Origin of the sequence: Pleionea sp. CnH1-48, assembly GCF_024124665.1 — a bacterium.
Lineage (GTDB): Bacteria > Pseudomonadota > Gammaproteobacteria > Enterobacterales > Kangiellaceae > JAMXSB01.
Genome location: NZ_JAMXSB010000017.1, coordinates 1 through 57,671, shown reverse-complemented (window position 1 = coordinate 57,671; position 57,671 = coordinate 1). Strand labels below are relative to the sequence as shown.

Here is a 57,671-nt window from a genome sequence, read left to right as displayed (position 1 = left end):
AACCAATCACCTGGATATTCAGCATCAAATAGAAATCTTGCAGTTGGCTCGAAAATTAAAATTGACCGTTCTGCTTAGTATTCATGATTTGAACCTCGCCGCCACCTTCTGTGATCGTTTGCTGCTGCTCAATCGCGGACAACAGATCGCTTATGGCCCCGTCACTGAGGTCATTAATCAAACACACCTGAAACAAGTATTTGGTGTCGATGCCGAAATTGACCGACATCCTTTTCATCAAGGTTTACGTATCACCTATGATCTCAATGCTGAGAAGAGCTGCCCATGATATCTAATAACTCTTCTAGCACCGAACGCTTGAAATCTCTAAAAAGCCTAAATGCAAGCCACCCACATTGGTTGCTGATACTCACCTTTGGATTACTGCTATTTTCGGTACTGGCTTCGATTGCGTTTGGTAGTGCACAAATATCCATTGGTGACGCCTTTAGCGCATTGGTTTGCCCATTGACGACAGAGCACAGCTGCCAACAACAAATCATTACCAATAAAATCATCTGGGAAATTCGACTACCACGAATTTTAATTGCTCTCATTACAGGTATGGGGCTATCGGTGGCAGGTGCAGTGTTGCAAACCATTACCCGCAATCCACTTGCCGATCCCTATTTATTCGGCATCTCTTCGGGTGCTGCTTTAGGTGCTGTTGTCATTATGGTGATGATAAGCAGCAGTATCATCGGCATGACTTTAGGCGCTTTCTTAGGCAGTTTTTTGGCGGTTTTATTAATGCTTATGCTTGCCGGAAAAAATGCAGTAAGAGTTGAACGATTGTTGCTGTCGGGTGTTGCGGTTTCTTTTATGCTCAGTGCTTTTACCAGCATGATTCTCTATTTTGCCGATCCGAATGCAGCCGCTAACTTACTGTTTTGGATGATGGGAAGCTTTGCTAATACCAGCTGGCCAGATTTGATTGCACCAACTTTTGTTATTTTTCCAAGCTTATTTATTTTTTTTAGTATGCAGCGTTGGTTAGGTGCTTTGCTGGCAGGTGACGAAAGCGCTCATACATTGGGTATTCCCGTCAATAAATTCCGCTTATTGGTTTTGTTAATGTGCGCACTGATGACGGCCGTATTAGTGGCGCAAAGTGGTGGTATCGGTTTTGTTGGTCTGATGATCCCGCACATTGCCCGCTATTTGGTAGGAGCGAATATAAAACGCGTCTTGCTGATGTCGTGCCTTTTAGGTGGTAGCTTTATGATCTGGGTTGATGTGGTGGCTCGTTCTGTATTGGCACATCAGGTGCTACCCATTGGTATTGTCACCTCCGCGGTCGGCAGTGTCTTCTTTTTTATTATCTTACGGCAGCGTAGCCACTCGGGTTAACCATTTTTTATCATGTTTAGTATTCACCCTCTTGATCGCTCACAAAGCTCTGAGATACAGCAGCGTATTGATAATAAAACAAAACCACCTGGCGCGTTAGGACAGCTGGAAGCTTTGGCTCATCAACTGGCGTTGATCACTGATACCAATCGTATCGAATTACGCCAACCCACTATGTTGGTATTTGCAGCCGATCATGGAATCGCCGCAGAAAACATCAGCATCGCTCCCTCGTCGGTTACCCATCAGATGGTGCTTAACTTTGTTCACGGTGGTGCCGCGATCAATTGTTTTTGCCAAACCACCGGGATGCAGCTTAATGTAATCGATGCAGGCATTTTGGAACCGATCGATTTTGTATCTCCTATCCTAAAGAGCCAACGCTTAGGGGCAGGTACTCAACATTTTGTTCATTCCTCAGCGATGACTCTGCAACAAGTTTCTCAGGGCTTGTATTGGGGTGCCGAAATTGCACGCGCTCATTTAGCACAAGGCAGCAATGTGATCGCTCTAGGAGAAATGGGTATCGGCAACACGAGTTCTGCTAGCGCTATTATGGCAGCAGTAACGCAACTTCCCATTGAACAATGTGTTGGCCGTGGAACGGGTATCGATGATGATCATCTTAATAAAAAAATTCATCTGATTGAGCAAGCTCTGGAAAAACATAAACACTCACTAGAAACACCTGAAGCGATTTTATCGACACTTGGTGGATTTGAAATTGTGCAAATGGTGGGGGCAATGTTGGCCATTGCCGAAGCAGGCGCGGTTATTTTAGTCGATGGTTTTATTGCAACCAGTGCAGCACTCATTGCCCATAAGATGTTCCCAGCAAGTAAGGACTACATGATATTTTGTCATCAATCAAACGAAGCTGGACACAAAAGCATGCTCGAATATTTGCAAGCAAGCGCTTTGCTAAATCTAAACTTGCGCTTAGGCGAAGGTACCGGTGCTTCCTTGGCTTTTCCTCTTTTGCAAGCTGCCGCCAGTTTTTATAACGATATGGCAAGCTTTGAAAGCGCAGGAGTAACCAAGGTATGACATTGTTACGTCATCAATGGGAACTGTTTCTAATTGCGATCAGCTTTTTTACTCGTTTACCGATTCGTTGGTCTATCGACTTTAGTGAAGAAAAATTAAATCATGCCAGCCGTTATTTTCCACTTGTAGGATGGATAATAGGGCTTTTATGCGCTGCTGTGTTTTTGTTACTAGAAAGACTGTTTCCGATCAATATTGCTGTTTTGTTAAGCATGTTATTTAGCATTTTTCTAACCGGGGCTTTTCATGAAGATGGCCTGGCCGATACAGCGGATGGCATCGGTGGTGGTTGGACAAAAGAACAAAAGCTTAACATCATGAAAGACTCTCGGCTGGGAACCTATGGAGCCGTTGCCATTTGGTTTGTGTTAGCGCTTAAGTTTCAGTTATTAACATCTTTGCCGGATGTTGCGCTAGCCTTAATTGTCGCCCATCCATTAAGCCGAACATTAACCACAGGACTGATATTTTGGTTGCCCTACGTCACAGAAGATCAGCTTTCCAAAGTAAAGCCACTCTCAAAAAATCAATCCATTCTCGATTTTGGTATTGCCATGGCAAGTGGACTGCTTGCCTTAATTCTAATCCCTCAACAAGCCTTGGTGGTTTTTGTAACCATCACCTTGTTCGTCATAATCTACGCCATCTGGTTAAAACGTCACTTAGGTGGTTTTACAGGGGATAATCTTGGCGCAGCTCAACAAATCAGTGAACTATTAATCTATTGTGCTTTATTACTATCGGCTGGAGTGGCGCAATGATCTATCTCTTTACTGGTGGAGCACGCTCAGGCAAAAGTCGTCTAGCAGAATCAACTGCCAATAAAATCAGTGACCAGATAACAGTCATTGCGACGGCAACAGCCGACGATGATGAAATGCAACAACGGATCAGCCGTCATCAACAACAGCGCCCCGACCATTGGCAAGTGATTGAAGAGCCTTTGCATCTTGCAAAAAGAATAAACAGTTTATCGAACAAGACTCCCTGCTTGTTGATTGACTGCATGACATTATGGCTCAGTAACTGGTTACACTACGACTCAGTTAACTGGGTTAAAGAAAAAGAAGAATTTATAGAAGCCCTTCAACAATTTGAAGGTGACATTATTATTGTTAGCAATGAAGTCGGCTCGGGTATTGTCCCCCTTGGGCAGTTAAGTCGACAGTTTGTCGATGAAGCGGGTTGGCTCAATCAGTCACTGGCTCAAGTTGCCAATCATGTCACTCTTGTTGTTGCAGGCCTTCCTCTAACATTAAAGGAGCAAAACGTTTTATGACTCTTAACTTGTATTGTTTGCGCCATGGGCAACCAACCGGTGATCCCAGTTTGCTAGGAATTACTGATCGTCCTTTAAGTGATCATGGCTGGCAACAAATGCGCAATAACGTGAGTCAAATATCGGAGCTTCATCAGGTCATTAGCTCACCTCTATCACGTTGTAGCGCTTTTGCCCAAGAATGGACTGACGAACAAAATTTGCCTTTGCTTATCGATCCATCCTGGAGTGAATGTAACTTTGGACAGTGGGATGGTATGACATATCATAGTTTGTGGCAAAACCATAAAGACGAGATGCAAAGCTTCTGGCAAAGCCCTGAGGATTTTACGCCACCACAGGGTGAGCCACTTGCTCAATTCACGCAACGCATTGAACAGGCATTACTAAAACTGGAACAAAACTATCAAGGGCAGAATGTATTACTGATTGCACATGCAGGCGTTATTCGTACCTTAATTGCCTGGACATTGAATATGGACTATCACAGTGCCAGCCATTTGCGTCGTATCAGTCTTGACTATGGCAGCATTACACACATTTCTATTTTCCGCGATGACGATGGCGTTTTATGGCCTCGCCTTGTCGGCATGAATCATTCTGTTGAGTCTGTGCATGCAGCCTAGTCGAGTTTCATTTATAGCTTCGAATACCCTGATGATTCAGGGTACAACATCTAATGCCGGCAAAAGCATTGCCGTTGCAGGTATTTGTCGAGTATTAGCTCGTCATGGTTATAAAGTTGCTCCTTTTAAACCACAGAATATGGCTTTAAACAGCGCGGTCACTCACGACGGCGGAGAGATTGGCCGGGCCCAAGCATTACAAGCCGCTGCTTGTTATTTAGAACCACGGATTGACTTCAATCCTATCTTGTTGAAACCTAACAGCGATAAAAATGCGCAAGTCATCGTCCACGGACATCCTATTCAAGCGATGGATGCTGTTGACTATCAGGATTATAAACAGCGGGCGATGGATGCCGTCTTAGAATCTTACAACCGTTTGACCAACGAATTTGACGCGATCATTGTCGAAGGAGCAGGCAGTCCCGCAGAAATTAATCTACGAAAAGGTGACATCGCCAACATGGGATTCGCCGAAGCGGTTGATTGTCCAGTTGCGATTATCAGTGATATTGATCGCGGTGGTGTCTTTGCTCATTTAACAGGAACCTTAGCCTTACTTTCTGATAGTGAGCAACAGCGAGTACGCGGATTTATTATTAATAAATTTCGTGGCGATATTCAGTTACTACAATCCGGACTTGATTGGTTGGAGGAACGAACTCAAAGAAAGGTGTTTGGTGTCTTACCTTACTTGCTCAATATGAAGTTAGATGCTGAAGACGCCATTAATATCGAACAAGATCAACAACAGGCTAAAGTTCGCATTGTGGTGCCGGTTCTTTCTCGGATCAGCAATCATACAGACTTTGATCCATTACGCTGGCATCCACAAGTCGATTTGATGTTTGTGCCACCGGGCGAATCATTGCCCTCTTGTGATCTCATCCTATTGCCAGGTACTAAAAATGTTCGCGATGATCTGCGTTTCTTAATACAGCAAGGCTGGCATGATCAGATAAAGAAACATTTGCGTTATGGTGGAAAGCTGATGGGGATCTGTGGTGGCTTTCAAATGTTGGGAACAGCAATTCATGATCCCAATGGAGTTGAAAGCTCGCCAGGATCGAGCGAGGCTTTGCAGTTACTCGACTTTGAAACAACTCTACAACCTCAAAAACAGCTCACCAATATTCAAGGCAAACTAACATCTATCTTTAACGAGTGTGCTGTCACAGGGTACGAAATCCATGCAGGTCGCAGCCATGGTCTAGCCCTTAAAAAGCCCTTTGCAAAACTCATCACAAGCGCCGGAACTACTGCTGATGATGGTGTTATTAGCGAAGAACAAAATATTGTCGGCACTTATCTCCATGGGCTTTTTGAAAACGCGGCAACCACACAAGAGATCTTAAAGTGGGTTTGTGGTGAGTCACTGCAATCCTTAGATGGCGCACAGATTCGCGAGCAAGAACTGGATCGCCTGGCCGATACTTTTGAAGAACACTTAGACTGGGAAACTCTGTTCCCACACTGGAAATTCCCCTTATGACTGACAATGATAAACATGTAAAAAAGCAAAAAAAAATAAAAGAGAAAGTCGATAACAATGTTGCGATAGCTCAAGAAGAACGAGGCATCGTCATTGTGATTACAGGTAACGGTAAAGGAAAAACCACAGCAGGGTTTGGTACCGTTGCTCGCTGCGTGGGACATGGATACAAAGCCGCTGTTGTACAGTTTATAAAAGGGACCTGGGAATGTGGCGAACGAGTACTGTTAGAAAAATCGGGCGTTCCTTTTGAAGTTATGGGAACCGGTTTTACCTGGGAAACACAAAACAGAGAAGCCGATATAGCTGCCGCCACCCGTGTGTGGAAAAAAGCCATTGAGTTTTTAAAAGATCCCGAATACCACCTGGTGCTATTAGATGAGCTCACTTACATGCTGGGATACGATTACCTACCCAAAGACGAAGTGCTCACTGCCATTCAACAACGTCCAGAAAATCAATCCGTTGTCATCACTGGTCGTGGTGCACCAACGGAGTTAAGAGACATCGCAGATACTGTGAGCGATATCAAAAATGTAAAACACGCTTTTACTCAAGGCGTAAAGGCAAGAAAAGGAGTCGACTGGTGAAGCTCTTAACCAAACTGTCGGTATTAATAACCTTACTGACTTTTATAAGCACATCACAAGCCCAGAAGCCTCAACGCATTATCGCGCTGGCGCCGCACATTGTCGAAATGCTTTATGCCATCGGAGCAGGAGACAAAATAATAGGAGCCATTGAGTACTCAGATTATCCCGAAGCCGCAAAAAAAATAGAACGTGTGGGTAACTATCATGGCATTCAGATAGAACGCGTCCTGGAGCTAAAACCGGATTTGGTCATTGTGTGGGAAAGTGGCAACAAGCAAGAAGATATTCGCAAATTGCAGCAGCTAGGTATCAAAACCCTCACCTCCAAACCTCGACGTTTTGAAGATATCAGCAAAGAAATATTAGCGTTCGGCAAGCACATTGGACACGAAAAACAGGCGATTGCAGTAACCAAACAACTGCAAAAAGACTATTTAGCTATAAAGAATCAATATAAATCTAAAAAAGCAGTTAAGGTATTCTACCAAATGTGGCATGATCCGCTCCGCACTGTGGGCCCTGCCAGCTGGATTGAAAATCTGATCCGCAGCTGTAACGGCAAAAATATTTTTAATGATGCCACAAGCGACTACCCAATCGTGTCGATTGAGTCAGTCATTGTTAAAAACCCAGAGGTGATTGTTGTCCCTCATCACAGTGGAAATATCGGGGCCAAAAAAGCAATTTGGAAAAACTGGCAAGAAATCCCCGCCGTCAAGAACAATCATTTGTTTACCCTTAATGGCGATTTGTTACATCGATTCACTCCCCGTGCAATCGAGGGATTAACTTTGCTTTGCCAGTCCATTGATAGCGCACGGTAAGCATCGAATTGACTTCGATCTTATTCGTTATCAAGCAAGAAGAGTCAGCCATTCTTCATAAGATGAATGATTGATATATACCCGTCGACTTTCAAGATGCAGCGGTGTTGGCTGCGCGCTCACCCCAATCACTTAGTCTATCTAAGCTCAGGGGGCTCGCTTGCTGGCCGCCTACCTTCATCTTGAAATACTTTGGGTATAACGCTGAGTGTTTTGACTCGAATCGAAACATCACGGGAAGTCAGTGAAAATCTGACACTGCCCCCGCAACGGTAATGTATTTGGTAACAAATACTAAGTCCGGAGACCGACTCAGTGATGATTAAAAGCAGGCTGTTGTTTAGCTCTGTTGTATTTTTATCGACGCGGCGGGCGTCACATTTGAGGAAGTAACAAAGTGAATAAAACAATTTTAAGCCAAACCATTGCGATGGTTCTGGCCTCTTCTGCTATATCTGCATTCGCAGATAACGAAGGCAACCTTGTCGTAACAGCGAATCGTACTCCCCAAGACATCAATGATGTATTAGCACCCATTGAAGTCATCACCCGTGACGACATCAATCGTCTACAACCTGAATCCCTCGCAGATCTGTTAACTGGCATTGCCGGACTGGATGTTGTCCGTCAGGGCGGTGCAGGACAAAACACTTCTATTTTTTCTCGTGGTGGCAACTCGAACCACACCTTAGTTTTAATTGACGGCGTGCGTGTTGGTTCTGCTACTCTGGGTAATAAAGATCTCTCCAGTGTATCGCCAGCGCTTATAGAGCGTATTGAGGTCGTTCGCGGTCCACGCGCTGCGCAATGGGGTTCTGACGCCATCGGAGCAGTGATCCAGATTTTCACCCGTAAGTTAGAGAACGGTGAATTTGGTGTTGGCGTTAAGGCAGGCTCAGAAGAATTCACTGGCGGCAAATTTATCATGGGTCTTGGTAGCAAAGACTTGCATAATACTCTTACTGTTAGCAGTGTAGAAAGCGAAGGTATCGATGTGTTGAATGATGGCGATCTGGATGGATACCGCCGTATATCAACATCACTTCGTGGTAACTATAAGCTTTCTCAAGCATCTCAGCTTAACTGGGTAGCACAAGGTGATCGAGGTAACTCAGAGTACGATTCCATTTATGGTGGTAACGAAAGTGATTACCGCAATTACTTCTGGAATCTTGGCTATAACTACAACCAGGATGCTCTATCAACGCAAATCAATGTAAAAAATAGCCGCGATTACTTAACGAGCTATGGCAACCAGATTTCGCGTAATGGTGCGCCTATGATCGAAACACGACGTCAACAATTAAACGCTTTCAGTCGTTATGAATTTAATCCTGAGTTCAGCTTGTCGGCTGGCTTTGACTATTACAATGATGAAGTAGAAGCGGCGACAATCTTCACAGAAACTGAACGCAATGTCTCTGCCACTTTTGTTGCGGCTTCCTACAGCGCCAATAACATTTTGGCAGACATTTCTCTCCGCTATGATGATGTTGAAACCATCGACAGTGAAAGCTCTTTTGGTGCAAGCGTAGGCTATCGTTTTACACCTGAGACCATGATTGCTTTCTCACGAGCAAAAGGCTTCCGAGTTCCAACCTTTAATGATTTGTTCTACCCTGATTCAGCTTTCTTTGGTGGAAACCCTAACCTGGTATCAGAAAAATCCTATAACAACGAAATCTTGCTGAAGCATAACGCAGGCAATCACAGCTGGTTAATTTCGGTTTACGAAAACACCTTTGATAATCTGATAGCCTTCCGTAGCGATGCAAACTTTGTTACTCGTCCAATCAACATTGCCAGCGCAGAGCTAGCAGGTCAGGAAGTGGTGTATCAGTACCGCGGTGACGAATGGCATCATAAAGTCAGCTACGATCTTACTCGTGCAACAGATAAAAGTTTGGATTCTGTCACTAACGAACCAGCCAACACTCAGCTGATCCGTCGCGCAAGAAAGCACTTTGCTTACACCGTCAGTTATGACTTTGGCGATGTCAGTCTAATGGCTCAAGGTATCTACACTGGAGAAAGACCTGATAACGACTTCTCGACGTTTCCGGCAACTCGTGTCAGCTTAGACAGCTACTCACAGATTAACTTAGCCGCGAATATTTCGGTCACTGACGAACTAACCATCAGCGTTAAAATTAGCGATGCAACTGATGAAGCGCCAGTCAATGTGGTTGGATACAACGCGCCCGGTCGCCAAAGCTTTATTACGTTTAGCTACGCTAACTTCTAAAATACTTAGGCACCAAGCAGAAAAAAGGGCGAACACTCATCGCCCTTTTTTCGTTTTAGATACTAGTTCGTTCATAAATCATTCAAAAATATCCCCTCAAAGTGTCAAATCTACTTCTTAGGATCTACCAGCCTGCTGTCTTATTCGGGAACGCAATGCCAAAGGGAAAGCACAGCCTAAGGAGGACAAAGGCAAACGGAATTGGGCCAGATGTTGCCTGAAGATCATCTGATTGAACCAATAATTTTGAGCAACATCTGGCCCAGTAACCATTTAATAAATAAGGATTTTTTCTTAATATCATCTTCCTTTTTATATTTCAACATCGGCAAATTTAGTAATTTCTACTTGATAAATACGTCGGAACCTACATAATTTACGTAAGTTCCGACATATTTACAGAAAGCTATGAAACATTTAAAAGATTTTGGTGCCCTCACATTAGGCTCCCGTCTAAAGAAAATCAGCGATCAGATGTTCGATGATGTCGACCAGGTGTATCAGTCTCAGGGCATTACTCTGTCATCACGATGTGTTGCGATCTTACTGCTGCTCAATGAAAACGGTGATGCCGGGATTACTCAATTGGCGGAGTGGTTAGAACAGGCTCACTCATCTGTCAGTCAGATGAGTAACAAACTACTTAAAGCAGGCTATGTAGAAAGTAAAACCGACCCAGCAGATGAGCGTCGTCGTTTATTGAGCTTAACACCATCTGGCCACGGCTTTATTAAGCAAACCAGCTCTATTTGGGAAGATATTGAAGCCAGCGTAGAAGAGATGTTAACAGTAACAACCGATGATTTTCTTGAGTCTTTACTATTAATAGAAGCCGAGCAAAAAAACTGTTCTTTGGCAGCGCGTATTATGAATAAACAACAGCAACGACACTCCGCAGTAGAGATCATTCCATTTGAACCTCAATATCGTGACGACTTTAAACGTCTTAATGTGGAGTGGTTAGAAAAGTACTTCTATGTTGAAGCCATTGATAACGAAGTATTATCCAATCCAGAAGAAAATATTTTAACCCAAGGCGGACAGATATTTTTAGCCAAATACAATGATGAAGTCGTAGGAACCGCAGCACTCATGCAGCTGGAAGGCGGTCGCTTTGAGTTAAGCAAAATGTCCGTGACCGAAAAGTATCAAGGTTTAAAGATAGGTCGCCGCTTAGCTGAATACGCAATTGATTATTATAAAAGTACCGATGGAAAAATACTGTTTCTTGAATCCAACTCAAAGTTAAAACCAGCGATCACTCTGTATGAATCGCTAGGCTTTAAGCACAAAGCAAAAACGGACAGCTCTCACTACGAACGCGCCGATGTGTATATGGAATATGAAGAATAAACAAAAATTAAATACTTAAAAAGAAGTATCTCGATACAAAAAAAGCTCAAGTCCTCTTTCTTTGCATTAGATAAAAAAGTAATAAATTTTTTTATCTAATGTTCTATTTTTTATAAAAAGAGAATTCACACAATGTGCCAAGATTCACAATGCTACAAAACGCTACACAAAAAAAGACTTTTGATGACGTTTTAACATCATTATTGTGAATAAATACATTGTGAACCCTATGGTCTATTGCTAATGTCGTAATCATTACCTACCTAAAATAATGAGGACACCCTATCATGAGGTGGAAGTATCTTATCCCATTTGCCATTGCCAGCGTCACCTCTAGCTCAAGTATCTGGGCTCATAGCGGCGCACATCCCGTTCGTTTTGTTGCCCCTGATGGCAAAGATGCAGGCGAATGTTCTACCGCAGTCACTCGTTGCAAAACGATCTCTTACGCCGTTAACCAGTCTGGAAAAGGTGACTCTGTTAAAGTCGCATCAGGTAGCTACCATGTACAAGGTGATGAGTTATTTTTTCTGCTTTCAGATATGGTGCAAGTCAACGGTGGCTATACCGTTAAAGACGGTTATCGCAAACAAGATACTAACAAGTACGTAACCACCATTACGGGTATTCCAGCAGAATATCGTGCTCAACTTGCCGAGCGCGGATTTAATCTGGTTCAGGATAAAAAAGGCCAGGCGACCAAACTCAGCAAACGTGATCGAGAGATGCTCGATACGTATCAAAAAATGACGAATAAGATCGAAGGTCCAGCAACCTGTACGAATGGTCAAGCTGCCACCTACGATTGTGACAAAGTTGATCTGCATTCGCACTTCCCATTGAATGAGTTATCCAGCCGTCCTTCTAGCATGAATGATATCTGGGGCTTTGTTGATCTGGATGACAATCGTGAATACGCTATCGTGGGTTTGCAAAATGGCACCACAGTTATCGATGTAACCGATCCAACTGCACCACGAGAAATAGGCACCATTAGCGGACAATCTTCTGGCTGGCGCGATGTTAAAGTTTATCAATGTCGTGACGAAACCACGAACCAACACAAAGCCTGGGCTTATGTCACCACTGAAGCCAGTCAGGGGCTACAGGTTATTGACCTGAGCAACTTGCCAAACTCCATCAATCTTACACGCACTATTTCTGATTTTTCGACTGCACATAATGTTTACATGGCTAACGTAGATTACACCACCGGTGTTGCGCTACCCAATATGGAGCCTTACATGTACATCGCGGGAGCAAATCGAGACGGCGGTGCATACCGCGTATTTTCGATGGCCGATCCAAGCAATCCTGCTCTGGTAACAACCCCACCAGTGGGAACCGGATACGTCCATGATGCAACCACCTTAGTGATTGATGATGCTCGTACCAGCCAGTGTGCTGCCGGTCATAATCCTTGTGAGTTGCTCATCGACTTTAACGAAAAAACCGTTGATATCTGGGATATGACCAACAAAGCAGCTCCCTTCAAGATCAGCGAAACGCCTTATAACGGCGCTAGCTACACTCACTCTGGCTGGTGGTCAGCAGACAAGAACTTTATTTTTATTCAAGACGAGCTGGATGAGCAGAATCTGGGTTTAAACACCACAGTTCGCACATTGGATATCCGCAACCTGCAAAATCCAACGCTCACTCACACCTGGACTGGGCCTGACCGCTCTATCGACCACAATGGTTTTACTAAAGGTAACCATTATTACATGTCGACCTATCGCTCAGGATTAACCATTCTCGATGTATCTAACCCAAACAATATTTCGCGTACCGGGTATTTCGATACCTTTATGATCCCAGCTCAAAACTCAGCGAACTTCAATGGCGCATGGGGAACCTATCCTTATCTGCCTTCTGGAAATATTTTGGTGAGTGATATCGAGTATGGTCTGTTCGTATTAAAAGATAACACCAACCCAACAGGATACAGCTTTGTATCTCAAGCCAAATCCTGTGGTACGCCTAACGGTGCGCCAGTAGCACGTGTATCGCAAGCCTCTCAAACCATTGCAGAAGGCACGAACGTTGTATTGGATGCCAGCAGCAGTAGCGATCCTGATAATGATACATTGACCTATACCTGGACACAGACAGGCGGAGCCAATGTCACCATGTCGAACGCTAACACCGCGCGCATGAGCTTTACCGCTCCCGATGTTACCACCAATACCATTTTGACCTTTCAGATAGCAGTATCGGATGGTAAAGGCGGCAACGCGACAGCAACCGCATCGGTCACTGTGACGGATCAAAGCGGTAATGGAAATAATAACGGCAATGGCAACAGTGGCGGCGGCGGTGGCCCTGTCGGCTTGGCCTGGCTTGGATTGTTATTGCTTCCCACACTTAGGAAACGCAGCAAGTAACGAATCGTTACTCCTAATCTAACGGCACTGATATTCAGTGCCGTTTTTGTATGATTTAGGCACTGGCGAGGCACAAACGCATCGGATTAAACTTAACGCCCTTTTTCTCTTCCATAGGGCCAGTACGCTGAAAGCCTAACTTCTCATAAAAACGCACAGCAAAATTTGATGAATTTACCGTAAAGTAAGTGGTGCTCTTATGCTCCATATAATGCTCTTTGCCGTGATTCCATAAATAGCTGGCAAGACCCCGTCGATGAAACTCCGGCAACACAAACAATTGAAATAGATGTGCCTTATCATCAATGCCTACGGTGCCTATGGCGCGTCCATTGCACTCGGCAATATGGTATTCCGTGCCATTATCCATGTAATAGCTAATCGCCTCGGCAGTCGCAGCACTCAGGAAGATGGCCGTCGCTTCTTCATCAAACTCATCAGTAATAATCGGCACAGAAGAATCATAAATAATCTGAGCGATAGCAGCAGCATCTTGTTTGGTTGCGGGGCGAATAGTAATTCTCATAACTTCATCATCACGTTAACTTTCCATACTTTATCAGTAACTTATTACGGTCAAAAGTTGTGTTCTCACACTACAAATCAGACCTGCTGCCCGAATTTGGCCACATTTACCCGCTGGTTTGCCCGTTTCTACCCATCTTTAAGCCCCCTCCTCTTGGTTTAATAACTCCCGTACCCCGACAACAACACACAACGAGGTACAACAAGCATCCCCGTAGATTGGAATCAAAAAACGCTACGGAGGGCGATTTTAAAACCCAAACATCGAGGATTACATCATGAAAAAAGCCATCATCATCTCTACCATCATCGCTGCCACTTTGTCTCACAGCACATCCGCTTTCGCTGCCAAGAAATCCAGCACCGAACAAGACGTCGGTGTCGCCAGCGGCGCTCTGGTAGGTGCAGCTGCAGGTGGCCCCATCGGCTTCTTAATCGGAGCAGCCATCGGCGGATTGTTAGGCGATGAAGTCAATACCGCCAATCAGGTTGATGGCATGAAGACGCAATTGTCTGATGCACACACCCAACAACAAGCGCTACAGGCTGAAATCGATACCTTAAAACATCAGGCTTACTTAACCGCTCAACAAAGCCCAACACTCAATGGCTCGGAGAGTCTGCAAATGGACCTGATGTTCCGTACCGCATCCAGCACACTGAACACCGAAGCCACTCAACGTATCGACCAACTGGCTGGCTTTTTACAACAGTACCCAACATTGACCATTAACCTGGACGGCTATGCCGACCCACGAGGTGATGAAGCTTACAATCAGGCTTTATCAGAGTCTCGAGTGAATGAAGTTCGTCAGCGTTTGATGGAGCAAGGCATTGCTGCTCACCGCATCATCACTACCGCTTATGGTGAATCCACTTCAAGCGTTTCAAAAGGCGATGTGGATGGCTATGCACAAGAACGTCGTGTGAGCATTCGCTTCTCTGCGGATACCGACACCAGTGTGGCACAAAACTAGTCACGAAGATTAATCAAGGTGATGGCTTTTGAGCAAGGAGGCTCAATCCTCTTAGGGAAATTGATTGGAGACATCACCCATCACTTTTTTCAAGTTTCTTAAACGTCATAGCAAGTGACTCTCCAACCTTTGGCACAGTGGAAGCTGTGCCCTTTTTTTAATAAGTAGTTATCTTTCTTAACCTTCTCCTTCACTCTTAAGTTGTCCACCATCAGACATTCAATCTCCCTTTTATCTAAGAGAAAATTCTCCTATCCATTTTATTTCGCAACTTACTGGTTCTTTACGTTACTCATTAAACAGTAGTGAGAGTAAAGCTCTCCTCAAAAGCCAGCGCGCTAGAACGAACTCACCCTATTTTTTATTCGTACGAGTAGCTGCAAGGTCTTTTGAAATCGACAAAAAGTATTCCCCAGTATTTTTTGTCACACCACTCTCACTCTTTTTTCTTCCCAATTATTGCCCGTTTGTTTATGGCGGGCTTTTTTTTATTTAGCAAAAAATGGAATATTAAAAACACTTTTTAAAATGCCATAAATCGCTCTATGGGTCTTTTCTAACACGGCTCATCTTATTCGGAGTTTTCTTAAGCAAAATGCCAACGATCTATTTGCGCAAGAGCAGGAGTAGAGCAATACTATTTGAGACGAAATAGCTGAAGCTGGTTGTAATAGTTTATAGATCCAACATACCAATCACTGGCTTAAGCAACTATTCCAGAGGTCAAATATGATCACCATTGAGGATTGCTACGGCTTTTGCGATTTAGCAGAAGGAGAGATCTCTGCTATCGCAGAACATGAAAATCTACCCGATATTGTCGCGATTGAGCTAGCACAGACTCTGGTAAAAAAGCAGGGTGGGATCACCGTCATTCGAAATATGATTCTTGATGATATTTCTTTTGCTCATGATTATGGCAACACAAGTCAAGAAGCCTACTTTAAACAAGTGCTCAGTCATTTTGATAAAAAACTGGCCAATCAATGCCCCTAAAAAATAGGGTGATTTTTATTACATAGCTCATCAAGCAGGGCCTCTCGATGCACGGGTTAACAAACACCTGTGCGCAGGCCTGTCTATACATGAGTACTTTTGTCCCATAAAATACACAAGGATATCATCATAATCAGGCATAACTTTGTGGAAAATAATACGACATCTGAGGACTCGTCCAAGAAACCCTCTTACTCCAAACCCGCAGTCTTTTCTGCAGTGATCATTACCGCGGCATTTTTGATTGTTACAAAATTTGAGCTAGACATTTTTATCGTCATGGGTGCATCACTCATATCGAGTTTACTAACTTTTATGGGATGGAAAGAAGTCAATCGTAACTCTCAAAAAACGGGCAAAGGCCTCCTTATTTATTCCACATTTATAAACGTTGTTATCTGGACCTTTGCATTGATTGGTTTACTATCATATATATAGCAATTTGAAATTTTTAAGCTATCAATAATTGAGCGAGATTTTTCTTAGTTTATTTGCTTACCAATACCAAGTCACTTGGCTGCAAGATAACTTGAATTGTATTTTAAGAATCAAATAGTTAGTTGTTGAATTTAGTACAACGGATTTTTATTGAATGCCAGCCACAATAATTAATTTATCTCTTTTAAATGAGATAAATCGTATCTCCTTGGCATAAATAATGATTGAAGTTGCCCTTATTTCTTTTGCACTAGTATAATTTACCGTGATACTAATAACAGACTGCATAAGATAACTAACTGGCATTATGAACCCTGTTGAAACAGCTGCGAACAAGAAATCGTCTGATGAGCGACAAAGAGCACTCATCGAGCGCGCCCAAAATGGCGACAGCGCTGCATTGAATATACTATTCGATACTCATTATCGAAAGCTGTTCAACTTTGTTCGCGGACACGTATCTCGATTAGAGGATGTCGAAGATCTCGTTCAGGACACGCTGATTCAAGCTCAACGCAGTATTGGTAATTTTGAAGCTCGCTCAAGCTTCTCAACATGGTTAACCAGTATTGCAATCAACCTTACGCGTAATTACTACAACCGCTCCCCCGAATATAAGTACTCATTTGTTGACGATGAAACATTAGGCCATGCTGCCAGTTCTGAGCGTCCCGACGAAAACTTAAGTACCGACCAGAATATGGAGCAGTTGTCGAAGGCCATTGAAGAGTTGCCTTACGATCTGCGTCAGGCCTTGTTGATGGTATCTGTAGAGAACAAATCTTACGACGAAGTCGCCGAAGAGCTTGATATCTCTGTCAGTTCACTAAAGAGCAAGTTGTTTAGAGTCCGCAAGCGTTTGAAAGAACAGCTGGGCGGCGTTGAAGCTTTATTAGAGTAATACAGTCGTTTAATCACAAAGGTGCAATCGAGCAACTTTTGTGCATCGAATGTTACTCAATACAAAACTACCGTTAGATTAAAGAGGTTGGGATTTACCCCATGAGTATTGGACCCATTCGCCCGTCAGACTTTGCTCGCAAAGTTGGGCAAACATCAAAAACATCTGGAACCCAAGGTGCTAAGAAAACACCTTCGGCGGGTGATGCAGGTCAGTTCGAAGGTGCATTAAGTGGCCCCGAACAGAGCATGCTGCCTGCTCCCCATTTTGTTAAGCCCAATATGAGCTTGATAAAAATTGGGTTAGAGCCAAATTTGGGTGCGATGGGACCAGTATTAACCCCTAGAGACGTGTTTGACGCACTCCAAAAGAGTGACATGCCAGAGAACGTCAAAGAGTCACTTGACGATGTCATGAAAGAATTCAATTCGCCTCAACGTTCAGAAACAACTGGCTGGTATCCATCAAGCCTGTCGCTCGATGAAGATCCAGAAGACATGAATTCCAAACTCTTTTTGACGGCTCTAAAGTACACAATTGGCGGAATTGACGGGCTAGACGCCGATAAATTAATTGAGAAGCTGGAATCCGCTTTTCTAAAATCCGGTATGGATGAATTATCAGCCGCCCACTACGCCGAAAAAATCTCGACCGAACAAATCAACCTGGCCTCAGTGCTCTCGGTGACGAACAACAATCAGCTCTCAGACTCATCGGTCGAAAAGGTTGTAAAACAATCCAATGATGTTGTTGATGACTTACGAGGGTTGCTAAAAGACGATAATATATCGCCGCCGAACAACCCGAAGATGTTTATCTAATAACCCAAAATACTTGAAGGTAATCAAATAACCCCGCATGAGCATTCTCGAATTTGAACACTTGAGTGAAGACGAACAAGCCGAGTTGCAGCAACAATGGCAACAAGTCATGGAAGCTTTTTATAGCCGTGGCGGAGAAATTGTTAAAGCTAAAGGTGTATCCAAAGAATATATGGAGCAACTGTATAGCTTTGGTTATGAGTTATTTGAGCAAGAAAAATGGGCCGAAGCAGAAAAAGTCTTCAACCTTTTGTGCTACTACAGCCACCTGACCCAAAGTTACTGGTTGGCACTGGGCGCTAGCCAGCGTAATCAAAAGAAATATAAAGAAGCTATCAATGCTTTATGCATGGCCAGCATTCTGGATGTAAAAGATCCTATGCCTCCCTATCTGGCAGGCCACTGCCACAAAGCATTAAACAACCAACAGAAAGCTCTTGATGCATTTTCAACGGCGTTAAAACTCCTACCCAGAGACAGTCAAAAACCCATTGATCGAAACGAGCTTAAACAGTTAATAGAAGAGCTATCAAACCAATAAACTCTCAAAGCTGTACCTCATAGTCGCATAAACAAGAGAATTAACATGTTGGCACACATTCAGAAAGCCTTACTGTTTGTACTTCTGACAGGATGGTCAGTTATTGCAACAGCAAGCGATACGATAAAAATTGGCATGTCATTGCCTTTATCTGGCGCCGCTGTCGAAACCGGGATAGAAGTGTATCGCGGTAGCCAAGCCTATTTCACCCATATCAATGAGCAAGGTGGCATCCACGGCCGCAAGATTTATTTGCACGCCAAAGATGATCGTTACGAACCATTACCCGCGATCAAAAATGCCATTCACTTTATTGAAGATCTTAATATCAACATCCTGTTTGGTTTTGTTGGCACACCTACGGTTTTGCGCATGATGCCGATTCTAAAGCGTTATGAATCGCGCCAGGTCGCCTTGATGTTTCCTTTTACCGGTGCTCAGTCCATTCGACGGGCCCCTTACGAGCCCTTCGTTTTTAATCTACGAGCTTCTTATAAAGCCGAAATCATTAGCATGCTCAGCCATTTTAGTCATCTGGGTATGACTCGAGTGGGTCTGTTTTATCAAAGCGATGCCTATGGCCGCAGTGGCTGGGAAGGCGTTGAATCCATGGCCAACCTGGGCACCATTGAGATAGTGAAAGAAAGTACTTACCAACGCAATAGCCCTTATGAAGAAAGCTATGAAGTTCAAGCAAAGTACTTGAAAGACGCACAACCAGATGTCATTTTGATTGTGGGTGCCTACAATGCCGCAGCAGGCTTTATCCGCGATGCGCGTAATATTGGTCTGGATGTACCTATCGCAAACATATCTTTTGTTGGCACAGAGAGTCTGCTCAACAAGCTCAACGAAGAAGAAAACAAAAGCGGCAAATCTTACACTCATAAACTGGTCATCTCTCAGGTCGTTCCAGATTACAACCATCCAGATAACCCAACGGCCCAGGAATACCGAGCCATTATGGATCAATACGGAACCCAGCTAGCCAGCCATTTTTCGACAACTAATGGAGAAAAATACAGCTATGTGAGCTTTGAAAGTTTTTTGAACGCCAAAATGCTGGTGGAATTAATGAATCAGCTGCCAAAAGACTTTAAACAGGAAGATCTGGTCAATCACCTCAACAGCGGAGCCACAGTCGACCTCAAGATCGGCGGGGCTGTCAGCTTCTCAAAGAACGAACATCAGGGCTTTGAGCAAATATACTTTACGACCATCCAAAACAATAAACTGGTCCCTCTTGAAGACTGGAAGCAACTGCAACTTTAAGTTATGTCGAAATTATTTCAGAAAACCTTTCTATTATTAACACTGGCTTACCTGGCGGTTACCTCGGTCGCATCAGGCTATTCTGGCTACACGCTCTACCAAAGCTTGCTTGAAGAATATCGAAGTAAGGGCAGCGCCATTGCCATGAGTCTGGCCGACAGCAGTGTTGATATGATCCTGTTTCGCGATGCCGCGGTGGTTCAATCTACCATAGAACAATACATGGACATCAAAGGGGTTAACTACGTCTATATCGTTAACCATGATAATAGAATCATCGCCCATACATTTATCCCAGTTATCCCACCATCCATTAAGCACTCGCTGCATAACAACTCGTTGCTACGAGAAGCGCAGATCAGCACCATCACGCTCGAAAATGGGCAACGCCAACTGGATGTTGCGGTACCTATCTTATTAGGAAAAGTGGGACAGGTGCATGTGGGCATGGATCTGGCGCTGATCGAAAATCACGTAATGAAAGACGTGCTGGCCGAAAGCACCTTTATTTTGCTGATATTTATAATCGGGACCATTTTTGCGTATTTCTTTGTGCAACGGGTTTCTAAACCCCTGGTTATGCTGAACACCTTTGCAGAAAATCTGGCTGAGCATAATTTTGAAGGCCCTTTGCACGCACAAAATAACAAAATTAACTCCATTCTTAAGCAAAATGACGAAGTCGGAAATCTCACCAACTCCTTTGTTGAACTAGAAAACAAGCTCGTCAAATACATCGCTAACTACAAGCGAACTACCGCCGAAAAAGAGTCTATCGAAAGCGAATTAAAAGTGGCCAAGTCGATTCAGATGGCCATGATCCAGGCCACTCGCATTGACCGACTCAATATGAACGGCGTCGAAGTGGGCAGCTATATGAAACCCGCGAAAGACGTTGGCGGCGATTTCTATGATGTGATCCCGCTTAATGACAATCTGGTATTTTTTGTCATTGGTGATGTTTCCGGAAAAGGTGTCCCAGCCGCACTTTATATGGCAGTAACCATGACACTCTGTCAGTCTTTTTCTCACGAAGACATGAGTGCTCTGGAAATCATAGAAAAGACCAACAACCACCTTATGCGCTACAGCAAATACCACATGTTTGTGACCTTGATATTGGGTATTTTGGATACGCGCACAGGCGAAATGACCTTCGCTTCTGCCGGACATAACCCGCCAGTGTTAGTCAACAGCGAAACAGGCACTTCGGAGTTTGTCAGTGGTGACACAGGTATCGCTCTGGGTGTCATAGAAAACACCCAAATTAAGCCTACCACCCTGACCTTAAAACCTGGAGACATGTTCCTGGCCTATACAGATGGTATAACCGAAGCCTTTGATTCTAATGGTGAATGTTATGGCGAAGAGCGCTTTTTGAGTCAATGCTTAAAAGCTCAAACGCCGAAAAAGCTGGTAGCCGAAATAATTATCGACGTTAAAGATTTCTCATCAGGCATTGAGCAATCTGACGATCTAACCGTGCTCTGTATGAAGTATAAATAATGAAAAAAATAGTCTTAACTCTTTCGCTATTGCTCAGTTTGATATTGGCAGGCTGCATGTCAGCGCCACTAGATCCCAACCAGCGTTCGCAATATAACCGCCTGGCAAAGCAATACGCCCTACAGTGCCTGTCATCCTTGAATCAAAAGCAATGGCTTGCTTATGCACGTTGTTACCGTGAAGATACTCTGGAAGATCTAAAGAGCCAATTGCTGGCAGAAGATGCTTCACTGGATCGCAATAAAGACGCTTATGAGATATTTGCTAATTATATCGCCAGTCAATTTGAGTCATCACCTGACCAATCGCAGCATAATCTTGGTATGGCTTTTAAAGTAATGAGTTCTATAGAACAAGAAGATGGGCTGTATCTTGTTGTTATTAAAACATTTATTAAAGTATCAAACGCACGCCAACAGTCTTGGCTAGAACGCCTGACGCTGGAGCGAAACGATAACCAATTTTTACTCGTGTTTAAGGGGTAAATTTTTTTCGCCAATACGCAACTTTTGAAACACCCGTGTTACTTAACTTTCAAACGAGTAGGCACCAGTTAAGGAACGCTACAGCGAGAAATTAAGCTAGCCTCAAACACAGAATGGATACATGCATGTTTAATTCTGGTAGTTAACTGACTATGAATACAAAAGCATCATTTCGTGCAACCATGTGCAATTTGTCAGCTATTATGGCATTCGTCGACGGCGTGGTTAAGAAATGCAACATGAGAGAAGATAAGTGGCTTCAGCTCAAACTCGCCGTTGAGGAAGTCATAGTGAACATCGTTCAATATTCTTATCCGTGTGACTACAAAGGTACTATTGAGCTGGAATGTGAATCCAACGATGCACAGTTTCAGCTCACGGTCATTGATTCGGGTGTGCCCTACAATCCTTTGGCTCAGAAGACGCCAAACTTGGAGGCACAACTCGACGATCGCGAAATTGGCGGGCTGGGAGTCTTTTTGATCCTGAACAGTGTTGACGACGTCAACTACCAACGACTGGGCAAACAAAACGTATTGACCATCGTAAAGTTCATTAAATAAATCAATGAATTAATGATGACTTAAACAAGTAGCAGGTGAGTAAAATGTCATTGCAGCAATGGTTACACAAACTTAAAGATAACTACCAACTGGAAATCGATCAGACCGTCGAAGGCCAGTACTCTTTCTATTGTGATGGCATGACAATCCACTGCACAGAAACCAACGGGCGTATTCTGATCAACGCCGATATCATCAACCTGGCCGACAGCGAACAGGAGCAGGAAGACATCTGCAAAAAACTGCTCCAGCTAGCCCTTATTCAGCTTAAAAATATTCGCGAAACCATCGCGTGGGAAGACTCCCGACGTACCCTGGTTTTATACCGACTGGTGAACACACAAGAACTTAATTCAGACCTATTTGAAGAACTGATCGGCAATTTTATTGATGCTCTGGAATTCTTCAAAGAGAATTGCGAAGTCTCCAACCAGCGAGCCCCGCACCCGAACATGATGCTCATGCCCTGAGCAACCACAAAGCATTACGATTAATTAGAGGCAAAATCAGTGATCCGAACGACTCAATCAACCAAAAACAAGAGGGTAAAATAGATGTATAAAAGGATTTATTCGGTATGTATCGGACTTTGCCTGATAGCAGCAGTATTCAGTAATATCGCCGAAGCCAAGCTGCCTAAATGGAGCAAGAAGCCCTTTGGTTATGTAGCGAACGGTGAATCGATTAGTAAAATTTTAAACGACTTTTCAGTGAGTTACGGCATACCGGCTATTGTCAGTGAAGGCCTTACTCAACAGATTAACGGCAAATTCTCTGGCAACACAGCCGAAGAATTTTTAGGGCAGCTCTCCAAGATAACCAGTTTTTTGTGGTACTACGATGGTCATGTGTTCTACTTCTACACGCCAGAAGAGATCACCAGTGAAATCCTGCGACTGAAATATCTTGATGCGGATGCCCTGTATAAATTGTTGCGCAAACTTCCACTTTGGGACGAACGTTACCGCTGGACCTCGCTTTCCGTAGAAGAGAAGCGTGTTATTCTTATTTCGGGTCCACCACGTTTTGTAGAGCTTGTAAGTGAGATAGCCTCATTATTTGACCAAAAAGTATTAAAAGAAAAAGAGGAAACCTTTGCTATTCGCGTCTTTAAACTAAAGTACGCTCCAGCAGAAGATCGAAAAGTGACCATCCGAGGAGAAGAAAGTATTATTCCAGGTGTGGCCAGCATGATCAGCCAAATGGTAGAAGGGGGTTATCAGCAACTGGGAGTATCGAAAGATGAACCTAAACGCGCGAGCACCACTATCGAGGGCTTGCGAGGGAAAGGATTATCAAAATTCAGTTCAAAATCACAAGAGAACCAAGAAGAAGACGAAAGCAACAATAAGCCAACAAAAGCTAATGCCAAAAAGGTTCGCGGTGAAGCACCAACGCAACAAACGTTTATTGCAGCTGATACTCGATTGAATGCTGTTTTAATTGGGGACATGGAATCCAGAATGCCCATGTACCAGAAACTGATCGAGGAACTGGATCAACCCGTTTCGCAAGTCGAGATCAATGTATCAATAATCAGCATCAGCGCCGATAATCTGCAAGACTTAGGTATTGACTGGCAGCGCCGTGGTAGCGACGGCATTATTAATTTTGGTGACATCAATACTTCTGCAGCGACAGGCACCAACGGCACCATAGCACCTGACGTATTATTAAGCCCAACCGATGGCGGCATCTCTATCGTTAATGATCACGCAACAGATCTATCAACGATACTGGCCGAAGGTCGTCATTACTTTCTTGCTCGTCTACGTTTGATGGAACAGCAAGGTAATGCAAAAATCACAGGACAACCATCGCTTTTGACGCTGGATAATACCGAAGCCACACTGGATAACAGCCAAACCTTTTATATACGAGTAGCGGGGCAAGAAGAAGTTGATCTGTTCCCAGTTTCTGTAGGCACTATCTTGCAAGTAACTCCGCATGTCTTCGAAGAGAATGGTAAATCTAAAGTGCAGATGGATATTCAAATAGTTGATGGGCAGCAATCGACAACTCAACAAGTAGATTCAATTCCTGTGATCAGCACCACAACCATTACCACTCAATCCATTGTAGGCGCAAAAGAGAGCTTACTGATTGGCGGCTATACCTTTGAGTCAGAAACAGAAACTGAAACTCATGTACCTGTCTTACACAAGATCCCAATTTTAGGCAACTTGTTTAAAAACAATAAAAAAACTAAAGCTCGTTCTGTTCGTTTATTTTTGATCACCCCTAGAGTGCTTGCGCCGGAGAAGTCTCATGGCAAAACGGTTCCTCAGGTGGAACTACTCAACTCTGATCGCGTTTACGAGCAAATTACTAACCCCACTGAGTCTGACGACTCTGATAACTAAAAAAGATACGGGAACAGAATAATGAACGAGTGGGTTTTAAAAATTCTATCTGGGCCGCACATTGGTGCAGAAGTTCAGCTCAGTGAGGGCTCTTATACTTTAGGTACAGACGAAAGTAACGACATCGTTTTGACCGACGAACTCTTATCGGGCCAACACTTTAAGATTGATATCACCAGCGAAGGTTGTACAGTAGTTAATCTGACACAAGAGCCATTGTGGTACCTGAATGGTGAGCCAGTCAATGAAGACAGCACGGTAGTCCAGCCTTTCGACATCCTGACCAGCAAACACTTTTATATTGCTCTAGGCTCAGCTAACGAACAGTGGCCAGAAATGCGCCTGCCGAGCCTCAATGAGTCTAAGCCAGAAGACGATGAGCTGTCGGAATCTGACTCCACCGAAGCCGATGGAGAAGAAACCGAAGCAACGGCTAATGAGCAAACAGAAACCGATCAGGCTCTCACGGCGACTGAGGAAGATCGTGTCAATAACTCTGAAGAAAAGAAACGCTCTAAATGGCCCATTGTCGTTGTTATCGTCTTGTTGATTGGTATCGTTAGCATCTTTTTGTTCAGTGGCGATGACACCGTCGAAACACCCACGGAACCCGTTATTAGCAATGAGCAAAAGTTAGCGACTATCTTAGATACCTTGGCACTGCCTCATGTTAAATTTAATTTGCAGCCTTCTGGTATTTTGCAGTTAACAGGTTATGTCGATACTCGCAGCCAGCTTGATCAGCTCATGGCGCAATGTAAAGAGCAAAACATTCAGATCTTTAATCGAATAAAAGTTATCGAAAAGATTCTTGCCCAAATTAATGAACAACTCGTCACTTTTGAGCACACTACTCTGTCAGTAAAAGCCGCAGAACAACCTGGCGAATTTGTTATTACAGGATACTTTCCAAACAGCGAACAGTGGGAAGAGCTAGAAAATAGCTTGTTAAGCAATGTGCCGGCAGCCAAAGCATTTATTGCCGCTTTTGAAACGCCGCAGTCACGTCTGGGAATACTTGAGCAGAAGCTGGAAGCAGCAGGCATTAAAGAAAACGTAACCACTCAGTTGGTTAATAACAATATTCAAGTTGTTGGGCAGTTACCCAAAGATAAATTCCAACTATGGAAAACCATCGAAAAAGAATTTAATGATCAGTACAAAGGGTTGCCGCAGCTAGAGTTTGATGACGAAACCCTGAACCTGCTGAATATTCTGGGTATCAAAGATATTTCGCTCGGTGATCGTCCCTATATTATTACCTACTCGGGCCAGCACATATCCCCTGGTGGTAAATTACAGAACGGATTTACTGTTGACGAAATCAGCACCGAAAAACTCATGCTACGCCGTGGCAATGAACAAAGAGTTTATTATCTCGGATTAGATGAACAAGAATAATCACTCTTTTTTGCTCTACCAAAAGCCTTTGATTAACCATATCAAAGGCTTTTTTATTATAAGTCATTGATAAATAAACCTTTAATAATTATTAATCGATTTTCGCAACTCTCTCAAAGACCCTGTTACTAAGTAAGCAAGAGAGGATGAGAAGCTCATCCCCAGCCAAACTAAACAAACGAGGGTACTATCATGGCAATGTCATCAATTTCATTCACTTCAGGTAACACCAACTTATCAACTGCTGAAGTTTATACAGTATTTTTAACCAAAGTTAAGCAGGTTCAGGACGACTTCAACACTTACCTTTCCGGTAACGACCTGACCGATAACGGTGACATGTTGGAAGCACAGGCGCGTATGACTGAGATGCAATCAGCATGGACTGTATCTACTCAGGTTATCAAAGACTTTAAAGACGGCGTAACTTCAGCAGCGCGTAACCTGTAAGGTTAACCCCCTTTTAAAATCCCTCAGTCGCTGGATAGTCCGACTATCCAGCTCTGACATCCCCTAAACCGCATCACACAGGACAACATCATGAGCGCAATCGAAGCAATGAGCCAAATCGCCAACCAGGTAGGAAGCTCTGGTGGTCAGGGATTCGGTGATTCCTTAGGCGATGCTGCGAATGCCTTTAGTCAACACCTGGAAGGCAATGCTAACAGTGACAGCATGATGCAATGGTTAGTGGATGTAGGGAACAGTTATCAAACGGAAATGCAATCCATCAGTGATAAAATGGGCACCGAAGAGAACCCAATGATATCACCTGCCGATTTACTCCCACTGCAAATGCAGATGGCCAACATCAGTGTGTATGTTGAAACCGTGAGTAAAGGCGTCGGTCAGGTTGTTAAGGGTGCTACCTCTTTGCTGAATGCCAGCTAAGCTCGATAATCGATTTATCCAGTTATATCTATCTATGATGGGAGTTGTTATCCAACAACGCCCTTTTTTACTGTGTTTTCTATCAATACTCTCATCGTAAAGATCGCTTTATCTTCCTTTTATGACAAACAAGCCTCTAACTCATTGATTTAACATACTTTATTTTTTCAATAAATTTCCGCAACTCTCTCAAAGACCCTGTTACTAAGTAAGCAAGAGAGGATGAGAAGCTCATCCCCAGCCAAACTAAACAAACGAGGGTACTATCATGGCAATGTCATCAATTTCATTCACTTCAGGTAACACTAACTTATCAACTGCTGAAGTTTATACAGTATTTTTAACCAAGGTTAAGCAGGTTCAGGACGACTTCAACACTTACCTTTCCGGTAACGACCTGACCGATAACGGTGACATGTTGGAAGCACAGGCGCGTATGACTGAGATGCAATCAGCATGGACTGTATCTACTCAGGTTATCAAAGACTTTAAAGACGGCGTAACTTCAGCAGCGCGTAACCTGTAAGGTTAACCCCCTTTTAAAAATCCCTCAGTCGCTGGATAGTCCGACTATCCAGCTCTGACATCCCCTAAACCGCATCACACAGGACAACATCATGAGCGCAATCGAAGCAATGAGCCAAATCGCTAACCAGGTAGGAAGCTCTGGTGGTCAGGGATTCGGTGATTCCTTAGGCGATGCTGCGAATGCCTTTAGTCAACACCTGGAAGGCAATGCTAACAGTGACAGCATGATGCAATGGTTAGTGGATGTAGGGAACAGTTATCAAACGGAAATGCAATCCATCAGTGATAAAATGGGCACCGAAGAGAACCCAATGATATCACCTGCCGATTTACTCCCACTGCAAATGCAGATGGCCAACATCAGTGTGTATGTTGAAACCGTGAGTAAAGGCGTCGGTCAGGTTGTTAAGGGTGCTACCTCTTTGCTGAATGCCAACTAAGCTCGATAATCGATTTATCCAGTTATATCTATCTATGATGGGAGTTGTTATCCAACAACGCCCTTTTTTACTGTGTTTTCTATCAATACTCTCATCGTAAAGATCGCTTTATCTTCCTTTTATGACAAACAAGCCTCTAACTCATTGATTTAACATACTTTATTTTTTCAATAAATTTCCGCAACTCTCTCAAAGACCCTGTTACTAAGTAAGCAAGAGAGGATGAGAAGCTCATCCCCAGCCAAACTAAACAAACGAGGGTACTATCATGGCAATGTCATCAATTTCATTCACTTCAGGTAACACTAACTTATCAACTGCTGAAGTTTATACAGTATTTTTAACCAAAGTTAAGCAGGTTCAGGACGACTTCAACACTTACCTTTCCGGTAACGACCTGACCGATAACGGTGACATGTTGGAAGCACAGGCGCGTATGACTGAGATGCAATCAGCATGGACTGTATCTACTCAGGTTATCAAAGACTTTAAAGACGGCGTAACTTCAGCAGCGCGTAACCTGTAAGGTTAACCCCCTTTTTAAAAATCCCTCAGTCGCTGGATAGTCCGACTATCCAGCTCTGACATCCCCTAAACCGCATCACACAGGACAACATCATGAGCGCAATTGAAGCAATGAGCCAAATCGCCAACCAGGTAGGAAGCTCTGGTGGTCAGGGATTCGGTGATTCCTTAGGCGATGCTGCGAATGCCTTTAGTCAACACCTGGAAGGCAATGCTAACAGTGACAGCATGATGCAATGGTTAGTGGATGTAGGGAACAGTTATCAAACGGAAATGCAATCCATCAGTGATAAAATGGGCACCGAAGAGAACCCAATGATATCACCTGCCGATTTACTCCCACTGCAAATGCAGATGGCCAACATCAATGTGTATGTTGAAACCGTGAGTAAAGGCGTCGGTCAGGTTGTTAAGGGTGCTACCTCTTTGCTGAATGCCAACTAAGATTTCGTTATCTAGTCGGCAAAATACTGATAGACTATAACTCAAGAATTCAAAGTAAGTTATAAGAAAAAACAGGAGTCGCAGGCACATGTTCAGCGAAGGTCCAACCTTAGGTCGCAACCTTAAAGTGGCGATGGTCATTTTAAGCCTTTTATTTATCTCAGCTTGCAAAGTTGAGCTGTATCGCGGTATTCCTCAGCAGGAAGGTAACGAGATGTTATCGCTGCTCATGAGAGAAGGCATCAGTACCCAAAAAGAAGTCAACAAAGATAACACGGTTACTTTGTATGTTGACGAAGCCGATGTATCCAATGCCATGAATTTACTCGGTAACTATGGCTACCCTAGCGAAAACTTCTCTGACATTGCTGATGTATTTCCGCAAGAAGGTTTAATTTCTTCTCCGACAGAAGAAAAAGCTCGTTTTAATTATGCGTTGTCTCAACAATTAGCAGAAACTTTGTCGCAAATTGATGGCGTCGTAAAAGCTCGAGTTCATTTGGCACTAGAGCAAAATAGCGAAACCAAAGATGTTGCAGAAAGCTCGTCAGCTTCGGTGTTTATTAAATACCTACCCTCAAAGCCGATTGATGACAGTATTTCGCAAATCAAGCAGTTGGTTGGTAGCAGTATTCCTGGTCTAGCCTTTAACAAAGTTTCCGTAGCAACTTTTCCAGCAACGGATATGGAAGTTAATAATAACGCTCCTCAGTTTGGCAATGTGCTCTCGGTAGTTGTAGCAAAAGGGTCCGAAACCAAATTGTGGGTCATGCTTTCGATATTAGTTGCTTTATTATTAGCAGCGATAGGTGCTGCAGCTTTTCTAGCTGTTCGTATTCAAAAGCTAAATAACGCTTAATCTTATGTTGCAAGATCATTTACAACACGTCTTAACTTTCAATCACAAGCCCATGTCTCAAGTACATGGGTCTTGGCTTTCTCATCTGGAACATCCAGAGCTGGTTAAGTCGTTGGTTAATCAACCCGTTGCCCATAAGTTTTTGAGTGATTATCTAAATCAAAGTTATCCTGCGCTCGAACAACATCATTATGAATTCACAGATTTTTTTGAGCGCTGTGCTTTGCTACCGGCCAAAGCTTTACAGGTGGTGATCTTTTATTTAGGAACAGCGATCTTATCAAACCCGATCCGCTGCACCATCGAAAAGCAAAAGGTAGAAACAGCGAAAGCTCAACTTGGTGAAGCGCTTTACACCTTTGCCATTAAGCAAGCTCCTTTTACTTACCGCCATTTGTCGGAGCTATCAAAAGTTCATCCCGAAGTAGGCAAGATCGACTGGAATGAATTTAAGAAAGAAATATTCTTACGAGGATGCTGGATGTTGCGCATCCTATACAAAGATTATCCAGAGGCTTTAACGCAAAGACTTTTTATGAAGCTGCCTTATTCTATGATGAATGCAGATATCCCTGAGTCACTGGAATCAACCCCAGCAATTCGAAATGAAGTAGAAAAAATTGCGTTAAAGTTAATACAGGAAAAGTATCGCAAATGGTTACCATTAATCGGCTAAAAGACGGCAATATCAGCCTTCATACTGAAAACAAGGTGATCAAAGCCGATCACTATTCTGAGTATGTAGAAAGCGAAAAAATCATTGGCAAAGCAGAAGAAAAAGCCAAAGAAATCGAACTCGCCGCACAAAAAGCATACCAGGAAGCCATAGAAAGAGGTTATCAGGAAGGCAAAGAAAAAGCCGCAGCAGAGTTTCTTGATCAACGTTTTCTTATGATGAGTCAAGCGATTGACTACTTTGAGCATCTAGAAAAACAAGTTGTCGAAATCATTATTTCGGTAACCAAGAAAATTTTTGATGACTACGAACCTGATGAGCGTATTAGCCAAATCGCCCAAAAGTCGCTAAAAGCTTTAGGTGAAGAAAACACCATTAAGATTCGAGTGTGCTCTGACGAAGCAGAAGGTTTACGAAAAAATATCAGTCATATCCTTGATCGCTTTAGTAATATCAAATTTATTGACGTTATTGCTGACGAAAAGCTTCGACCTGGCAGTTGTATTGTGGAATCCGGACTCGGAAACATCGATGCCAGTATTGATACTCAACTCAAAACACTGCGTACCGCCCTCGAAAAACTTTAAGCATTCATCCCAAAGGCTGCATACAGCAGCCTTCTCTTACTGAAAATAACCTCGTTCTCCAATAAATTTTATATTTATCGAAAATATTTACTCGATAATGCAACTTTATTAGACCGGTGGTTACTCAATACTTACAAACACCCGTTTAACTTCTAATATAAGGCAAAAGTATGTCCACCAATGGTTCTTTATACCAAGACAGTGAAGAGCTGCTAAGCCTTTATACTCTGGCTTTATCTCTTAGCAAACATGTGGAAGAAATAAAGACTCATATACCTGTCTTAGAAAAAACCTTGGTCAACATTAACTTTGAAAATGACTTAACCGATCAGGAGATCAAAGAGGTTCAAAGATCAATACAGCAGATTCAATCCCAGCTCACTCAAATGGCACTTCATTTTAAAAAGTAGTCTTATATTACTTATTTATACACATCACTCTCTACTTAAGAACCATATAACCTCGATATATCTTCGGTATTTTTAAAGCTGAAATTCTTCGCAGATAAAATCCTAAAAGCCAAATCAGTTTATAAAGATCCAACAGTAATATTTTCTATTCCCTAAAATCCAATAAAAATTTAGAACCGATAATTATCAGAAAATCTAAAACCTTAGATTTCTACATATTGACTCCACAATTCGCCAATAACATATCTTTCAACAAAGCATTTAAGCGTAATCTTTGAGAAGTTTAGCTAACTGGCAATAATAACTATCAAAGATAAAGATATTCATCAATGCCCTAGGATTTAGTTGAAGTATTGAATAAGGGCAACATCTATCAATGGATAGCGATATGAAAAACTCACATGAAACACTAAGTTTATGGCTCAAAGAACTCAGTCAATATTACGGAAAAACATTCGCACTAAATAATAGAGGTGAATGTGAACTTGCACATGGTTCTTATAACTTGCTTATCGCAGCGCCAATGCAATCAGAGAGTCTATACTTCACCGTTTCTCTATTTAAACTGACTGATGAAAAAAGCAGTCTATTCATGAGAGAAGCCTTAATTCAAAATAGAGCTTCTCAAATAACGTCATCAGCTTCTGTCGCATTAGATCCTGGTAGCGAAACACTGACACTAAATCATCGACGCAGTGTGGTGGATATAGACTTTAATGATTTCATCAACATCATTACAAACCTTCTTGATAAAGCAAAAGAAATCACTCAAACAATCAGTGATGCTACTAGAGGTCAAACCATTCAATCCCACACCGCAGAAATTCCATTTGATATTTCAATGCGCGTATAAACAAAATACTTTTTCAGGAGACTAATCATGCACGTCGACTTTCAACCAGCAGTTATCCAACAAGATATCATTCAACAAATCAATTCTGGCGATACCGCTGGTGCAATTCAAACCTATACGGAAGCACTAGAGAATCATCGACTTGATCAAGCTACCATTAACTTTCTATCACAGACCTATGACTACTTACCGTTTCAAGATCTCTCGGCGGCACCGGCTCATGGCCATGCAGAACTCGATCCGGTTCCTGATGGCGCAAACCGCGGTCAGTCTTTTGACTCAATGGATGCAGCTACTGGTTCAGTTCAAGGTAGCCCATCTTTTGATTCAACGCATGCGGCATCTGGTTCTGTCCAGGGTAGTCCAGATTTTCGTCCATTAGATGCTGAGGCGCGTTCGATTCCAGACAGTCCTGTTTCCAGAGAAACAGCGGCAAGTTCGGCTGGACCTACACCATCTGTTGCACCGAGTTTAGCAACGGATGCGACATTAGAATCTTTAGCACTTAGTCGGGTAGATTCAGAAGTAGGTGCTGCAAATTATGATTCAGGCTCGGAATTTGACCGACAAGCGGCTCACCTCCGAGGTGATGGAGCAGTAGCAGATATTGCTCGAGTTGATCGATTTGTAGAAGAGCAAGAGGCTGCTGCAGGCGGTGACTTTGTTTAATTCTGATGACGTCAACTTAGAAATACTTGATACTCTATAATAGGCAAAAAAGCAGGTCTTCAGCAAGATCTGCTTTTCATTTGCTCCAATGCTAGAAAAAACTCACTTTTCTAAGCCAGAATTATTCTACTTTGATATCAACCTATAACTTCCTAATCACCAACTCACTCATATACCAGCACCAAGATCGTGTTAAGTATTGTTACTTACACATTGTTTGCACAAATCAAACAAATCAAACAAATCAAACAAATCATCAGCCATTTTATCGTTACTTAGATAATGAACCAAAAATAACATTGGAGATATTAAAAATGGCAATGCAACAAATTAACTTCACAAGTAATGACTCAGTATTAGGAACCAGCACAGCATTTATGGATTATGTAAACAAACTGGTTCAAGGCGATAACTCTGCAATAGCTAAAGCGCAAGACGATCTAGATGAAATTCAAAACGGCTCCCAAAGTGGCACTCAGCTTTACGATACTGGCGTTAACGACATTCAATATCGTTATGAACAAGCATCCGACATGCTCAATTGGGTAATGGAAACCAAAGCCGATGGAAAGTATGTTGACTGGGTTGAAGGTACCTGGGCAACCATTGCGGTAAACGAACTGGATATGGAAAAAGGCAGCGATGGTAAAGTTAAATTTAAAGGCAACGACAAAGAAACAAAAGCGCTTGTTGAGCAATTGAAAAATATAGTTGATGAGTTTAAAACCGATCTCGACTTGCGTATTACTGATGCTAGTGAACAATCGCAAAAAATTCAGTTAATTATTCAACTTGCCTCCGGTGCTATAGAAGCACTTGGTAATACACTGAAAACTCAAGGTCAAACAATTTAACTATCAGGAGCAGATTTCTGCTCCTTTGGTGAAAAATCAGTGTTTTCTACAAATTGGCTCCACAATTCATAAATAACATAACCATCAACAGCATTTTTACTTATGAATATTTTAGGAGCCTACAATGAAAGCTATCGATTTTACCGACAACAACTCAATTATTAAGAACAATGCATTCATGGACTATATCGACCGACTTGTAGATGACTCAGATCCCAAAACGCCATCAGCAATAAAGAAAGCCACTGACATTTTAGATGAAATACAAGATGGTGAATCACATAATAATCGAACTTATGAGTCAGGTATTAACGATATACAAAAACTTTATGACAAAGCATCAGATGTGCTTAACTTTGCTATGAATGTAAAAGGTGAGGGGCAAGTCGTAGACTGGGTAGATGGAACCTGGGCGCTCATTGTAGAAACCCATCTTGATTATGAAAGAGCTGATGACGGCAAAATACATTTTACACATACATCAGAAGCGACAGACGGTTTTATTGAACAAATGAAGAATCTAGTGGACGAGATTAAAACTGACCTGGACTTAAAAATTACAGATGCTAGCGAGCAATCTCAGAAGATCCAACTGATCATTCAACTTGCATCAAGTGCAGTAGAAGCATTAGGCAACACTATTAAGAGCCAAGGGAATGCAATTTAGCATTATAGCTTTGACTACTAGCAACTTATTAAGCAGGTATGTTACTAAAACCATGGTTAGCTTTGTATCAAGCTTTTAAAACGATTTCGTTCACAACAAAATAGGATCGACTCATGGAATACTTCAGTGATTTTGACGATGAATTCAACTTAGATAAGAATGTAGATTCGTCATCTGAGGAACAAACTAGCAAAGAGTACAGCGAGTCAGATATCAACTTGATTAAGAACGCTTCAATTCCAGATGTATCCATCAACAATGTCGATTTAAATGACTTTCAGCACCTTTTTACATTACCTTATGATGTTATCAGCAAAGGCTTAACCAGTTATTCAAGCAGTCAGTCAGCCCTTGAACTTGGCCATATAGTCGCTCGATATGAAGAGAATGAACACGAATCATCCATTCAAATGACACCAGAAGAAGCTGAGTTTTTTATCGAACAACTCGACAGCGGTCTCAAAGATACCAAAGCAATGTTGTCAGAACATGAAAACCTCGATAATACTTCAAGAATTCAGATGATCATATCCATAGCTATTAATGCCTTGAATTTCTTAGCAATTTTATCACCATCCACATATCGAAAAGTTTGAATATGCAGCCCGATAATTATTACTCTACTTAGATTGCATACGAACGGGAAACTTTTCCACTCCACTCGTTACTCAATGAATGTAAGCACATAAAATTGACGTATATGGAGATTTTCCCATGGCTATGCAGAAAATAACTTTTACTAATAACGACTCCGTTCTGGGTAATAAAACAGCCTTTATGGAGTACGTTAATAAGCTAGTACAGGGTAGTAATTCAGCAATCGATAAAGCTCAAAGAAGCTTAAACACTATCCAAAATGGTAACCAAAACGGTAAACAACTGTATGATTCTGGTGTTGAAGACATCCAGTATCGTTATGAACAGGCTTCGGCATTACTAAACAGAGTTATGGAAACCAAGGCCGATGATAAACATATTACCTGGGTTTCTGGAAGTTGGGCAACCATTGTCGAAAAAGAGCTCGGTAAGACTAAAGGAAGCGACGGCAAAGTTCACTTCAAAGGTAACAAAAAAGAGACTGAAGCTTTAGTAGAACAATTGAAGAATATTGTTGATGAATTTAAAACGGACCTGGATCTTCGCATCACCGACGCCAGTGAACAGTCCCAGAAAATTCAGCTTATTATTCAGCTCGCTTCTGGAGCTATAGAAGCTTTAGGTAACACCCTGAAATCTCAAGGAAATACAATATAAGCTTAATACAAGCGAGGGTTATCTGGTTCCCACACCAGACCCCTCGTCCTTCTCTTTCCTATCCAATTTTTTCTTCCGTTCTGCCTCATTAAGTCGTCTAAAAAACCACTGCTTAAAAAATTGTTCACTCTAACTCCCCAATCTCTATGTATTTAGAGCTAAAAAGCACAGAACGGTTAAAAAGTTTATCTAAATCAACAAAGTAGCGTAATACACACTCAAAAAAATAACGCTAAATATCAATAACTTAGAGTGCACTTATCAAATTATTATCAGCAAAGCTAATTTGTTCTAATTTTTAGCACAACTTCTTTCATCCCCTCGTTACTAAGTCTACAAAGAGAATGCATTAAAGCTAACGCAGTTACTGAAAGAGAGATTGAACCATGGCCTTATCTAGCTCAGACATTAAAGAAGTCAGCAAGAACATCATGACGGTATTTATTACCACTCAAATGCTGGACGAATGGGTAAGCGATATGAAGGGTCAATTACCTGCTTTAAAAAAAGCATTAGTTAACTTGCATAGAGAGTCTGAGCTGAGCGGACAAGATATCGAAGATATTGCAGAAGCGCGTCAGGTTATTGCTCAAAACCTAGAAAAAATATCTTCTTTGGTTGCGCAACAACCCACGGATGAGCAACCCAAAACCACGAAACGCAAGAAGAAACAGCGACAGTTTATCTAATTCAGAATTTATGATTTAAAGAGTTACCAGACAGGAGCAGAACAAATGAGCGCTAAAACCCAAACCGAAGAATTTGACACCGATGCGATGTTTGCAAAAGTAGAAAAAATTCGCGAAGCCATGGAAGCAGGAAAACCATTGTCAGAAGCTTTGGATATTCCAGAAGATCAAGCCGAAGGAATGTACTTTAACGGTTACAGCCTTTACCAAATGAAAAAATACAAAGAATCTATCGTATTTTTCAGCTTGCTCGCGTTCCTGGATATGACAAACCCACGTTACTTGTCAGCATTAGCAGCCAATTTACAAATGCTGGACGATCATGAAGCAGCACTTCCATTATGGAAAAAACTGACTGAGATCGACAGCAACGACAAAGTTCACGCCATTCGATTAGCGGAATGTTTAGTTGCTCTAGGCCAATATGAAGAAGCGCTGGCAGCTCTACAAGAAGCAAAAGAATGTACCAAATTCGAGACATGTGATCCCACTGTTAAGCAAAAGTTAGAACAAATGCTTAACTTAATCTCAATCAAAACAAGCAAATAGAGGTAAGCTTTATGGAAGCTACAACTAAGCCTGTTGCGGATTTTTCTAAGTTAGAAGGATTATCCAAGTTATTCCAGAAAGGAATTCTTGACCAAAATCCAGAAGCTTCGAAAAAACTCTTCACTGAGTCAAAAAGTGTCGACGTACAGCACCTACGTTCGAACGCTCAAGAAGAGATTCAAATCCCAGCTCCGGCACAGAATGCAAAGCCATCGCAAATGAACTTCAATTTAAGCGAAATCAACATCACTCGTATTATGATTTCACTTCAAACAAGTGCATACAGCACGATGGCCACGAATGCTGAAAACTCACGCGTAAACATCAAATCGATGCAAGCACAGTTGGATGACATTCTTAAAGAAATCACTAACAAGCTGAATGAATACCTGGACTCACTGAAGTCATCAGATATCTGGGGTTCAATCAAGAAGGCCTTTAGTTACATCGGCTCTGTATTGATGATGGCTGTTGGCGCAGTATTAATCGCATCAGGCGTTGGCGTAGCCGCTGGCGTACTTTTGATGGCAGCAGGCGCAATGATGTTCTTGTCGCAGTTATCAGAAGATACTGGTGGATGGATGGTCAAGGGCTTTACAGAAATGTATATGGCCATGGGCATGGATGAAGAAAAAGCAAAACTAGCTGCTCAAATAACAATTGTTGCGATAATCTTGGTGCTCTCGATTGCTTCAATGTGTTGTGGCGGTGGCAGCGCGCTAGCCTCTCTTGAAGGCCAAGCCGCCCAAATTATGATATTAGCTAACCGCGCACAACAAGCTGCTCAAGTAGCTTACGCTGCAGCAGATACTGGACAGCTGGTTTATGACACCAAAGCTCGCCAGGCTAATATCGACATAACTAACGCTAGAACGGAACAAACGGTTCATCGTAGTTACCTGCAAGAATGGTCTGCCGATATGAAAGCAGATATTGATGCTTCAATGCAGATGATCACTTCGTTAAGCAGTCTTTTGAAGTTCCTTGGTAACAGCTCGTTCCAAGTAGCAAGCAAAGTTTGATGGATTAAACAAAGAGGATTTAATTATGACTACTCCAATTAGTAGCACAACCCCAAAAGTGGTTACCGAAACCAGCACTACATCGTTCACGTTTTCAAAAACCGAAACGAAAAGTCTTTACACTGAATCAAAGCAAGATAAAAGCACTGATCCAACACCAAAGACAACAGCGCAAACTCCAATTCCTGCGCCAGAAAGAAACATGAAGGGCTTCACCATCAATATCTCTATTGACTTGTTAGCCTTGATGACAGAATTTGCTAAAACAGCAGCAGAAACTACAGAAACTAACTCGAAAGCCAACCGCTTAACCATGAACGCTCAGCGTCAAGACGCGAAAGCTCAGGGTGACAAAATTGCTGGTCAATTAGAGAAGCAAATGTGGGTTGATGTTGCTGTTCGCGTAGTAACTTCTGCAGTAACCATCGGCATGGGCATGAAGAACTTGAACGCACTTAAAGGTGCTAATGCCAATAACTATCAAGTTGTTGCAGCACAAATCACCACTCGTGATACTTTGACTAAAGGTGTTACAGGTTTAAGTGAAACAGCTGGTGGTGCTTACAGTAAAAGTCTTGAAGCTGATAGCAAACGCATGGAAGCTCAGAAAGAAGTTCATACTTCTTATCAGCAAGAGGAGCAAGGTGACTATCAACGCAACGAAGAGTTCAAGAAAACCATGCTTGATAATCGTAAGCAGTTACTAAACATTGTAATGCAAACGGGTATGCAACTAGCTGGAAACGTAGGTAAAGTATAAATCACTTTACCAGTCATAAGCTCTCGTAAAGATGAGCTTATGACTACTACGATGTGCTTACAATAAAAGCCGACAACTTTAGTTGTCGGTTTTTTTAATTAACCAAATACTAAATCCCCATATTCATAATTAGCACCAGCAGATCTACAACGGGCAACTATTAACCTCCACTCTTAATATTCCAATTCTTTCCTTATAACGCACAATCTTTCAAAAAATGACCTCACCAACTAGACTTAAATGATGTATTAGTGTCTTGATGTTAGAGCCTTAATCAAACAAATTATAAATGGTTGATTTAGAAAGAAATAAACATAAGCTTTTCGCCTGTGTCTTGGTTTTTTCTCTTCCTGTCTGGAGTGAAGAACCGCTATCCTTTGAAGAAACCTTAGACATGTCTTTCGATGAGCTGTTGCAACTGCCAGTTAGCAGCACAACCAAGACCGATATTCGCTTTGCTGATGTACCCGCCGTTTTATCCATTATTACTTCTGACGATCTTGAAAAATACCAGTATGACTCTGTGGCTGAGAGTCTAAAAAGTCAGGCCGGACTCGATGTACTTTATGACTACACTTTTTACAATGTGGGGATCCGAGGCATTAACGGTGGCCAAGGTATTCAAAGTGGTGGCATTAAAGCCATGATTGATGGCCAGGATATGTCTTACAGAACAACCACCAGCAGTTTTCTTGGTCCCGAATTTATTCCAACCATCGCGATCGATAGAATAGAAGTCATTCGAGGTCCTATGTCAGCTCTGTATGGAGCGGATGCCTTTCTGGGTCTGGTCAATGTATTGCCGAAAACGGCTCGCTCGATGTCTCAAGAAAAACAGAATTTTTTGGTGGATGTTGATGCAGTCGATATTGACGGTAGCTTTGGAAAAGCCGCAGAGATGGCTATATGGGGCATGCCTTCAGACTTCGACATATTTGCAGCTATCTCATCCCAATCACTGCAAAGAAATGATGTGAACTTACCAGAGTCGTCACCAAGATTTGACAATATCAATGCGGCAAGAGGGGTTATTTCTAGCGACAGCGAAGACAAAAGCACTTCTCTGTATTTAGCCATATCGAAAGACAGCGGCTTTGGCCAACTTACCTTTGATGCCAGCTACCAGTACATCGATAGGAGCGCGAATTTTCACCCAGACTCCGAACCGTTAATGAATGCCAGACAAGTACTGGATAACTATATGGCTAGGCTTCGATTCAAAAAGGATCTGTCTGACCAGTGGGCTTTGAGCAGTAGCTTATCCATAAACAAAGGTTCTCCTAAAGATAGCTCGCGTTTTTATGATCCTTTTCGCGTAGGCATCGACTATATCAACCGTGATTACAGTTTCGAGCAAATAACTTCAGCCATCGATCTAAACTATTTGTTTAATGATGACCTTAATTTTGTATTTGGTCTCGATTATAGCTTTGATACGGAAGAGCTACCGACACTGAACTTATACGATACCAATGGCAACTTAACACAAGAAAATGCCAACAGAAAAATAGAGATCGATAATCTGGGAGCATTTGCACAAGTTGCCTGGCAAATACAAGACAACCTGCATTTAACCGCGGGTGTTCGATCTGACGATCATAGTATTTATGATTCAGAACATAGCTACCGAACCGGTATCGTTTATCACTATTCACCGGTAACCACTTTTAAACTGCTGTCTGGAAGTTCGTTCAAAGCCCCTCCCGTTATGCTTATGTTTGGCGGCGAGCATCCTCGATTGTTAGGTCCAAGCCCTAACGCCAACCTCAAACCTCAAGAAGCTAATACAACAGAGATTTTTATTGGCACACAGTTTTTTAAGCAAATCAACGCAGGGCTAACGCTTTATCAAACCAAAGTTAACGAATTTGCTGAGTACGATACCATCGCTTCAAATCCTCAAGCTAGAAATCGTGGAGAAATCGAAGCCTACGGGTTAGAACTCGAACTGAAGTATCAATCCAAGTCGGGTATCGATGCATTTTTTAACCTTTCTTCGGTAGAAACCAAGGTATCAACGGATACTCAAGTCGGTATTCAGGTATCCGATCAAACTCGGCTTTATCCTCAAACGATTTTGAGTACCGGTATCAGCAAAAAATTGAAAGCGTTGCCCCTACGTTGGTTTATTACCAGTTTATACATTGATGAAAGAGCCGCCGATAAATCCAACCTCCCTTTTCTTCCTATCGGCTCACAGCAAGAATATTTTTTACCTTCTTACAATATTGTTGATCTAGGAATTGCGACCTTTAATTGGTATCCACTGGGCAACAACGAAACGCAAGTACGATTAAAGCTTAAAAATGCGCTCGATAAGCGCTATGTGGAACCTGGATTTGGTGGTATTGATGTACCGGGTATTGGTCGAGAAATTCGCCTCTCATTCAGCCAGATTTTTTAACGGGTAGTCCGATGAATACTTCCTCTCAAACTCTCATCAACCCCACCATCACAACAACGACCTTACTTGTGGTTTTAACTGTGCTACTTGCCAGTTGTTCTGTCGACGATAATGACATTGGTGTTAATACAGGTGATAGCAAGTTTGTCTATTTTATTGTGACTCACGGTCCAACGACCGATGTTGGTTTTTGGGGCGATGTGTTTGATGGCACTCTAGAAAAAGCGGACGAACTGGATGTTGATGTGATTCCATTACATCCGGTAATTGAATCATCGGGTGAATTACTCAACCAACAAATGAGCCAGGCAGTACAAGCCACTCCTCCCGGTATTATTGGCACCATTTGGGGAGATGGTATGGCGGCAGTTGTTGAACAAGCCAACCAACTTAATATACCGGTAGCCGCAATCAATGTTTATCCAGATCCCTCTGAGTTTGGTACAGGTAAAGCAGAGTTTTTACTCTACTCCGGACAAAACGATATCATTGCAGGGATTGATGGCAGCCATGCACTTATCTGCAGTAGCATCGGAGAGCGGCTTAACAATGGCACCTGTGCCGGAGAAGATCCCCAGCAAGTTTTTGACACGCTAAGAGAGTCCGAAAACATTGCCATTGTTTGTGTAATCCATCAACAAAGCGGCGGCGTTATTAGCCGCTGTAACGCGGTTAGAGATCTCTTTGTTTCACAATATAATATCCCAGCAGAAGACTTTAATATTGTTACCTGGGACGAATCAATACCAGGAGCCAGTGTTCAGGCTTTTAATGATTTCTTTAATGACAATGCACAGTCGGTCTACGACAGATTCTTAATGATGGCTAGCGGACCAACCACAGTAGACTCTTATCGAGCAGCAACTATTAATCAATCAATAAGAGATAAAGTAGTGATTGGTGCATTCAATACCAGTGCATCAGTTTGTCAGGCACTTGCAAATGGTGAAATTGCTTATACATCCGGCCAGGGCCAAAAACAGCAAGGAAAAAAAGCGCTAGACTACTTACATTATTTTGTACTTAATGGCAGCCTGCCACCCGAAGGCATGGGCACTGACGGTATGCCTGATGCCAATTGGACAATCTCACCGGATGGTTATCGTTGGTATAAAACAGGCCCAACTATTTTCTACGACCAGTGCCCTCAATAAAAGCTTAGAGAGTATTCTTTAAATAGTCAGACTACTCTTGCTCTTCGTTATCTGTGCCGTACCAGATGTCTTCCTGTTCCTTTTGTTCTTTCTCTTTTAGTTCCATAACATAACGGATGACTTCTGCAACAGGCTCAATCATATCGGAAGGAATGTACTGATCTAACTCGCCCAAGTGCAACAGTGAACGTGCCAATGGTTTATTCTCAATAATAGGCACGCCTTCTTGGCGAGCAACTTCTTTCATTTTCTGAGCAACGAGGTTTTCTGCCTTCATGGTTATCATTGGCAGAGGTGTCACGTCTTTTTCGTAATACAAGGCGACGGCTACGTGAGTTGGGTTGGTAACAACAGCGGTTGATTTCTTTACCGCTTCTTCGCCGCTGCCAGACATGATCTCTTGATGGAGCTGTTTTCTGCGACCTTTGATTTCGGGGTCGCCTTCCATCTCTTTATATTCTCTTTTTACTTCATCCTTCGTCATTTTTAGCTGCTTAATGTACTGCTTCTTCTGAAAAAAGAAGTCAACAATCGCAATGATGATAAAAGCAACACTCGAATAAACAAAAACAATCCAGAGCAATTCACCAATAAGAGGAGCAACACAGTAATCGCCGCAATAACTCATATTAAAGAGATCTTGAATGTGTTCTCGCAGAGCAAAGACAATAAGAATACCAAGCAGAGCAATTTTTAAGATGGACTTTAACAACTCAAAAAGGTTGTTCATGGAGAAGATTTTCTTAACGCCCTGTCCAGGATTAATTTTATTAAGATCTGGTTTTACTGCTTCAAAACTCAACAAGCCACCCACCTGAAAGTAGTTGGCTAATACGCCAATAATCAGATTGATCCCAATAAATGGAATAATGACTTTAATTAGTATGGGCATCATGACTTCAAAAATATTGCCCAGAGCTTCAATAAAAGGTTGTGTATAAAATTTCGTTGGCAGAACCAATAGTTCCATTGAAGCGGCTGAAATTGCGTCACCGTAAATTAACATGTAAGCAAAGAATACGATGACCAGCGCAGCAGAAGTCACTTCTTTACTGTTCGCTACCTGCCCTTTCTTGCGGGCATCACGAATTTTTTTGGGAGTGGGTTCTTCTGTTTTTTCTGCGCTCATGGCTTGCTGCCTGTACCATCAAATAAAGAAGTCAGGGTTTGTATCAAACCGACACCTTCAGACACTTCAACCAGATCCACAAAGTAAGTCAGCATAATGCCCAGATAGATAACCATTACCCACATAGCGACCCCACTTTTTACCGGCATCGCTAAGAAAAATACATTGAGTTGAGGGGCAAAGCGGCTGATCAAACCGAGGCTCATTTCGGCCATAAACATGGCAATCACCACAGGCCCAGCATAGAGAACGGTCAAAGAAAAAATGGCGTCCAACATACCTAATGCAATAGTGGGTAATTGATCACTAAAGGTTGGCAAAAAGGAGACGATAGGCCAAAGCACATAGCTAGAATACAAAGAACCTAAGAAAATCAGAATTCCGCCAGTACTATAAAAAAGTGTGACGAGAATTTGTTGGAACATCATACCAATAGGTGACGTTTGATCACCCGACATAGGGTTAACACTGCTCGCCATAGCAGCACCTCGTTGGTTGTCGATGAAAAAACCCGTCGACTCAATCGCCCAAAATGGAATAGAGGCAATATAAGCAAGCAACAATCCAATAATGGCTTCTTTAAGGATAATCCCCATGATCTCAAGGACACTCAATTGAGCGATAACCGCTTGTTGTGCTTCAACCACCGGAAAAAGTATCAACGCAAGACTCAACGCAATACCATTCTTAATCATAGTTCCACCGATCATGGATTTATTAAGAAATGGCAATACGCTAAAGGCAATCAGTATGCGCGGCATACATAAGCCATAGACAATAACTTGATGGTTAAAATCTACAACTTCGTTCAAAACATCGAGTCCGCTTGAATAAGATGGATGCTATCAAAAATACGCATTGAGAAATTATATAACTCAATACCTACCCATCGAGCTGTCAGTAGCAGTGTAAAAGTCACTACAATCAACTTAATAGCAAACTGAATGGTTTGCTCCTGGATTTGAGTGATGGCCTGAAACAAACTCACCAAGATCCCCACCAATGAAGCAACAATGATAGGTGGCAGAGAAAGTATCAAGACCAACTCTAATGCACTGACAGCAAAGTTTATAATTTCTGCTTGGTTCACTATTGATAACTCAACACTAGCCCATGAATCAACTTAGTCCAACCATCAAGCAGTACAAACAATAACAGCTTAAAAGGCAATGAGATTGTCATGGGCGACACCATCATCATACCTAGTGCTAACAAGATGTTGGAAACAATTAAATCAATCGCAATAAATGGCAGATACAACAAAAACCCAATTTCGAAAGCACTGGTCAGCTCGCTTACAACAAAAGACGGCACCAGAATCATCATGCTCTCAGTGGTCAGATCCTGAGTATGTTTTTCAGGCCACAAAGACAATGCTGTTTTATGGAAAAAAGCTTTTTCGGCCTCGCTGGAGTGCTCACTTAAAAAAGTTTGTAGTGGGACCACAGCTTTTTCAGAAAAGCTTTTGATACTTTCGAAGTTATCCATCTGAACTTCTTGCGTTTCCATCAGCTCTGCAATTTCAAATCCCACTGGCGCCATGATGTACATAGTGAGAATAATGGCAAGACCATGTAACGCAATGTTGGGTGGAATTTGTTGAATACCCAGCGCGTTTCGTACCAAAGACATAACCACGACCAGCTTTACAAAAGACGTCGTCATCACCGCGATAAATGGGACCATCGCGAACAATGATAGAATAACAACCAGTGATATGGGGTTTGGTAAAGACTCCATTATCTAGCCAGCCTCTACCGCACTATCAAAAGCTGTGTCTTCTTCGACCACCTGAGATTCGGTCTGCTCTAAACTCGCAGCATCTTGCTCATCCACTTTAATAATACGAGCACCAACACGATCACCTACTTGAACCAGTTCACACACTCCCATTAATTTGCCATTGATGCGCATTTTGAGCAGGTTTTTCATGTCGCAGTCCAGCATGAAGGTATACCCAGGTCTCATCTGCTGTAGCTCACTTAGCGTAATGGATTGCTCAGCGACATCAAAGGAGACAGATAGAGGAATGTCAGATAGATCATTGGTTTTCGCTTGAACATCAGTTTGGTCAGACATAGTTTCACCTAATTCATGAAGGACAGTAACATTACGCTGCTCAACCTTAGCTGCAAAAGAGGCAGATGAAGGTAAACGCAGGGTAACATTGTCGAATGTGTTGTGTTGAGGCAACGGCAATAACAAAATATCACCGCGTGAGAGATCAGCAACCTCAGACATGGATAGTTCGATTCGCGCCAATTCAAACATACAAGGCACAGGAATTAGTCCCGGCGTTGGCGATCGGTAGTTATTAAACTGGCTGATAATCTCAATCGCATGATTGAGTAACGAAGGAGAAAACGAAAAAAACAGCGTGTCTTTAATATGATCGACACTGGCTGCAAAATGAACAACTAAATGTTCATCAAAATCTTTGGCAAAGTGCTCGGTATTGTTATCAATTAACCGACTGGATACAAACCCCATGTGATAGCCTGTCTGCTTCGAAAAAGCCTCTAACATGGGTGCAGTGGCCGCAGCCAGAGTCGCATCAAGTAGCTTTTCTGGTAACTGACAAAGGGCCTCAAAATCAATCCACTGTTGGCACATGGCACTCAACATAGGTTGATTAAAGTGTAAATAGAATAAACTTTCGTTGAGCGTTAACTTTAGTACGGCTCGGTAATGGCTATTCGTTGGTGGAGAGATCCAGTTTAAGTGATACTGATGTAAGCCATCAGAATAAGCCATCTTATTGAGTTGGCATAAACTGTTGTCCAAAATTACCTGACTCGCATCAAGCTCGGGTAACTTAAGCGGTTCGATGTTCTTTATGTCTTCCATCAATTCATCATACTCAGTATATTGTTTTTGGTCTCTTAAGGATGCACTCCATCAAAATCAACCAAACCGTTATTATTAAAAAACACCTGTTGTTTTAGAAAAATACTGGCTACCGCTCAATGCGATTAAGCCCTACATACCTTAAGAGCTTTTATCAGTACTCCTTGTTGATCAACAGACCTGTCAGTCAATCAAAAGCTTACGCTAAAAATTAAGCTAAGCACTCTCCACATTTTACAATACATTGCCTCAGGCTGTTGAGGTTTTATCTCGAATAACTGGCACATTCCATCATAGAGTGCCAGTTATCGATGGGTATAAACTAAGACTGAGCCCCGGTTTCGTCTTGCTCGCTCACCTCGGTTACTTTACGCACACCTACGTTCACACGATTTTCGCCAAGCGCTTGAACAAGACGTTCTTTCAACTCAGGAGCACCGTCTCTTAAACGAACAAAGCTCTGTGGATTAGCGCACTGAAATACTACCTGAAGACCCTCTTTGTTGCGCGTTAATACCACCTCAGTTCCCATTAAAATCTCAGACTTTAATGAAATATTAATTTTAGACACGGATTGAGTGGAAAGCTCAGAGCAAATACGGTCAACAACAACGCCTGCCCACTTACCCACAACTTCTCGTGCAGAGATATTTGGCTGCAAGCTCGCAGGTGCATCAACCATAACCGATCCTGTGCCTAAAGTAGTGGGTACAATTAACGACGACTCTAACGCACCACTTTGAGCAACAACCAGAGGATCATTCATCACAGGTGATTTTGCTTGAGCATACACTTTGGCAAACTCTGTCAGCATATTACCATTAGAAAAACGCAACCAGGATTGATTCGCCAAAGCGTCTGGTTTTAACATCGTTTCAGGAGAACCTGTCAGTGAGCCCATGGTTAACTCAGGAGCAATAGAACGCAAACTTTCTAACGGCGCAGTATGAGTTGTAGCCATAGGCGGCATTCCCAAAGTTTGAGCTGCCAGATGCTGAATCATCTCAGAACGCTGTTGCGTAGGAAGCTGTTGCAATAAAGTATTTAAAACTGCGCGACCTTCAGTTCCCTGATTAACCAAATGCTTTACCATAGCTGACTGTTCAACCGGAAGCATTTGCATAATGATAGCTGCTGCTTTGGTTTGTCCTTCACCGCCCATTGCCAATAATTGCGTCAAAACTTGTCCTTGCTCTGATGCAGGCAAAGATGAAAGCAAGGTCACCAATTTCGTTTGACCCGCCAAACCTTCATTCAATAATTGTGGTACCAGTTGCGCCTGTGTGTGGTTTGTCATGTGAGCAAATAAAGCGCCAATTTGCGGCTTGGTTTCGGTTCCTTGCTCAAGCATTGCCGATAAAAACTGAGACTGAAGTACAGGCGGCATTGATGCAAATACATGATGTGCCGTAGGCTGAGCACTCGGACCTTGCTTAACCAGCTCAGACACAACAGCTAGCTGAACTTGAGCAGACATCTGGGCAATGATCTTGTCAGCACTGGCAGTCTTCGAACCCGCTTCCGTTAACAGTTGCTTCACTAAGGTGATTTGCTCTGCAGATAATAAAGGAGAAGTCGAGTTAGAAAGTTTGCTTTCTGGGGCAGTCATATCCACCTCAGTCGCAAATTCGGTAGCGATAGTCGATAAATTTTCTGCTGCCAATAACACCTTAGTTAGGCTCGATGACAAGGTGGCCAGAGCATCTTTGGGTGCAGTATTGGTTAATGTCTTTTCATTAAATTCTGAGTTTTTGAACTCGCTGCTGTTAGTCGGAGCAATGACGCTTGAACCCTCATTTGCTAAGCCTGATTGACCTTGCATTACTACCTGAAAAGGCTGAGCTTTTTTCTCACCTTGTCCGATATTAGCCAAAATAGACGCTTGCTGTTCTTTTTGCTCATGACCCTTTGAACGCTCTTTGTCTTTTTGCTTTACGCTTCTATCAGCTTCGGCAACTAACTGACTAAAAGCCTGTGAGTCATGTTCCAGAACCACTGGAGTGTTCGCGATTTTGGCTTGTTTATGCTGAGTGTTTACAGTCTCTATTATCATTGCTCTTGTTCGCTTGTTCTTCCTAATTAATGGCTTAGTAACAAGCTTTTGAACAAAGTTGCGGGACAATTAAGAAAAGCCGCGTTATTCGCGGCCATTGATGGGCTAATAAATTTTTGGATCAGACACCCGTTGGTGACTTGGCAATAAAGTCATCCAGGGCTGCATCTTCCGTCAACTGGGCCTGGCGAATAGAAACTCGAGCATTGGCCGCAGCCAGCTCGGTAAACTTCTCTACCTGCTTCAACGCCTCTTTATGCTCAACCTTGGCATGATTCTTCGCCTGCTCAGCATCGTCGGCGGCTTTTTTTAACTCAGAAACATGTTCAATGATACTGAGCTCTTTTTTTTGCAAGCCGCTCAGATAGGCTCTTAGATCTTCCAGGTCCTTACGACTCACCAGTTGATCCTGGATTTTGTCGTACTGCTCCTGAGTCTCTTTTTTGCGGTAAGCCTTATACTCTTCAAGCTCCTGCTCTTTTTGACGATAACGACCTACCGCTTCTTCCCAGTGGGATTCTGCTCGACGATAAGCATCGTGAGCATTTTTCTCGCGCAGATTTTTAATTTGTTTCAGTCGGTCAAACACGTCAAGTACCTGTTACACAGAGGATTTCAGCTGCTCAATTACATCCTCGAATGGGAACTTATCTTTCATTCCCTGAGTAAGAAATTGATTGATCCTCGGTACTTTAGCAATGGCCTCATCGGCCACGGGATCAGCGCCTTTCTTGTACTCACCAATTCTGACCAGAAGTTCGATTTCTTTGTACTTAGCTAATAACATTCGCAAGTGAGATGACGCTTTTACGTGCTCAGGCTCAGCAATTGCGTTCATCACTCGACTCACACTGGCTAGCACATCAATTGCGGGATAATGATTGGCAGCCGCCAAGTCACGAGACAAGACAATATGCCCATCTAGAATCGATCGCGTTTCATCCGCCACCGGCTCGGTCATATCATCCCCCTCTACCAACACCGTATAGAGTGCAGTAATAGAACCTTTGTCATTGTTACCCGCTCGCTCCATCAACTTAGGCAAGGTAGCAAACACCGAAGGTGGATAACCACGACGAGTAGGCGGCTCACCCGCTGCCAGTCCAATCTCTCGCAAAGCTCGCGCAAATCGAGTGACTGAATCCATCAGCAATAAGACTTTTTTGCCTTGATCGCGAAAGTATTCCGCCGTTGCTGTCGCAACATAAGCCGCTTTCGCACGCTCCATAGAAGTTCGGTCAGAGGTGGCTACAACGAGCACCGATTTTGCCATGCCTTCTGGGCCCAGCTCATGCTCCATAAACTCGCGCACCTCTCGACCCCGTTCACCAATAAGAGCAATGACGATCACATCAACATCGGCTCCCATTACCAGCATTCCGAGCAGTGTACTCTTACCACCACCGGCGGCGGCGAATATTCCCATTCTTTGTCCTTCGCCGCAGGTCAGGGTGCCATCGAGTGCTTTAATTCCCAAAGGAACCGGATCTTTAATGATCTTTCGCGTAATGGGATCGGGCGCATCGGCATACACCGGATAATAGGTGTCCACTTCAAGCGGGCCCTTTTCGTGCTCATCCATGGGATTGCCCATGCCATCAAGAATGCGACCAATCAAGCCAGGCCCCACCCCCACTTTATGAATTTGCCCGCTCGGCAATACTTCGGTGTTAGACGAGATCCCCATCATGTCACCTAATGGGGTTAACAGTGCAAAATTATCAGAAAAACCAACAACCTCTGCGTAAATTTCTTTTTCTGTCAAAGGGTTGCGTAAAACACAGAACTCCCCCACCTGAACGCCTGGAACAATCGCCTTAATGATGGTTCCGACGACTTCAACCACACGTCCACGTACTTCTAACAATCGTGTGGTGTCGATTGTTTTGTTAATAAAATCCGTTATATAGTCCAGATGAGACATAACTCGTTGTGCTCTTTACAAATGTCAATGTTCCCAAGTCAGGGGCGCAAGTATAAGCTTAGTCATTGAAACCGTGAACTCTTAATATTTTTGCCGTTCTTCCATATACAACAACGCCTGCACACCTGGTACAAACGATGATAAAGGTTGAACGCGCATTATTTACAAGGTCATATTGCGGCTCTTGGCGACTCTCTTTTTATAGATGTAACGCTGTTCGAGGGTGAGTTTCAACCTATTTTTTTTATTTTTCACTTAAGCAAAACTCTTGCGCTTTTGATGTTACTAAAGCCCAAACGCTGTATTGAATGTGTTTCATTAGCAGACTAAATTAAGCGCTATTCGTCAATTTTCATTGGGAAAACTATGAGTCACAATATTATTACCAATAATGTCCCAGCGGCCGCCTTACACGATAATTCGGCAGCCAAAGTGGGCGTTTCTCAAGTGGCAACCCATGCCGCGATCCTGATGAGCGGCGAAAAGGCGACCAAGGTAATATCTCCGCAGGCAATGGCTGCCAACGCGCTAGAAGAAATGTCCTTTCTGGCATCGGAGAAAAATGAAACCAAACTCAATAAACGCGAGTTCCGTGGCCGCAGCAGTATTGTAGAAAACATCGAAAAAGCCGAGATGTACCTCAAGAAGATCCCTAAGATTGAGCTACATCGAAAGATCAAAGAAATGCTTCAGCATCTTAAACAGATGCGCAATCTTTCCGGTCAGAAATTACTTGAGAACCTTCGCTCCACACTGAAAGATCCCGCCGATATTTTTGCTGCCCTCAAATTTATGGAGGAAGCAACCGGCGAAGAGTTTGGCGAATTAAGATCAGCCATCAAAGATGCTCAAAAGCTTCTGCAAAAAGATGACCACGCCAAAGTCTGGTCAGGCTTTAATATTGCCGACGTTGCCGAGTCCTTTGCCGACAAAAACAAAGCCGGTGGCATCGACAGACTGCGTTCCTTGTATCGCGATGCTGTACTCGATTACGGAGGCATCTCGAATACATATAATAAAATTTGTGAAAACTATTCACACATGTCTTTTGAAGACGCTGTCGACTTTTTGCTTAAGTCGCTGGGATGCGAATTGTCTGCCGATGTCGCGTCTTTAGCCAAAGAGCAGCTCACAGCCATTATTAATGATATCTACATTATTCGAGCACTAAAAAGCGCTCGAGATCGCATCCGAGAATTTATTAAGCGACTCAAACGTTACTATCAATCAGCAGCAGGCCTTGCACGACTGGACCCACATAGTATGATGGCAGCCATTCTAGAAATGGCTGAACAGAACTGGGCTAATTCTCAACAATTTAGCGATCTGCCAAAACAGTTTGATATTGACGACGAAGAAATCGAAATTGACTTTCTACGCGAAACCAAAGAGATTATTCGTGAGTTACCAGAAAAGATTTTTGGCGATCTGCAAGAGCGAGAAGAAATGCTCGAAGCGGTTCAGCTGGCACTGGACTCTGCCATTGAAGCAGAAGAAGCTGGCGACGATCTTGAGTTTGACGAAGAGTAAGAGGTAATACAAATCATGAATCAGTCAGCGGATCTCCAACGAAGTTTATTTGCCATCCAGGAATATGGTCAACTCATTGGGTTTGAGCAATTGCTGGATGAAGGCAGCCAGGTAGCCGCCTTTGAACTTGAGTCTGGCGCGACTATCAGCTTCGAGGCATTAGAAAACGGTGTCATTATTTCCAGAATGCAGCAGTTCTCACCCTATAATATATTCGATACCATGATAAAAGCGCTTTCCATGAGCCATTATCGAAGAGGTGTAAACTACATTATGCAACCTGGTATGCTGGGCGATGATCGTCTTGTTATTACCATATTTTTATCACAGCAGCAGCTGGTGCCCCATCAATTTGATGGCGCGGTGAAGCGCTTAGATACCGTTTTTAATCAGATAGGAAACTAGAGGTCTATCCATGAGTTCTCTCGACATTGCATTTGACGATAGTGAAAAATACTTGATGGTGAATTTATCCGGTCAACTGGATGCCACCACCTCCGTCAGATTACAGACCGCATTAGAAGAAAAAATTGCAGCATCCAGTCAATTTCTTATTATTGACGCCAAAGAGCTGAGCTACATCAGTAGTGCAGGCCTACGGGTGTTGTTGATGGTCGTCAAAAAAGTCGAACCATTAAAAGGCAAACTTGCCATGTGTCATGTTAAAGAAGGGGTCTCATCCATAATACGCATGGTTGGATTCGACCGCTTTATCGCCGTTCATGACGACAAGGAACAAGCGATCCAAACCATTAACCAGGCAATAGAGTCAGCTTAACAGGCTGACTCTCACTAAGACTATGGCAAAAGACACCTATTTACTCTCTTACGGCATCGAAGGCATCCTTCAGCCACTCACCGACGCAGACACTTCTGATCTACCGATCCCCTTTCCAACAGAAAAAAAGCTACAGATATCCGGGGCATCGACCAATCTTCATATAGACGACGTATTTGGCCTTTATCAGGCTGATCGCGAATTGTTCGAAAGTTTATTGCCAGATATCGATGATCTGGAATTGCTTTCACCCTCTGGCTTTAAAGCAGGGTATATCGCAGCCAAAAACTGGCTGCATGAGCTGAAGGAAACCCTACCGCTCGATGAACAACAATTGGAAATATTAGATACCGCAGAAGCCACGCTCGACGATGTCCATATCAATCGCGCCATGATCGATATGTATCGTAGTCTAATGATTCAGGGATAAATACCATTATGGAACCCAATCAATCACAGTTTGAAGACCAGGCGACAGAATGGTTAATGGTGCAAAGCTTTTGCTTCATCCAGTACGAAAAATACGACGAAGCCATCCATCTGCTGGAAGTCCTTAAAATCAGCGGACAAGCCAACGCAAAAGCACTGCTCATGCTGAGCAAAGCGTATCTGGCACAAAGCAAATACAAGCAAGCCTTAGACACACTCAACCTGCTGCAAAGAAAATTCGGCAAGATCGGCAAAACCAATCCTGTATTCGAGTTACTAAAGAGCCAGGCAATGTGGGGACTAGAAGAACCTGCTAAAGCGCAACAGCACATGAAAAACTATATACAGGGGAGAGCGCAGACAAAATGAGCAGCATAGGAAATATTTTAGGGCCTTTGGGCAAACGCAAAGACGTCATTCTCGCGATATTACTGGTATCGATCGTCTTTATGATGATCTTACCGCTCCCCACCGCACTGGTCGACGTCTTGATCGGTACTAACATGGGTCTGGCCGTTATTCTATTGATGCTAGCGGTTTATATTTCAGGCCCCCTGGATTTCTCGTCCTTCCCTGCGGTTTTGCTTCTTACTACCCTGTTCCGGCTGGCACTGGGTATCACCACGACCCGACTTATCCTGCTGGATGCGGATGCGGGCGAAATCATTAATGCCTTTGGTAACTTCGTTGTTGGCGGTAACTTAATCGTCGGTATCGTTATCTTCTTAATTATTACCATCGTTCAGTTCATCGTAATTACCAAAGGGGCCGAACGGGTTGCAGAGGTAAGCGCGCGCTTCTCTCTTGATGCGATGCCTGGTAAGCAAATGAGTATTGACGGCGACATGCGCGCTGGTAACATCGACATGGATGAAGCACGCCACCGTCGCGAACTGGTTCAACGAGAAAGTCAGTTATATGGCTCGATGGACGGTGCCATGAAGTTCGTAAAAGGGGATGCGATTGCAGGCCTCATTATCATCGCTGTAAACATTATTGGTGGTATTTCTATCGGTGTGTTGCAGCAAGATATGTCTGCCGGTGACGCATTAGAACTCTATACTATCCTGACCATTGGTGATGGTCTGGTATCACAGATCCCAGCTCTGCTTATTTCGATGACCGCTGGTTTTATCGTTACTCGAGTATCTGACGAAAGCTCCAAAGATTTAGGAACCGATATCGGCGGTCAGTTGACCAGTCGCCCACGTGCTCTGATGATTGGTGGCGGATTATTACTAGCCTTTGCCATGATCCCAGGCTTCCCAACACTCACATTCGTTACTCTGGCATTAGTCGTTGGTGGTGCAGGTTGGTACATGCACAAAAATGCAGACAAGGCCGAAACGGAAGAAATTGAAAGCACCGCCAATGAATTACCCGCTTTAACAGGCGCGGGTAAAACACCACCCAAACAAAAAATGAGCGAGCAGGAAGAATTCGCTCTGACCGTTCCCTTACTTGTTGATGTAGCACTCAATCTAGAAGGTGATCTGGATAAAGTTGTTCTGAATGAAGAGCTGGTCAAAGTACGTCGAGCCCTGTATCTCGACTTAGGTGTCCCCTTCCCCGGCATGCACTTACGCTTTAACCACGCGCTTCAAGACGATCACTACGACATCATGATGAACGAAGTGCCAGTTGCCACTGGAGAAATGCGCCCGAACTCATTGCTAGTGTTAGGCAGCACCGAGCAGCTGGACATACTCGAAATCCCTTATCAAGAAACCTCCAAGAATATTGGTGGCAACAAAGGCTACTGGGTCGATGCGTCTCAGGCCGAAACACTGGAAAAAGTCGGTGTCTCTTACCTCAACAGTACTCAGGTGATTACTTTCCACCTATCCTTTGTACTTAAGCGCTTCAGCGAAGAGTTTATTGGTATTCAGGAAACACGCTACCTGTTAGAGAAAATGGAAGAAACCTTCCCAGAGCTTATTCGTGAAGCACAACGTGTTGTGCCCATCCAAAAGATCAAAGAGATCTTCCAACGTCTGGTATCCGAAGATATTTCGATTCGAAATCTGCGTTTGATCTTAGAATCTCTGGTTGAGTGGGGCCCCAAAGAAAAAGACACGGTGGTACTGGTTGAATACATCCGCAATAACTTGCGCCGTCAGATCAGTTACAAACACAGTAATGGTCAAAACATTTTACCAGCCTATCTACTAGAGCAAGATGTTGAAGATGCTATTCGTGCGGGTATACGACAAACCTCTGCTGGTGCTTATCTGGCATTAGAACCTCAGGTGACCAACAACTTTGTTACTTCGGTCAAAAACTCTGTGGGTGATATCTCCAATCTACCCAATAAGCCAGTATTACTGACATCAATGGATATTCGCCGTTATGTGCGCAAGCTGGTTGAGATGGAATGCTATGACCTGTCAGTGTTATCCCATCAAGAGATCACGCCAGAAATATCGATTCAACCATTAGGTAGAATCAATATCTAACCTCACTAAAAAAGCCGCCTATTAAGGCGGCTTTTTTATTTTTACGGCCATCATAAAACTCTTATCTCTTTGCAACTCTCCCGCCAAAAGCGTTACCTAATAATTAGGTAAACGAACATATTAACTAAGGGAAAGCCATGTCATTTGCACAAACCATGCGAGAAACAGCGAGCCATCTAGGGCTGACATCATTAGCCATTAGTGATGAAGGCACCTGTCGCATAGTCTTTAATGATAATCAAGCCATTGATATTGAAGAAAGCAAAGAGATGGCTGGCGCCTTACATGTCTATTCCGCTGTTGCCAAGGTTCCAGCGAGCAATCGAGAAAAGCTTTTTCAGTTTTTGTTAGAAGCCAACTTCCTGGGCCGTGGCACTGGCAGCGCAAACTTAAGTCTGGATATGGATACTCAAGAAATCCTGCTGTATCAAATGGTGAATTTTCAACTCAGTGAACCTCGCCAAATAGCCGAGCTCTTAAAAGCCTTTGGCGAACTCGCCATTCAGTGGAACAACAGTCTGGCCAATACTGATATCGCGGCATAACGGTTAAGTTATCGCCGCCCTCCTGCTTCTAGCAGACTCCTTCTTCTTCACCTGTAAATCTTCTCTTATACCACCACAACTTTTCATCCTTAGCGGTTACTAAAACTATGTACTTGGCAAAACCAGGTATATAGTTTGATCCAAACACACAAATATTTACTGGAAAATACAATGTCTTTTACCCAAACGATGAAAGAAGCTGCAAGTCATCTGGGCTTATCTAACCTGCTGATAAGTCAGGAAGGCACTTGCCGCATTGTATTCAACGACACACAAGCCATTGATATCGAAGAAAGTAAAGAGTTTGAAGGCATGATGCATGCGTATTCCGTTGTGGGAAAAATCCCGCGCGGTAATCGAGAAACAGTGTTTGGAATGTTACTTGAAGCCAATTTTTTGGGACAAGGCACAGGCACCGCCAGCCTGAGTGTCGATCAGGGAGCAGGTGAAATATTGCTCTACCAAATGATCAGTTATTCGCTGTGCACCCCCAGTCAACTGGCAGAATTAATCAAAGCGTTAGGCCAGCTCGCTACCGAGTGGACTCAAGCACTATCATCGATAGACACTTCGCATGGGCAGCAAACTGCACCAGGCAAAGTCGCAGAGTTCAACATTGCTGACACCGTTAACGCTATCAAGGTTTAAAAAGGATAGCAGCCATGCAAGATACACAGTTTGTCGGCCTAACTAGAGTTAACTCACAAAGTACCATTAGTACTCAAAGTGATGACTCGAGCATTAGTAATCCACCCCAAAGACGCTCTTCATCCTCGCCTCAATCCAATCAGATTACGACCACTTCGGCCAATGTGAGGATCTCGGGCTCGACCGACGCCCCTCAACCACGAGAGGAAAGCTCCAGCAATAAATTCTGGTCTGGGTTTAAAACCGTTTGTAAATGGGCTGGTGTTGCTCTTCTTGGAGCAGTGGTAGGGATTGCAGCAGTTGGTGCCGTCGTAATGAGTGGTGGTAGTGTACTAGCCATTGCTGCTTTGATAGGCGCTGGTGCTGCGGTTACAGGCTATGCCTTCTCTGACGCTCTTGATAAAGCAACAGCGATAGATACCAGTAATTTTGATCGAACCTCTCAGCAACAACAGCAAAAATCGGAAGTGCAAGAATTAAAGCATCAACATCAACTAGAAATGCAGCAGATGAGGCATGAAATGATGATGATGAAAAAAGACTTTAGAATTCAGATGCTGGAAGCCAAGCTTAATGAGCAATCTGGAGGACCAAGCAACAGAGGGCCAAACAGTAGTGGCTCACAACCTCAAATTCTGGGAATGGACCCAGATGATGCTCAATCCCTTATGTCAGGGGGTATAAAATCCTATCCATCCTCTATTTCTAGTGACGATAGCTCAGAAACTGATGATGATCTGGCGAAGCGCTTAAGAAATTTAAATCGTAATTCAGATAAAGATCCTTCAAATTTTCAAACAGAGCGCCTTCGTATAGAAGATGGAGTTATCATTGATGACGAAACTTCCTCGATCGAAAGTGACGATAGTTATCAAAGCTACTTAGACGAGCAAACGCCATTGCTAAATACTCAGCACTCTGGTTATGGCAGCATTGAGCTACAGGACACAGAATTGACGTTTGATGATCATACTTCCATTGGCAATGATGACGGCTATCAAGAAATTTTAGACGATGAGCGAACGCCGTTACTGAATACCCAGCACTCCGGTTATGGCAGTATTGAGCGTCAAGACACAGAATTGACGTTTGATGATCATACTTCCATTGGC

The 57,671-nt window shown here is 43.0% G+C and carries 64 protein-coding genes and 1 riboswitch (1 of these 65 running past the window's edge); of the genes, 55 read left to right on the top strand and 9 right to left on the bottom strand.

The window, feature by feature from the left end; all coding sequences use genetic code 11:
• The 12 genes from NH399_RS22380 to NH399_RS22325 form a co-directional block, all read left to right on the top strand.
• Positions 1-289: the 3' portion of an ABC transporter ATP-binding protein gene (locus tag NH399_RS22380; RefSeq protein WP_253043437.1), read on the top strand. It extends 518 nt beyond the left edge of the window; the window shows 289 of its 807 coding nt (coding positions 519-807); its start codon lies off the left edge, out of view; its stop codon occupies positions 287-289.
• Positions 286-1,350 carry an iron ABC transporter permease gene (locus tag NH399_RS22375; RefSeq protein WP_253043436.1) on the top strand — a complete coding sequence of 355 codons (1,065 nt, stop codon included), beginning with the start codon at positions 286-288 and terminating at the stop codon, positions 1,348-1,350. The genes NH399_RS22380 and NH399_RS22375 overlap by 4 nt, the downstream gene beginning before the upstream one ends.
• 12 nt (positions 1,351-1,362) lie before the next feature.
• On the top strand, positions 1,363-2,397 hold the full coding sequence (cobT, locus tag NH399_RS22370) for a nicotinate-nucleotide--dimethylbenzimidazole phosphoribosyltransferase (protein WP_253043435.1): 1,035 nt from the start codon (positions 1,363-1,365) through the stop codon (positions 2,395-2,397).
• Entirely contained in the window at positions 2,394-3,158 is a 765-nt protein-coding gene (locus tag NH399_RS22365; RefSeq protein WP_253043434.1) for an adenosylcobinamide-GDP ribazoletransferase, read from the top strand. The genes cobT and NH399_RS22365 overlap by 4 nt, the downstream gene beginning before the upstream one ends.
• Positions 3,155-3,676, top strand: coding sequence for a bifunctional adenosylcobinamide kinase/adenosylcobinamide-phosphate guanylyltransferase (cobU, locus tag NH399_RS22360; protein WP_253043433.1), 522 nt, complete (start codon positions 3,155-3,157; stop codon positions 3,674-3,676). Before NH399_RS22365 ends, cobU begins: the two co-directional genes overlap by 4 nt.
• Entirely contained in the window at positions 3,673-4,302 is a 630-nt protein-coding gene (locus tag NH399_RS22355) for a histidine phosphatase family protein (protein WP_253043432.1), read from the top strand. The genes cobU and NH399_RS22355 overlap by 4 nt, the downstream gene beginning before the upstream one ends.
• Positions 4,292-5,794, top strand: coding sequence for a cobyric acid synthase (locus tag NH399_RS22350; protein ID WP_253043431.1), 1,503 nt, complete (start codon positions 4,292-4,294; stop codon positions 5,792-5,794). Before NH399_RS22355 ends, NH399_RS22350 begins: the two co-directional genes overlap by 11 nt.
• Complete coding sequence (gene cobO, locus NH399_RS22345) at positions 5,791-6,384, top strand: cob(I)yrinic acid a,c-diamide adenosyltransferase (protein WP_253043430.1); 594 nt, start codon at positions 5,791-5,793, stop codon at positions 6,382-6,384. The genes NH399_RS22350 and cobO overlap by 4 nt, the downstream gene beginning before the upstream one ends.
• Complete coding sequence (locus NH399_RS22340; protein WP_253043429.1) at positions 6,381-7,211, top strand: helical backbone metal receptor; 831 nt, start codon at positions 6,381-6,383, stop codon at positions 7,209-7,211. Before cobO ends, NH399_RS22340 begins: the two co-directional genes overlap by 4 nt.
• A gap of 189 nt (positions 7,212-7,400) precedes the next feature.
• Positions 7,401-7,542: riboswitch (cobalamin riboswitch) on the top strand.
• 66 nt (positions 7,543-7,608) lie between these two features.
• Positions 7,609-9,456, top strand: coding sequence for a TonB-dependent receptor domain-containing protein (locus NH399_RS22335; protein ID WP_253043428.1), 1,848 nt, complete (start codon positions 7,609-7,611; stop codon positions 9,454-9,456).
• 408 nt (positions 9,457-9,864) lie between these two features.
• A complete protein-coding gene (locus NH399_RS22330; protein ID WP_253043427.1) occupies positions 9,865-10,809 on the top strand; it encodes a helix-turn-helix domain-containing GNAT family N-acetyltransferase in 945 nt (314 codons plus the stop codon).
• A gap of 287 nt (positions 10,810-11,096) precedes the next feature.
• Entirely contained in the window at positions 11,097-13,196 is a 2,100-nt protein-coding gene (locus NH399_RS22325; protein WP_253043426.1) for a choice-of-anchor B family protein, read from the top strand.
• Positions 13,197-13,251: 55 nt separating this feature from the next.
• Here the strand turns inward: NH399_RS22325 and NH399_RS22320 are convergent, their stop codons facing one another.
• Positions 13,252-13,722 carry a GNAT family N-acetyltransferase gene (locus tag NH399_RS22320; protein ID WP_253043425.1) on the bottom strand — a complete coding sequence of 157 codons (471 nt, stop codon included), beginning with the start codon at positions 13,720-13,722 and terminating at the stop codon, positions 13,252-13,254.
• Positions 13,723-13,999: 277 nt separating this feature from the next.
• Between NH399_RS22320 and pdsO the strand changes: the two genes are divergently transcribed.
• The 34 genes from pdsO (at position 14,000) to NH399_RS22150 (ending at position 42,220) form a co-directional block, all read left to right on the top strand.
• Positions 14,000-14,698, top strand: a complete 699-nt coding sequence (gene pdsO, locus NH399_RS22315; RefSeq protein WP_253043424.1) for a sortase-associated OmpA-like protein PdsO — start codon at positions 14,000-14,002, stop codon at positions 14,696-14,698.
• Between the two features lie 729 nt (positions 14,699-15,427).
• Positions 15,428-15,694 carry a hypothetical protein gene (locus NH399_RS22310; RefSeq protein WP_253043423.1) on the top strand — a complete coding sequence of 89 codons (267 nt, stop codon included), beginning with the start codon at positions 15,428-15,430 and terminating at the stop codon, positions 15,692-15,694.
• A gap of 745 nt (positions 15,695-16,439) precedes the next feature.
• The gene (locus NH399_RS22305; protein ID WP_253043422.1) at positions 16,440-17,033 is read left to right on the top strand and encodes an RNA polymerase sigma factor; all 594 of its coding nucleotides are present in this window, start codon (positions 16,440-16,442) and stop codon (positions 17,031-17,033) included.
• Between the two features lie 101 nt (positions 17,034-17,134).
• Positions 17,135-17,854: a hypothetical protein gene (locus NH399_RS22300; protein WP_253043421.1), complete on the top strand. Its 720-nt coding sequence runs from the start codon at positions 17,135-17,137 to the stop codon at positions 17,852-17,854.
• Between the two features lie 37 nt (positions 17,855-17,891).
• On the top strand, positions 17,892-18,395 hold the full coding sequence (locus NH399_RS22295; RefSeq protein ID WP_253043420.1) for a SycD/LcrH family type III secretion system chaperone: 504 nt from the start codon (positions 17,892-17,894) through the stop codon (positions 18,393-18,395).
• 45 nt (positions 18,396-18,440) lie between these two features.
• Positions 18,441-19,667, top strand: coding sequence for an ABC transporter substrate-binding protein (locus tag NH399_RS22290; protein WP_253043419.1), 1,227 nt, complete (start codon positions 18,441-18,443; stop codon positions 19,665-19,667).
• A 3-nt stretch (positions 19,668-19,670) separates the two neighbouring features.
• Complete coding sequence (locus tag NH399_RS22285; RefSeq protein ID WP_253043418.1) at positions 19,671-21,173, top strand: SpoIIE family protein phosphatase; 1,503 nt, start codon at positions 19,671-19,673, stop codon at positions 21,171-21,173.
• A complete protein-coding gene (locus tag NH399_RS22280; RefSeq protein ID WP_253043417.1) occupies positions 21,173-21,658 on the top strand; it encodes a hypothetical protein in 486 nt (161 codons plus the stop codon). Before NH399_RS22285 ends, NH399_RS22280 begins: the two co-directional genes overlap by 1 nt.
• A gap of 152 nt (positions 21,659-21,810) precedes the next feature.
• Positions 21,811-22,221, top strand: coding sequence for an ATP-binding protein (locus tag NH399_RS22275; protein ID WP_253043416.1), 411 nt, complete (start codon positions 21,811-21,813; stop codon positions 22,219-22,221).
• Between the two features lie 44 nt (positions 22,222-22,265).
• Complete coding sequence (locus NH399_RS22270) at positions 22,266-22,691, top strand: CesT family type III secretion system chaperone (RefSeq protein ID WP_253043415.1); 426 nt, start codon at positions 22,266-22,268, stop codon at positions 22,689-22,691.
• A gap of 84 nt (positions 22,692-22,775) precedes the next feature.
• Positions 22,776-24,584, top strand: a complete 1,809-nt coding sequence (gene sctC, locus NH399_RS22265) for a type III secretion system outer membrane ring subunit SctC (RefSeq protein WP_253043414.1) — start codon at positions 22,776-22,778, stop codon at positions 24,582-24,584.
• 21 nt (positions 24,585-24,605) lie between these two features.
• Entirely contained in the window at positions 24,606-25,985 is a 1,380-nt protein-coding gene (gene sctD, locus NH399_RS22260) for a type III secretion system inner membrane ring subunit SctD (protein ID WP_253043413.1), read from the top strand.
• Between the two features lie 192 nt (positions 25,986-26,177).
• Positions 26,178-26,435, top strand: a complete 258-nt coding sequence (locus NH399_RS22255) for a hypothetical protein (protein WP_253043410.1) — start codon at positions 26,178-26,180, stop codon at positions 26,433-26,435.
• Positions 26,436-26,525: 90 nt separating this feature from the next.
• On the top strand, positions 26,526-26,876 hold the full coding sequence (locus NH399_RS22250; RefSeq protein WP_253043412.1) for a hypothetical protein: 351 nt from the start codon (positions 26,526-26,528) through the stop codon (positions 26,874-26,876).
• Positions 26,877-27,144: 268 nt separating this feature from the next.
• Complete coding sequence (locus NH399_RS22245; RefSeq protein WP_253043410.1) at positions 27,145-27,402, top strand: hypothetical protein; 258 nt, start codon at positions 27,145-27,147, stop codon at positions 27,400-27,402.
• Between the two features lie 91 nt (positions 27,403-27,493).
• The gene (locus NH399_RS22240; protein ID WP_253043411.1) at positions 27,494-27,844 is read left to right on the top strand and encodes a hypothetical protein; all 351 of its coding nucleotides are present in this window, start codon (positions 27,494-27,496) and stop codon (positions 27,842-27,844) included.
• Positions 27,845-28,112: 268 nt separating this feature from the next.
• The gene (locus NH399_RS22235; protein WP_253043410.1) at positions 28,113-28,370 is read left to right on the top strand and encodes a hypothetical protein; all 258 of its coding nucleotides are present in this window, start codon (positions 28,113-28,115) and stop codon (positions 28,368-28,370) included.
• Between the two features lie 92 nt (positions 28,371-28,462).
• Positions 28,463-28,813 (top strand): hypothetical protein, encoded by a 351-nt coding sequence (locus NH399_RS22230; protein WP_253043409.1) that lies wholly within the window; start codon positions 28,463-28,465, stop codon positions 28,811-28,813.
• Positions 28,814-28,901: 88 nt separating this feature from the next.
• Positions 28,902-29,672, top strand: a complete 771-nt coding sequence (sctJ, locus tag NH399_RS22225; protein ID WP_253043408.1) for a type III secretion system inner membrane ring lipoprotein SctJ — start codon at positions 28,902-28,904, stop codon at positions 29,670-29,672.
• Between the two features lie 52 nt (positions 29,673-29,724).
• Entirely contained in the window at positions 29,725-30,348 is a 624-nt protein-coding gene (locus NH399_RS22220) for a SctK family type III secretion system sorting platform protein (RefSeq protein WP_253043407.1), read from the top strand.
• Complete coding sequence (locus NH399_RS22215; protein WP_253043406.1) at positions 30,327-30,935, top strand: HrpE/YscL family type III secretion apparatus protein; 609 nt, start codon at positions 30,327-30,329, stop codon at positions 30,933-30,935. Before NH399_RS22220 ends, NH399_RS22215 begins: the two co-directional genes overlap by 22 nt.
• 170 nt (positions 30,936-31,105) lie before the next feature.
• Entirely contained in the window at positions 31,106-31,345 is a 240-nt protein-coding gene (locus tag NH399_RS22210; RefSeq protein ID WP_253043405.1) for a hypothetical protein, read from the top strand.
• 388 nt (positions 31,346-31,733) lie between these two features.
• Positions 31,734-32,198: a CesT family type III secretion system chaperone gene (locus NH399_RS22205; protein WP_253043404.1), complete on the top strand. Its 465-nt coding sequence runs from the start codon at positions 31,734-31,736 to the stop codon at positions 32,196-32,198.
• 27 nt (positions 32,199-32,225) lie between these two features.
• Positions 32,226-32,867 (top strand): hypothetical protein, encoded by a 642-nt coding sequence (locus NH399_RS22200; protein WP_253043403.1) that lies wholly within the window; start codon positions 32,226-32,228, stop codon positions 32,865-32,867.
• Positions 32,868-33,181: 314 nt separating this feature from the next.
• Positions 33,182-33,721: a hypothetical protein gene (locus tag NH399_RS22195; protein ID WP_253043402.1), complete on the top strand. Its 540-nt coding sequence runs from the start codon at positions 33,182-33,184 to the stop codon at positions 33,719-33,721.
• A gap of 124 nt (positions 33,722-33,845) precedes the next feature.
• A complete protein-coding gene (locus NH399_RS22190; protein ID WP_253043401.1) occupies positions 33,846-34,388 on the top strand; it encodes a hypothetical protein in 543 nt (180 codons plus the stop codon).
• A 113-nt stretch (positions 34,389-34,501) separates the two neighbouring features.
• Positions 34,502-34,984 carry a hypothetical protein gene (locus NH399_RS22185; protein ID WP_253043400.1) on the top strand — a complete coding sequence of 161 codons (483 nt, stop codon included), beginning with the start codon at positions 34,502-34,504 and terminating at the stop codon, positions 34,982-34,984.
• 118 nt (positions 34,985-35,102) lie between these two features.
• Entirely contained in the window at positions 35,103-35,642 is a 540-nt protein-coding gene (locus NH399_RS22180; protein ID WP_253043399.1) for a hypothetical protein, read from the top strand.
• A gap of 386 nt (positions 35,643-36,028) precedes the next feature.
• Entirely contained in the window at positions 36,029-36,331 is a 303-nt protein-coding gene (locus tag NH399_RS22175) for a hypothetical protein (RefSeq protein ID WP_253043398.1), read from the top strand.
• A 45-nt stretch (positions 36,332-36,376) separates the two neighbouring features.
• Positions 36,377-36,880 carry a tetratricopeptide repeat protein gene (locus NH399_RS22170; RefSeq protein WP_253043397.1) on the top strand — a complete coding sequence of 168 codons (504 nt, stop codon included), beginning with the start codon at positions 36,377-36,379 and terminating at the stop codon, positions 36,878-36,880.
• Positions 36,881-36,891: 11 nt separating this feature from the next.
• Positions 36,892-37,902, top strand: coding sequence for a hypothetical protein (locus tag NH399_RS22165; RefSeq protein WP_253043396.1), 1,011 nt, complete (start codon positions 36,892-36,894; stop codon positions 37,900-37,902).
• Positions 37,903-37,927: 25 nt separating this feature from the next.
• Complete coding sequence (locus tag NH399_RS22160; protein ID WP_253043395.1) at positions 37,928-38,662, top strand: hypothetical protein; 735 nt, start codon at positions 37,928-37,930, stop codon at positions 38,660-38,662.
• A 289-nt stretch (positions 38,663-38,951) separates the two neighbouring features.
• Positions 38,952-41,066, top strand: a complete 2,115-nt coding sequence (locus NH399_RS22155) for a TonB-dependent siderophore receptor (protein WP_253043394.1) — start codon at positions 38,952-38,954, stop codon at positions 41,064-41,066.
• Between the two features lie 11 nt (positions 41,067-41,077).
• Complete coding sequence (locus NH399_RS22150) at positions 41,078-42,220, top strand: substrate-binding domain-containing protein (protein WP_253043393.1); 1,143 nt, start codon at positions 41,078-41,080, stop codon at positions 42,218-42,220.
• Between the two features lie 31 nt (positions 42,221-42,251).
• On the opposite strand, the gene sctU is transcribed toward NH399_RS22150, so the two are convergent.
• From sctU to sctN, 8 genes are all read right to left on the bottom strand, one after another.
• Positions 42,252-43,349 (bottom strand): type III secretion system export apparatus subunit SctU, encoded by a 1,098-nt coding sequence (sctU, locus tag NH399_RS22145; RefSeq protein WP_253043392.1) that lies wholly within the window; start codon positions 43,347-43,349, stop codon positions 42,252-42,254.
• Positions 43,346-44,161 carry a type III secretion system export apparatus subunit SctT gene (sctT, locus tag NH399_RS22140; protein ID WP_253043391.1) on the bottom strand — a complete coding sequence of 272 codons (816 nt, stop codon included), beginning with the start codon at positions 44,159-44,161 and terminating at the stop codon, positions 43,346-43,348. The genes sctU and sctT overlap by 4 nt, the downstream gene beginning before the upstream one ends.
• Complete coding sequence (gene sctS / locus NH399_RS22135) at positions 44,158-44,439, bottom strand: type III secretion system export apparatus subunit SctS (protein WP_253043390.1); 282 nt, start codon at positions 44,437-44,439, stop codon at positions 44,158-44,160. The genes sctT and sctS overlap by 4 nt, the downstream gene beginning before the upstream one ends.
• Positions 44,439-45,089 (bottom strand): type III secretion system export apparatus subunit SctR, encoded by a 651-nt coding sequence (gene sctR / locus NH399_RS22130; RefSeq protein ID WP_253043389.1) that lies wholly within the window; start codon positions 45,087-45,089, stop codon positions 44,439-44,441. The genes sctS and sctR overlap by 1 nt, the downstream gene beginning before the upstream one ends.
• Positions 45,090-45,092: 3 nt before the next feature.
• Entirely contained in the window at positions 45,093-46,196 is a 1,104-nt protein-coding gene (locus NH399_RS22125) for a FliM/FliN family flagellar motor switch protein (protein WP_253043388.1), read from the bottom strand.
• Between the two features lie 322 nt (positions 46,197-46,518).
• Positions 46,519-48,249 carry a type III secretion HpaP family protein gene (locus NH399_RS22120; RefSeq protein ID WP_253043387.1) on the bottom strand — a complete coding sequence of 577 codons (1,731 nt, stop codon included), beginning with the start codon at positions 48,247-48,249 and terminating at the stop codon, positions 46,519-46,521.
• Between the two features lie 121 nt (positions 48,250-48,370).
• Positions 48,371-48,838, bottom strand: a complete 468-nt coding sequence (locus NH399_RS22115; protein ID WP_253043386.1) for a YscO family type III secretion system apparatus protein — start codon at positions 48,836-48,838, stop codon at positions 48,371-48,373.
• A 12-nt stretch (positions 48,839-48,850) separates the two neighbouring features.
• Positions 48,851-50,173, bottom strand: a complete 1,323-nt coding sequence (gene sctN, locus NH399_RS22110; RefSeq protein WP_253043385.1) for a type III secretion system ATPase SctN — start codon at positions 50,171-50,173, stop codon at positions 48,851-48,853.
• A 366-nt stretch (positions 50,174-50,539) separates the two neighbouring features.
• On the opposite strand from sctN, the gene sctW reads away from it, so the two are divergent.
• From sctW to NH399_RS22065, 9 genes are all read left to right on the top strand, one after another.
• Positions 50,540-51,703: a type III secretion system gatekeeper subunit SctW gene (gene sctW / locus NH399_RS22105; protein ID WP_253043384.1), complete on the top strand. Its 1,164-nt coding sequence runs from the start codon at positions 50,540-50,542 to the stop codon at positions 51,701-51,703.
• Between the two features lie 15 nt (positions 51,704-51,718).
• Positions 51,719-52,108 (top strand): hypothetical protein, encoded by a 390-nt coding sequence (locus NH399_RS22100; RefSeq protein ID WP_253043383.1) that lies wholly within the window; start codon positions 51,719-51,721, stop codon positions 52,106-52,108.
• Between the two features lie 10 nt (positions 52,109-52,118).
• Positions 52,119-52,481, top strand: coding sequence for an STAS domain-containing protein (locus NH399_RS22095; RefSeq protein WP_253043382.1), 363 nt, complete (start codon positions 52,119-52,121; stop codon positions 52,479-52,481).
• A 22-nt stretch (positions 52,482-52,503) separates the two neighbouring features.
• Positions 52,504-52,911, top strand: a complete 408-nt coding sequence (locus NH399_RS22090; protein ID WP_253043381.1) for a hypothetical protein — start codon at positions 52,504-52,506, stop codon at positions 52,909-52,911.
• Between the two features lie 8 nt (positions 52,912-52,919).
• A complete protein-coding gene (locus NH399_RS22085; RefSeq protein ID WP_253043380.1) occupies positions 52,920-53,279 on the top strand; it encodes a tetratricopeptide repeat protein in 360 nt (119 codons plus the stop codon).
• Positions 53,276-55,366: a type III secretion system export apparatus subunit SctV gene (gene sctV, locus NH399_RS22080; RefSeq protein ID WP_253043379.1), complete on the top strand. Its 2,091-nt coding sequence runs from the start codon at positions 53,276-53,278 to the stop codon at positions 55,364-55,366. Before NH399_RS22085 ends, sctV begins: the two co-directional genes overlap by 4 nt.
• A gap of 137 nt (positions 55,367-55,503) precedes the next feature.
• Complete coding sequence (locus tag NH399_RS22075; RefSeq protein WP_253043378.1) at positions 55,504-55,911, top strand: type III secretion system chaperone; 408 nt, start codon at positions 55,504-55,506, stop codon at positions 55,909-55,911.
• A 171-nt stretch (positions 55,912-56,082) separates the two neighbouring features.
• Positions 56,083-56,559 carry a type III secretion system chaperone gene (locus tag NH399_RS22070; RefSeq protein ID WP_253043377.1) on the top strand — a complete coding sequence of 159 codons (477 nt, stop codon included), beginning with the start codon at positions 56,083-56,085 and terminating at the stop codon, positions 56,557-56,559.
• Positions 56,560-56,573: 14 nt separating this feature from the next.
• Positions 56,574-57,671 (top strand): hypothetical protein (locus NH399_RS22065; protein WP_253043376.1); only part of this gene is annotated, 1,098 nt, incomplete at its 3' end.

Coding starts and splice junctions, on each gene's coding strand:
- NH399_RS22375 (WP_253043436.1), top strand. CDS start 286: ATGATATCTAATAACTCTTCTAGCACCGAACGCTTGAAATCTCTAAAA.
- cobT (WP_253043435.1), top strand. CDS start 1,363: ATGTTTAGTATTCACCCTCTTGATCGCTCACAAAGCTCTGAGATACAG.
- NH399_RS22365 (WP_253043434.1), top strand. CDS start 2,394: ATGACATTGTTACGTCATCAATGGGAACTGTTTCTAATTGCGATCAGC.
- cobU (WP_253043433.1), top strand. CDS start 3,155: ATGATCTATCTCTTTACTGGTGGAGCACGCTCAGGCAAAAGTCGTCTA.
- NH399_RS22355 (WP_253043432.1), top strand. CDS start 3,673: ATGACTCTTAACTTGTATTGTTTGCGCCATGGGCAACCAACCGGTGAT.
- NH399_RS22350 (WP_253043431.1), top strand. CDS start 4,292: ATGCAGCCTAGTCGAGTTTCATTTATAGCTTCGAATACCCTGATGATT.
- cobO (WP_253043430.1), top strand. CDS start 5,791: ATGACTGACAATGATAAACATGTAAAAAAGCAAAAAAAAATAAAAGAG.
- NH399_RS22330 (WP_253043427.1), top strand. CDS start 9,865: ATGAAACATTTAAAAGATTTTGGTGCCCTCACATTAGGCTCCCGTCTA.
- NH399_RS22325 (WP_253043426.1), top strand. CDS start 11,097: ATGAGGTGGAAGTATCTTATCCCATTTGCCATTGCCAGCGTCACCTCT.
- NH399_RS22320 (WP_253043425.1), bottom strand. CDS start 13,722: ATGAGAATTACTATTCGCCCCGCAACCAAACAAGATGCTGCTGCTATC.
- pdsO (WP_253043424.1), top strand. CDS start 14,000: ATGAAAAAAGCCATCATCATCTCTACCATCATCGCTGCCACTTTGTCT.
- NH399_RS22310 (WP_253043423.1), top strand. CDS start 15,428: ATGATCACCATTGAGGATTGCTACGGCTTTTGCGATTTAGCAGAAGGA.
- NH399_RS22305 (WP_253043422.1), top strand. CDS start 16,440: ATGAACCCTGTTGAAACAGCTGCGAACAAGAAATCGTCTGATGAGCGA.
- NH399_RS22300 (WP_253043421.1), top strand. CDS start 17,135: ATGAGTATTGGACCCATTCGCCCGTCAGACTTTGCTCGCAAAGTTGGG.
- NH399_RS22295 (WP_253043420.1), top strand. CDS start 17,892: ATGAGCATTCTCGAATTTGAACACTTGAGTGAAGACGAACAAGCCGAG.
- NH399_RS22290 (WP_253043419.1), top strand. CDS start 18,441: ATGTTGGCACACATTCAGAAAGCCTTACTGTTTGTACTTCTGACAGGA.
- NH399_RS22285 (WP_253043418.1), top strand. CDS start 19,671: ATGTCGAAATTATTTCAGAAAACCTTTCTATTATTAACACTGGCTTAC.
- NH399_RS22280 (WP_253043417.1), top strand. CDS start 21,173: ATGAAAAAAATAGTCTTAACTCTTTCGCTATTGCTCAGTTTGATATTG.
- NH399_RS22275 (WP_253043416.1), top strand. CDS start 21,811: ATGAATACAAAAGCATCATTTCGTGCAACCATGTGCAATTTGTCAGCT.
- NH399_RS22270 (WP_253043415.1), top strand. CDS start 22,266: ATGTCATTGCAGCAATGGTTACACAAACTTAAAGATAACTACCAACTG.
- sctC (WP_253043414.1), top strand. CDS start 22,776: ATGTATAAAAGGATTTATTCGGTATGTATCGGACTTTGCCTGATAGCA.
- sctD (WP_253043413.1), top strand. CDS start 24,606: ATGAACGAGTGGGTTTTAAAAATTCTATCTGGGCCGCACATTGGTGCA.
- NH399_RS22255 (WP_253043410.1), top strand. CDS start 26,178: ATGGCAATGTCATCAATTTCATTCACTTCAGGTAACACCAACTTATCA.
- NH399_RS22250 (WP_253043412.1), top strand. CDS start 26,526: ATGAGCGCAATCGAAGCAATGAGCCAAATCGCCAACCAGGTAGGAAGC.
- NH399_RS22245 (WP_253043410.1), top strand. CDS start 27,145: ATGGCAATGTCATCAATTTCATTCACTTCAGGTAACACTAACTTATCA.
- NH399_RS22240 (WP_253043411.1), top strand. CDS start 27,494: ATGAGCGCAATCGAAGCAATGAGCCAAATCGCTAACCAGGTAGGAAGC.
- NH399_RS22235 (WP_253043410.1), top strand. CDS start 28,113: ATGGCAATGTCATCAATTTCATTCACTTCAGGTAACACTAACTTATCA.
- NH399_RS22230 (WP_253043409.1), top strand. CDS start 28,463: ATGAGCGCAATTGAAGCAATGAGCCAAATCGCCAACCAGGTAGGAAGC.
- sctJ (WP_253043408.1), top strand. CDS start 28,902: ATGTTCAGCGAAGGTCCAACCTTAGGTCGCAACCTTAAAGTGGCGATG.
- NH399_RS22220 (WP_253043407.1), top strand. CDS start 29,725: ATGTCTCAAGTACATGGGTCTTGGCTTTCTCATCTGGAACATCCAGAG.
- NH399_RS22215 (WP_253043406.1), top strand. CDS start 30,327: ATGGTTACCATTAATCGGCTAAAAGACGGCAATATCAGCCTTCATACT.
- NH399_RS22210 (WP_253043405.1), top strand. CDS start 31,106: ATGTCCACCAATGGTTCTTTATACCAAGACAGTGAAGAGCTGCTAAGC.
- NH399_RS22205 (WP_253043404.1), top strand. CDS start 31,734: ATGAAAAACTCACATGAAACACTAAGTTTATGGCTCAAAGAACTCAGT.
- NH399_RS22200 (WP_253043403.1), top strand. CDS start 32,226: ATGCACGTCGACTTTCAACCAGCAGTTATCCAACAAGATATCATTCAA.
- NH399_RS22195 (WP_253043402.1), top strand. CDS start 33,182: ATGGCAATGCAACAAATTAACTTCACAAGTAATGACTCAGTATTAGGA.
- NH399_RS22190 (WP_253043401.1), top strand. CDS start 33,846: ATGAAAGCTATCGATTTTACCGACAACAACTCAATTATTAAGAACAAT.
- NH399_RS22185 (WP_253043400.1), top strand. CDS start 34,502: ATGGAATACTTCAGTGATTTTGACGATGAATTCAACTTAGATAAGAAT.
- NH399_RS22180 (WP_253043399.1), top strand. CDS start 35,103: ATGGCTATGCAGAAAATAACTTTTACTAATAACGACTCCGTTCTGGGT.
- NH399_RS22175 (WP_253043398.1), top strand. CDS start 36,029: ATGGCCTTATCTAGCTCAGACATTAAAGAAGTCAGCAAGAACATCATG.
- NH399_RS22170 (WP_253043397.1), top strand. CDS start 36,377: ATGAGCGCTAAAACCCAAACCGAAGAATTTGACACCGATGCGATGTTT.
- NH399_RS22165 (WP_253043396.1), top strand. CDS start 36,892: ATGGAAGCTACAACTAAGCCTGTTGCGGATTTTTCTAAGTTAGAAGGA.
- NH399_RS22160 (WP_253043395.1), top strand. CDS start 37,928: ATGACTACTCCAATTAGTAGCACAACCCCAAAAGTGGTTACCGAAACC.
- NH399_RS22155 (WP_253043394.1), top strand. CDS start 38,952: ATGGTTGATTTAGAAAGAAATAAACATAAGCTTTTCGCCTGTGTCTTG.
- NH399_RS22150 (WP_253043393.1), top strand. CDS start 41,078: ATGAATACTTCCTCTCAAACTCTCATCAACCCCACCATCACAACAACG.
- sctU (WP_253043392.1), bottom strand. CDS start 43,349: ATGAGCGCAGAAAAAACAGAAGAACCCACTCCCAAAAAAATTCGTGAT.
- sctR (WP_253043389.1), bottom strand. CDS start 45,089: ATGGAGTCTTTACCAAACCCCATATCACTGGTTGTTATTCTATCATTG.
- NH399_RS22125 (WP_253043388.1), bottom strand. CDS start 46,196: ATGGAAGACATAAAGAACATCGAACCGCTTAAGTTACCCGAGCTTGAT.
- NH399_RS22120 (WP_253043387.1), bottom strand. CDS start 48,249: ATGATAATAGAGACTGTAAACACTCAGCATAAACAAGCCAAAATCGCG.
- sctN (WP_253043385.1), bottom strand. CDS start 50,173: ATGTCTCATCTGGACTATATAACGGATTTTATTAACAAAACAATCGAC.
- sctW (WP_253043384.1), top strand. CDS start 50,540: ATGAGTCACAATATTATTACCAATAATGTCCCAGCGGCCGCCTTACAC.
- NH399_RS22100 (WP_253043383.1), top strand. CDS start 51,719: ATGAATCAGTCAGCGGATCTCCAACGAAGTTTATTTGCCATCCAGGAA.
- NH399_RS22095 (WP_253043382.1), top strand. CDS start 52,119: ATGAGTTCTCTCGACATTGCATTTGACGATAGTGAAAAATACTTGATG.
- NH399_RS22090 (WP_253043381.1), top strand. CDS start 52,504: ATGGCAAAAGACACCTATTTACTCTCTTACGGCATCGAAGGCATCCTT.
- NH399_RS22085 (WP_253043380.1), top strand. CDS start 52,920: ATGGAACCCAATCAATCACAGTTTGAAGACCAGGCGACAGAATGGTTA.
- sctV (WP_253043379.1), top strand. CDS start 53,276: ATGAGCAGCATAGGAAATATTTTAGGGCCTTTGGGCAAACGCAAAGAC.
- NH399_RS22075 (WP_253043378.1), top strand. CDS start 55,504: ATGTCATTTGCACAAACCATGCGAGAAACAGCGAGCCATCTAGGGCTG.
- NH399_RS22070 (WP_253043377.1), top strand. CDS start 56,083: ATGTCTTTTACCCAAACGATGAAAGAAGCTGCAAGTCATCTGGGCTTA.